The sequence below is a fragment of the Fusobacterium necrogenes genome, assembly GCF_900450765.1.
GTDB classification, from domain to species: Bacteria; Fusobacteriota; Fusobacteriia; order Fusobacteriales; family Fusobacteriaceae; genus Fusobacterium_A; species Fusobacterium_A necrogenes.
The window spans coordinates 1,211,101-1,268,771 of record NZ_UGGU01000003.1 but is presented as its reverse complement, the minus strand read 5'-3'; the positions used below and the strand labels follow the sequence as shown (position 1 = coordinate 1,268,771).

General features: G+C 28.2%; 57 protein-coding genes and 1 riboswitch (2 of these 58 only partly in view). Of the genes, 36 read left to right on the top strand and 21 right to left on the bottom strand.

Features of this window, described 5'->3' with window-relative positions; genetic code table 11:
• Positions 1-65, bottom strand: partial view of a flavin reductase family protein gene (locus DYA59_RS06130; protein ID WP_115270407.1) — the 5' portion only. The gene continues 559 nt to the left of window position 1, outside the view; the window shows 65 of its 624 coding nt (coding positions 1-65); it begins with the start codon at positions 63-65; its stop codon lies off the left edge, out of view.
• Positions 66-205: 140 nt separating this feature from the next.
• On the opposite strand from DYA59_RS06130, the gene DYA59_RS06125 reads away from it, so the two are divergent.
• From DYA59_RS06125 to minE, 3 genes are read left to right on the top strand one after another with little or no spacing between them, the layout of a single operon-like run.
• Positions 206-868 (top strand): septum site-determining protein MinC, encoded by a 663-nt coding sequence (locus DYA59_RS06125; protein ID WP_115270405.1) that lies wholly within the window; start codon positions 206-208, stop codon positions 866-868.
• Positions 869-885: 17 nt separating this feature from the next.
• The gene (gene minD / locus DYA59_RS06120) at positions 886-1,677 is read left to right on the top strand and encodes a septum site-determining protein MinD (RefSeq protein WP_115270403.1); all 792 of its coding nucleotides are present in this window, start codon (positions 886-888) and stop codon (positions 1,675-1,677) included.
• A gap of 8 nt (positions 1,678-1,685) precedes the next feature.
• A complete protein-coding gene (minE, locus tag DYA59_RS06115; RefSeq protein WP_115270401.1) occupies positions 1,686-1,946 on the top strand; it encodes a cell division topological specificity factor MinE in 261 nt (86 codons plus the stop codon).
• A gap of 273 nt (positions 1,947-2,219) precedes the next feature.
• Here minE and DYA59_RS06110 read toward each other — a convergent pair whose 3' ends face one another.
• A complete protein-coding gene (locus tag DYA59_RS06110; protein WP_115270398.1) occupies positions 2,220-3,467 on the bottom strand; it encodes a glutamate-5-semialdehyde dehydrogenase in 1,248 nt (415 codons plus the stop codon).
• 9 nt (positions 3,468-3,476) lie between these two features.
• A complete protein-coding gene (gene proB, locus DYA59_RS06105; RefSeq protein ID WP_115270396.1) occupies positions 3,477-4,280 on the bottom strand; it encodes a glutamate 5-kinase in 804 nt (267 codons plus the stop codon).
• Positions 4,281-4,521: 241 nt separating this feature from the next.
• Between proB and DYA59_RS06100 the strand changes: the two genes are divergently transcribed.
• The 4 genes from DYA59_RS06100 (at position 4,522) to DYA59_RS06085 (ending at position 9,804) form a co-directional block, all read left to right on the top strand.
• A complete protein-coding gene (locus DYA59_RS06100) occupies positions 4,522-5,634 on the top strand; it encodes a pyridoxal-phosphate-dependent aminotransferase family protein (protein WP_115270394.1) in 1,113 nt (370 codons plus the stop codon).
• A 201-nt stretch (positions 5,635-5,835) separates the two neighbouring features.
• Positions 5,836-7,467, top strand: coding sequence for a Na/Pi cotransporter family protein (locus DYA59_RS06095; protein ID WP_115270392.1), 1,632 nt, complete (start codon positions 5,836-5,838; stop codon positions 7,465-7,467).
• A 166-nt stretch (positions 7,468-7,633) separates the two neighbouring features.
• Positions 7,634-8,296 carry a YczE/YyaS/YitT family protein gene (locus DYA59_RS06090; RefSeq protein WP_115270390.1) on the top strand — a complete coding sequence of 221 codons (663 nt, stop codon included), beginning with the start codon at positions 7,634-7,636 and terminating at the stop codon, positions 8,294-8,296.
• Positions 8,297-8,307: 11 nt separating this feature from the next.
• Positions 8,308-9,804 (top strand): cobyric acid synthase, encoded by a 1,497-nt coding sequence (locus DYA59_RS06085; protein WP_115270388.1) that lies wholly within the window; start codon positions 8,308-8,310, stop codon positions 9,802-9,804.
• 114 nt (positions 9,805-9,918) lie between these two features.
• On the opposite strand, the gene DYA59_RS06080 is transcribed toward DYA59_RS06085, so the two are convergent.
• Complete coding sequence (locus tag DYA59_RS06080) at positions 9,919-10,599, bottom strand: DUF554 domain-containing protein (protein ID WP_115270386.1); 681 nt, start codon at positions 10,597-10,599, stop codon at positions 9,919-9,921.
• A gap of 200 nt (positions 10,600-10,799) precedes the next feature.
• Between DYA59_RS06080 and DYA59_RS06075 the strand changes: the two genes are divergently transcribed.
• The 5 genes from DYA59_RS06075 (at position 10,800) to nox (ending at position 15,075) form a co-directional block, all read left to right on the top strand.
• Positions 10,800-11,579: an MBL fold metallo-hydrolase gene (locus tag DYA59_RS06075; protein ID WP_115270384.1), complete on the top strand. Its 780-nt coding sequence runs from the start codon at positions 10,800-10,802 to the stop codon at positions 11,577-11,579.
• Between the two features lie 11 nt (positions 11,580-11,590).
• Positions 11,591-12,181 carry a uracil-DNA glycosylase family protein gene (locus tag DYA59_RS06070; RefSeq protein WP_115270382.1) on the top strand — a complete coding sequence of 197 codons (591 nt, stop codon included), beginning with the start codon at positions 11,591-11,593 and terminating at the stop codon, positions 12,179-12,181.
• Positions 12,174-12,725: a 5-formyltetrahydrofolate cyclo-ligase gene (locus DYA59_RS06065; RefSeq protein ID WP_115270380.1), complete on the top strand. Its 552-nt coding sequence runs from the start codon at positions 12,174-12,176 to the stop codon at positions 12,723-12,725. Before DYA59_RS06070 ends, DYA59_RS06065 begins: the two co-directional genes overlap by 8 nt.
• Before the next feature lie 54 nt (positions 12,726-12,779).
• Positions 12,780-13,529 (top strand): YebC/PmpR family DNA-binding transcriptional regulator, encoded by a 750-nt coding sequence (locus DYA59_RS06060; RefSeq protein WP_115270378.1) that lies wholly within the window; start codon positions 12,780-12,782, stop codon positions 13,527-13,529.
• Between the two features lie 214 nt (positions 13,530-13,743).
• The gene (gene nox, locus DYA59_RS06055) at positions 13,744-15,075 is read left to right on the top strand and encodes a H2O-forming NADH oxidase (protein ID WP_115270376.1); all 1,332 of its coding nucleotides are present in this window, start codon (positions 13,744-13,746) and stop codon (positions 15,073-15,075) included.
• A 56-nt stretch (positions 15,076-15,131) separates the two neighbouring features.
• Here the strand turns inward: nox and DYA59_RS06050 are convergent, their stop codons facing one another.
• Positions 15,132-15,854 carry a YaaA family protein gene (locus DYA59_RS06050; protein WP_115270374.1) on the bottom strand — a complete coding sequence of 241 codons (723 nt, stop codon included), beginning with the start codon at positions 15,852-15,854 and terminating at the stop codon, positions 15,132-15,134.
• 279 nt (positions 15,855-16,133) lie between these two features.
• Between DYA59_RS06050 and DYA59_RS06045 the strand changes: the two genes are divergently transcribed.
• A complete protein-coding gene (locus DYA59_RS06045) occupies positions 16,134-16,778 on the top strand; it encodes a GNAT family N-acetyltransferase (RefSeq protein WP_115270372.1) in 645 nt (214 codons plus the stop codon).
• Positions 16,779-16,861: 83 nt separating this feature from the next.
• Here the strand turns inward: DYA59_RS06045 and DYA59_RS06040 are convergent, their stop codons facing one another.
• The gene (locus tag DYA59_RS06040; RefSeq protein WP_115270370.1) at positions 16,862-17,617 is read right to left on the bottom strand and encodes an EFR1 family ferrodoxin; all 756 of its coding nucleotides are present in this window, start codon (positions 17,615-17,617) and stop codon (positions 16,862-16,864) included.
• Positions 17,618-17,628: 11 nt separating this feature from the next.
• Positions 17,629-17,964: a YchJ family protein gene (locus tag DYA59_RS06035; protein ID WP_115270368.1), complete on the bottom strand. Its 336-nt coding sequence runs from the start codon at positions 17,962-17,964 to the stop codon at positions 17,629-17,631.
• 115 nt (positions 17,965-18,079) lie between these two features.
• Between DYA59_RS06035 and recG the strand changes: the two genes are divergently transcribed.
• From recG to DYA59_RS06020, 3 genes are all read left to right on the top strand, one after another.
• On the top strand, positions 18,080-20,134 hold the full coding sequence (gene recG, locus DYA59_RS06030; RefSeq protein ID WP_115270366.1) for an ATP-dependent DNA helicase RecG: 2,055 nt from the start codon (positions 18,080-18,082) through the stop codon (positions 20,132-20,134).
• A gap of 88 nt (positions 20,135-20,222) precedes the next feature.
• Entirely contained in the window at positions 20,223-21,932 is a 1,710-nt protein-coding gene (locus DYA59_RS06025) for a proline--tRNA ligase (RefSeq protein WP_115270364.1), read from the top strand.
• Between the two features lie 64 nt (positions 21,933-21,996).
• Positions 21,997-23,514 (top strand): glutathione ABC transporter substrate-binding protein, encoded by a 1,518-nt coding sequence (locus DYA59_RS06020; RefSeq protein ID WP_115270362.1) that lies wholly within the window; start codon positions 21,997-21,999, stop codon positions 23,512-23,514.
• 200 nt (positions 23,515-23,714) lie between these two features.
• Here the strand turns inward: DYA59_RS06020 and panF are convergent, their stop codons facing one another.
• From panF to DYA59_RS06000, 4 genes are all read right to left on the bottom strand, one after another.
• Positions 23,715-25,163, bottom strand: a complete 1,449-nt coding sequence (gene panF, locus DYA59_RS06015) for a sodium/pantothenate symporter (protein ID WP_115270360.1) — start codon at positions 25,161-25,163, stop codon at positions 23,715-23,717.
• Positions 25,164-25,415 (bottom strand): YhdT family protein, encoded by a 252-nt coding sequence (locus DYA59_RS06010; RefSeq protein ID WP_115270358.1) that lies wholly within the window; start codon positions 25,413-25,415, stop codon positions 25,164-25,166.
• Positions 25,416-25,424: 9 nt separating this feature from the next.
• A complete protein-coding gene (locus DYA59_RS06005; RefSeq protein WP_115270356.1) occupies positions 25,425-26,207 on the bottom strand; it encodes a Cof-type HAD-IIB family hydrolase in 783 nt (260 codons plus the stop codon).
• A gap of 88 nt (positions 26,208-26,295) precedes the next feature.
• Positions 26,296-27,177, bottom strand: coding sequence for a LysR family transcriptional regulator (locus tag DYA59_RS06000; RefSeq protein WP_115270354.1), 882 nt, complete (start codon positions 27,175-27,177; stop codon positions 26,296-26,298).
• A 121-nt stretch (positions 27,178-27,298) separates the two neighbouring features.
• On the opposite strand from DYA59_RS06000, the gene DYA59_RS05995 reads away from it, so the two are divergent.
• From DYA59_RS05995 to DYA59_RS05980, 4 genes are all read left to right on the top strand, one after another.
• A complete protein-coding gene (locus tag DYA59_RS05995) occupies positions 27,299-27,835 on the top strand; it encodes a chromate transporter (RefSeq protein WP_115270352.1) in 537 nt (178 codons plus the stop codon).
• Positions 27,835-28,311: a chromate transporter gene (locus DYA59_RS05990; RefSeq protein ID WP_115270350.1), complete on the top strand. Its 477-nt coding sequence runs from the start codon at positions 27,835-27,837 to the stop codon at positions 28,309-28,311. The genes DYA59_RS05995 and DYA59_RS05990 overlap by 1 nt, the downstream gene beginning before the upstream one ends.
• A gap of 219 nt (positions 28,312-28,530) precedes the next feature.
• Positions 28,531-28,821, top strand: a complete 291-nt coding sequence (locus DYA59_RS05985; RefSeq protein ID WP_115270348.1) for a DUF134 domain-containing protein — start codon at positions 28,531-28,533, stop codon at positions 28,819-28,821.
• Entirely contained in the window at positions 28,821-29,198 is a 378-nt protein-coding gene (locus DYA59_RS05980; RefSeq protein ID WP_115270346.1) for a NifB/NifX family molybdenum-iron cluster-binding protein, read from the top strand. Before DYA59_RS05985 ends, DYA59_RS05980 begins: the two co-directional genes overlap by 1 nt.
• Positions 29,199-29,693: 495 nt before the next feature.
• Here the strand turns inward: DYA59_RS05980 and DYA59_RS05975 are convergent, their stop codons facing one another.
• The 6 genes from DYA59_RS05975 to kdsB form a co-directional block, all read right to left on the bottom strand.
• Complete coding sequence (locus tag DYA59_RS05975) at positions 29,694-30,047, bottom strand: hypothetical protein (protein ID WP_115270344.1); 354 nt, start codon at positions 30,045-30,047, stop codon at positions 29,694-29,696.
• A gap of 56 nt (positions 30,048-30,103) precedes the next feature.
• Positions 30,104-31,432, bottom strand: a complete 1,329-nt coding sequence (locus DYA59_RS05970) for a sensor histidine kinase (RefSeq protein WP_115270342.1) — start codon at positions 31,430-31,432, stop codon at positions 30,104-30,106.
• A complete protein-coding gene (locus DYA59_RS05965) occupies positions 31,416-32,081 on the bottom strand; it encodes a response regulator transcription factor (protein WP_115270340.1) in 666 nt (221 codons plus the stop codon). Before DYA59_RS05965 ends, DYA59_RS05970 begins: the two co-directional genes overlap by 17 nt.
• Positions 32,082-32,162: 81 nt before the next feature.
• Positions 32,163-33,611 (bottom strand): Na+/H+ antiporter NhaC family protein, encoded by a 1,449-nt coding sequence (locus tag DYA59_RS05960; protein WP_115270338.1) that lies wholly within the window; start codon positions 33,609-33,611, stop codon positions 32,163-32,165.
• Positions 33,612-33,687: 76 nt separating this feature from the next.
• Positions 33,688-33,859, bottom strand: a riboswitch (Lysine riboswitch).
• Positions 33,860-33,971: 112 nt separating this feature from the next.
• Entirely contained in the window at positions 33,972-35,552 is a 1,581-nt protein-coding gene (locus DYA59_RS05955) for a SpoIID/LytB domain-containing protein (protein WP_115270336.1), read from the bottom strand.
• Entirely contained in the window at positions 35,549-36,310 is a 762-nt protein-coding gene (gene kdsB / locus DYA59_RS05950; protein ID WP_115270334.1) for a 3-deoxy-manno-octulosonate cytidylyltransferase, read from the bottom strand. Before kdsB ends, DYA59_RS05955 begins: the two co-directional genes overlap by 4 nt.
• Positions 36,311-36,420: 110 nt before the next feature.
• Between kdsB and DYA59_RS05945 the strand changes: the two genes are divergently transcribed.
• From DYA59_RS05945 to DYA59_RS05935, 3 genes are read left to right on the top strand one after another with little or no spacing between them, the layout of a single operon-like run.
• The gene (locus tag DYA59_RS05945) at positions 36,421-37,185 is read left to right on the top strand and encodes a M48 family metallopeptidase (protein ID WP_245943722.1); all 765 of its coding nucleotides are present in this window, start codon (positions 36,421-36,423) and stop codon (positions 37,183-37,185) included.
• A 12-nt stretch (positions 37,186-37,197) separates the two neighbouring features.
• A complete protein-coding gene (locus tag DYA59_RS05940; protein WP_115270332.1) occupies positions 37,198-37,833 on the top strand; it encodes a histidine phosphatase family protein in 636 nt (211 codons plus the stop codon).
• Positions 37,820-38,566, top strand: coding sequence for an EI24 domain-containing protein (locus DYA59_RS05935; protein WP_115270330.1), 747 nt, complete (start codon positions 37,820-37,822; stop codon positions 38,564-38,566). Before DYA59_RS05940 ends, DYA59_RS05935 begins: the two co-directional genes overlap by 14 nt.
• Positions 38,567-38,863: 297 nt before the next feature.
• Here the strand turns inward: DYA59_RS05935 and gdhA are convergent, their stop codons facing one another.
• Positions 38,864-40,213, bottom strand: coding sequence for an NADP-specific glutamate dehydrogenase (gdhA, locus tag DYA59_RS05930; protein WP_115270328.1), 1,350 nt, complete (start codon positions 40,211-40,213; stop codon positions 38,864-38,866).
• Between the two features lie 204 nt (positions 40,214-40,417).
• On the opposite strand from gdhA, the gene DYA59_RS05925 reads away from it, so the two are divergent.
• The 5 genes from DYA59_RS05925 to DYA59_RS05905 all read left to right on the top strand — a co-directional run bounded on the left by DYA59_RS05925 (position 40,418) and on the right by DYA59_RS05905 (position 44,798).
• Positions 40,418-40,687, top strand: coding sequence for an ACT domain-containing protein (locus DYA59_RS05925; RefSeq protein WP_115270326.1), 270 nt, complete (start codon positions 40,418-40,420; stop codon positions 40,685-40,687).
• An 18-nt stretch (positions 40,688-40,705) separates the two neighbouring features.
• Positions 40,706-42,064 carry a PFL family protein gene (locus tag DYA59_RS05920; protein ID WP_115270324.1) on the top strand — a complete coding sequence of 453 codons (1,359 nt, stop codon included), beginning with the start codon at positions 40,706-40,708 and terminating at the stop codon, positions 42,062-42,064.
• 17 nt (positions 42,065-42,081) lie between these two features.
• Entirely contained in the window at positions 42,082-42,402 is a 321-nt protein-coding gene (locus DYA59_RS05915) for a DUF1904 family protein (protein ID WP_115270321.1), read from the top strand.
• A gap of 181 nt (positions 42,403-42,583) precedes the next feature.
• Positions 42,584-43,942 carry an MATE family efflux transporter gene (locus DYA59_RS05910; protein ID WP_115270319.1) on the top strand — a complete coding sequence of 453 codons (1,359 nt, stop codon included), beginning with the start codon at positions 42,584-42,586 and terminating at the stop codon, positions 43,940-43,942.
• Between the two features lie 82 nt (positions 43,943-44,024).
• The gene (locus tag DYA59_RS05905) at positions 44,025-44,798 is read left to right on the top strand and encodes a glucose 1-dehydrogenase (protein ID WP_115270317.1); all 774 of its coding nucleotides are present in this window, start codon (positions 44,025-44,027) and stop codon (positions 44,796-44,798) included.
• 140 nt (positions 44,799-44,938) lie between these two features.
• Here DYA59_RS05905 and DYA59_RS05900 read toward each other — a convergent pair whose 3' ends face one another.
• The 3 genes from DYA59_RS05900 to rbr all read right to left on the bottom strand — a co-directional run bounded on the left by DYA59_RS05900 (position 44,939) and on the right by rbr (position 47,520).
• Entirely contained in the window at positions 44,939-45,370 is a 432-nt protein-coding gene (locus tag DYA59_RS05900) for a hypothetical protein (RefSeq protein WP_115270315.1), read from the bottom strand.
• 11 nt (positions 45,371-45,381) lie between these two features.
• Positions 45,382-46,569: a flagellin lysine-N-methylase gene (gene fliB / locus DYA59_RS05895; RefSeq protein ID WP_115270313.1), complete on the bottom strand. Its 1,188-nt coding sequence runs from the start codon at positions 46,567-46,569 to the stop codon at positions 45,382-45,384.
• A 411-nt stretch (positions 46,570-46,980) separates the two neighbouring features.
• Positions 46,981-47,520 carry a rubrerythrin gene (rbr, locus tag DYA59_RS05890; protein WP_115270311.1) on the bottom strand — a complete coding sequence of 180 codons (540 nt, stop codon included), beginning with the start codon at positions 47,518-47,520 and terminating at the stop codon, positions 46,981-46,983.
• Between the two features lie 218 nt (positions 47,521-47,738).
• Here rbr and DYA59_RS05885 point away from each other — a divergent pair, with 218 nt between their 5' ends.
• The 8 genes from DYA59_RS05885 to DYA59_RS05850 all read left to right on the top strand — a co-directional run.
• Positions 47,739-48,395 (top strand): response regulator transcription factor, encoded by a 657-nt coding sequence (locus tag DYA59_RS05885; RefSeq protein WP_115270309.1) that lies wholly within the window; start codon positions 47,739-47,741, stop codon positions 48,393-48,395.
• Between the two features lie 10 nt (positions 48,396-48,405).
• Entirely contained in the window at positions 48,406-49,818 is a 1,413-nt protein-coding gene (locus DYA59_RS05880) for a sensor histidine kinase (RefSeq protein WP_115270307.1), read from the top strand.
• 62 nt (positions 49,819-49,880) lie between these two features.
• A complete protein-coding gene (locus DYA59_RS05875; protein WP_172606957.1) occupies positions 49,881-50,501 on the top strand; it encodes a TetR/AcrR family transcriptional regulator in 621 nt (206 codons plus the stop codon).
• A 10-nt stretch (positions 50,502-50,511) separates the two neighbouring features.
• A complete protein-coding gene (locus DYA59_RS05870) occupies positions 50,512-51,813 on the top strand; it encodes a TolC family protein (protein WP_115270303.1) in 1,302 nt (433 codons plus the stop codon).
• A gap of 47 nt (positions 51,814-51,860) precedes the next feature.
• The gene (locus DYA59_RS05865; RefSeq protein WP_115270301.1) at positions 51,861-52,934 is read left to right on the top strand and encodes an efflux RND transporter periplasmic adaptor subunit; all 1,074 of its coding nucleotides are present in this window, start codon (positions 51,861-51,863) and stop codon (positions 52,932-52,934) included.
• Between the two features lie 25 nt (positions 52,935-52,959).
• Positions 52,960-56,013, top strand: a complete 3,054-nt coding sequence (locus DYA59_RS05860) for an efflux RND transporter permease subunit (RefSeq protein ID WP_115270299.1) — start codon at positions 52,960-52,962, stop codon at positions 56,011-56,013.
• A 15-nt stretch (positions 56,014-56,028) separates the two neighbouring features.
• Positions 56,029-56,415, top strand: coding sequence for a PG0541 family transporter-associated protein (locus DYA59_RS05855; protein WP_115270297.1), 387 nt, complete (start codon positions 56,029-56,031; stop codon positions 56,413-56,415).
• 256 nt (positions 56,416-56,671) lie between these two features.
• On the top strand, positions 56,672-57,671 hold the 5' portion of the coding sequence (locus tag DYA59_RS05850; RefSeq protein WP_115270295.1) for an efflux RND transporter periplasmic adaptor subunit. Its footprint extends 62 nt past the window's final position; only the first 1,000 of its 1,062 coding nucleotides appear in the window; the start codon lies at positions 56,672-56,674; the stop codon falls past the right edge of the window.

Here is a 57,671-nt window from a genome sequence, read left to right as displayed (position 1 = left end):
CTAGTTACCATTACTACTGGAACAGGATTTAAAACAATACTTCCTTTAAAAATATTTTTAGTCATTTAATATCTCCTTTAATATAAACTTTATCTAAGATTATAACATTTTTTTGTAATTCTTACAATAATAATAACCTCTAGTATTGCTTAAATCTTGAACATGTGGTATACTTACTGTATAAGGACAGGAAAAGGTGAGACTTATGAATAATTATGTTATTTTAAAAGGGAAAAAGGATAGATTGTCCATTCACCTAAATGATGAAGTAGATTTTTTAGCCCTTAGAGATAGCCTTGTAAGTAAGATAAGAGAGGCTAGAAGTTTTATAGGGAAAGGACAGATGGCTATTGAGTTTACCAATAGAAAATTGAGTGAGCTTGAAGAAAATGTATTGATAGATTTAATAAAATCTAATAGTGATTTAAACATAACCTATGTATTTTCTGGAAATAGTGGAGAGGTTGAAAAAATAAAGTTTGTAAAGGCTATTACTGAAGAAGGACTTACAAAATTTTATAGAGGAACTCTGCGTTCTGGGGCAAAATTAGAGTATGATGGAAATATTGTAGTTGTTGGGGATGTTAATCCAGGTGCTATGATTAGAGCAAAGGGGAATGTAATTGTATTGGGATTTTTAAATGGGACTGTTTATGCTGGACAAGATGGAGATAGAGATGCTTTCGTAGGTGCTACTCATATGAATCCACTTCAGTTAGTTATAGGACATATAATAGCTGAACCTATGCAAAAAAAAATTTTAGATACTAATAAGGTGGATAGAAAGAGTGGTTTTAAGATAGCTTTTATATTTGGCAAGGAGATAAGGATAGAAGATTTTAGTACTCGTCTAGCAACTGATTATTAAAATGGGAGTGAATAGATATGGCAAAAGTGATAGTGATAACCTCTGGGAAAGGTGGAGTAGGTAAAACCACTACTACTTCTAATATAGGAGTAGGATTGGCATTAAAAGGAAAAAAAGTTCTTTTGATAGATACTGATATTGGACTTAGAAATCTTGATGTTGTTATGGGATTAGAGAATAGAATAGTTTATGACTTAGTAGATGTTATAGAAGAAAAATGTAGAATAGCTCAAGCACTTATAAAGGATAAAAGGTGTTCAAATCTTTGTCTTTTACCAGCTGCTCAAATTAGAGATAAAAATGATGTAAATCCAGAGCAAATGAAAAAACTTATAGAAAAATTAAGAAAAGATTTTGATTATATATTAATAGATTGCCCTGCAGGAATAGAACAAGGATTTAAAAATGCTATTGCTGCTGCTGATGAAGCAATAGTTGTAACTACACCAGAGATTTCTGCTACAAGAGATGCAGATAGAATTATTGGATTACTTGAAGCAAATGATATAAAGAATCCTAAGTTAATAATTAATCGTATCAAAATGGATATGGTAAAAGCTGGAAATATGTTAAGTGTAGATGATATGTTGGATATATTAGCTATTGATTTAATAGGAGTTGTTCCGGATGATGAAAATATTGTAATTTCTACTAACAAAGGAGAGCCACTTGTTTATAAAGGGGACTCGTTAGCTGCTCAAGTATATAGAAATATAGTTGAAAGAATAGATGGAAAAGAGATTCCATTTTTAGATTTAGATGTAAAATTGGGGTTTTTTGATAAATTGAAACTAGTATTCAGTAAGTAGGTGAATAAATGGGTATATTTAATTTTTTTAATAAAGAAGATAAAAAATCTAAAAATGTAGCAAAAGATAGATTGAAACTTGTTTTGATTCATGATAGAGCGATGTTATCCTCAGGAATGTTAGAACAAATGAAAGATGATATCATTGCTGTTATTTCAAAATATGTTGAAATTGATAAAGAGAGTTTAAATATAGATATTGCTGAAAATCCAGATAAAATAAGAAGAACTACTTTAGTAGCTAATATTCCATTAAAACCAAAAAAATAAGAAAAATAGGCTTTATCCTATAAAGAGAAGAGAAAAATTTTATGATGTTAATAGTTTATTTTCTATTACAATAAAGTTTTTCTCTTTTATATTTTAAATAAAAAATAACTACTCAAATATTTTTAATTAAGAAGAGAAGCTAAAAAATATTAAAAGTTTATTAAGTCTTAAAATAAGTCTTCAGTTTATTGCATTATCTTTGATTTTTTAAAATTATTATACTTGAGTAGTTACAAATAAAATTTTAACAAATTAGGTACTAGATCTTATTATTTATTCTCTGACTTGTCCATTACCAGTTATTACATATTTAGTAGTAGTAAGTTCTTTTAGTCCCATAGGCCCTCTAGCATGAAGTTTTTGTGTACTGATACCTATCTCAGCACCAAAACCAAATTGGCCACCATCTGTAAATCTAGTAGAAGCATTTACATAGACAGCAGCAGCATCTACTTCATTTAAAAATCTTTGAGCATTAGAATAAGTTTCAGTAATTATACACTCAGAGTGTCCTGTTCCATATTTAGCAATATGTTTTATAACCTCATCTAAATCTTCTACAACTTTAATAGCTACAATATAATCTTCATATTCAGTAGCCCAGTCTTCTTCAGTAGCAGGGATAGAGTTTGGTATATACTTTCTAGTAATTTCATCTCCTCTTATCTCTACATTTCTCTTGATAAGTTCCTCTCCAAGTTGAGGTAAAATATCTTTAGCACAATTTTTATGAATAAGAAGAGTTTCTACTGCGTTACAAACTCCAGGTCTTTGAGTTTTAGCGTTGATGATAATATTGATAGCCTTAGGTATATCTCCACTCTTATCTACAAATATATGACAGTTTCCTATTCCTGTTTGAATACAAGGGATAGTAGAATTTTCTATAACTGTATTGATAAGTCTAGCACTTCCTCTAGGAATTAATACATCTATATATTGATGAGCTTTCATTAGTTTATTAGCAGTATCATGGCTAGTATCCTCTAAAATTTGTACAGCATTTTCATTGATGCCACATTCTTTTAAAACCTCTTTAAAAACTTTTACAATAGCTATGTTAGTATTTATAGCTTCTTTTCCACCTCTTAAGATAACAGCATTTCCACTTTTTAAGCAAAGTCCAAAAGCATCAGCCGTAACATTAGGACGAGATTCAAATATGATAGCTACTACTCCTAATGGAACTCTTTTTTGTTGAATAACTAATCCATTAGGTAGAGTCTTACCATATGTAAACTCTCCAACTGGATCATTTAATGAGGCAATTTGCTTAAGTCCATCTGCCATATCCTCTATTCTTTTCTTAGTTAGAGTAAGTCTATCAATAAAAGCTTTTTTTACACCATAATTGGTGGCATTTTCTACATCTTTTTTATTGATTTCTAAAATATTATTACAGTCATCTAAAAGTGCTTGAGCAGATTTTATAAGTATTTCATTTTTTACCTTTGTAGATAGTTGAGCTATTTGTATTTCTGCTTCCTTAGCAGCAGTACCAAGTTTTTCTATATAATCCATAATTTCCTCCTATTTTCCATTTCCAAAGATAGTTCCAATATCTTTACCGTTGATAAGTTCTTCAATAAACGAAGGGTTAGAGCCGTCTAATATAGCCATTATTACTCCACCATTATAACATTCTTTAGCAGCAAGAAGCTTAGTTTCCATTCCACCTACACTAAACTCGCTTCCTTTTTCTCCACCCATAGCAAGAATCTCATCAGTTACTTTTTCTACATAAGGGATTCTTTTAGCTTTAGGGTGAGTTTTAGGATTAGCATCATATAAAGCATCTATATCTGTTAGAATTATTAATAAATCAGCTTTTAAAAGTGAAGCAACATTTGCTGATAATCTATCATTATCACTAAATTCTATTTCAAAAGTAGATATAGTATCATTAGCATTGATAATAGGAATAACTCCAAAAGTAAGAAGCGTTTCCAAAGTGTTATTGGTATTGGTCTTTCTTTCACCTTCTTTGAAGTCATCTTTAGTGAGAAGAACTTGAGCAACTCTTTGATTGTATTCTCCCATAAAATTTTTATAAATATGCATGAGTTCAGCTTGTCCTACTGCAGCAGCAGCTTGTTTTTCTCTGGTAATAGTTGGTCTTTTTTCAAAGTTTAAACTTTTTGAACCAACACCTATAGCTCCAGAAGTTACTAATATAACTTCTCTACCTTGATTTCTTAAATCAGCTAATATCCAAGCTAATTTATTCATTAAATTAAAATTTAAGTTTCCGTTTGAATATGAAAGAGTAGAAGTTCCTACTTTTATAACAATTCTTTTTGAAACTTTTATTTTTTCTCTAATTTTTTTATCCATTATTAATCACCTTAAAATTATTTATATTATACATTATACAAGTAAAATTATTTTTTTTATATCTTTTTTTGAAAAATAAATTTTTTTGTAAATATTATTATAATTATTAGAATTAAAAAGAATTAAATTGTTTTGAATTATATTTGAATTAATAAATTGAAAATAGTTCAAAATGTGATATAATATATGATGTTAAAAATTAAAATAAGAATGATTAATGCAGAAGATGGAGGTGGGCTTTTTGAAAAGAGCTAATTATCTTATGATGACCCCAGGGCCAACTATGGTTAGGGAAAATGTATTACATGCAAGAGGAGACTATTATGGAAATTCAGATTTTGATCTTAAATTTTTTGAGTTCTACGAACAACTTTGCAAAAAAATAGGGAAGATTTTTGGTGCAAAGAAAGCACAGACAATAGTAATGGCTGGAGAAGGTATGTTAGGATTAGATAGTGCCTGTGTATCTTTAACTGAGAAAGGAGATAAAGTATTAGTAATTTCTAATGGAGTATATGGGGCTGGATTTAAGGATTTAATAGAATGTTATGGTGGAGAAGTAACTTTATTTGAAAGTGATCCAGAAAATAAAATAGATACAGATAAGCTTCGAGTATTTTTAGAACAAAATAAAGATGTTGGATATAAATATGCAACTATTGTGCATTGTGACACTCCATCTGGAGTTTTAAATGATATTAAAGATATATGTAAGACTCTTAAATCTATGGGAATAATGACAGTAGTAGATAGTGTTTCATCTGTAGGAGGAGTAAAATTAGAAGTTGATGAATGGGGAATTGATATTGCACTAGGAGCTTCACAAAAAGTTTTATCTGCAGCTACTGGGCTTACAGTGATGACAATAAGTGAAGATGCTTGGAAAGTAATAGAAACTAGGAAAACTCCTATTCCTTCTTTTTATTGTAATCTTTCTTTGTGGAAGAATTGTGTAGAAGAAAAATTATTTCCTTATACAATGCCAATGACAGCAATAGTAGCTCTAGGAGTTGCTGTTGATAATATGTTTGAAGAAGGGTTAGATAAAGTTATTGAAAGACACTATAAGGCTGCAGAATATACTAGAGCAAAACTTACAGATTTAGGCTTAAAATTATATTTAAAAGGAGGTTTTTCTCCTACTGTAACAGCTTTTTATTTACCGAAAGGTTATGAGCTAGAAGAGGTTTACTCTCATATGTTAAAACATCATGAAGTGATGTTAGGAAAATCTTATGGTTATTTGGCTGATAAAGTTTTAAGGATAGGGCATATGGGAGAAAATGCACGTTATTTTAGGCTTGACTACACAATAAGAGCATTAGAAAAAACTTTATTAGAATTAAAAAAATAATTTTTTGTTTTAAAATAAATAGGAATGTTTTGACTTAGTAAAAAAAAATAAGAAAAAACTTTTTTATTTTTTTAAACTTGAATTTTCCTAAATAAGATAATATAATAGGATGTCATATTTTTAAAAAATATTGAAAAATTATTAAAAAATTAATATTTTTTTAAAGAAAGTTTTATAATTATATTTACTTTGGGAGGTAAAATGTATCTGGATATAATTTTTAAGGTTCTTGGAGGCTTGGGAATCTTTCTATATGGAATGGATAATATGTCTTCCGGAATGCAAAAATTAGCAGGAAAGAGATTAAAGAGATTTTTAGCTATTTTAACTACTAATAGGATAGTAGCTATATTGATGGGTATGTTTGTAACAATGCTAGTACAATCATCATCTGTTAGTACAGTAATGACAATAGGATTTGTTAATGCCTCATTACTTACACTAAAACAAGCATTAGGAGTAATATTTGGAGCAAATATTGGAACTACTATTACAGGATGGATTTTAGCACTCAATATAGGGAAGTATGGACTTCCTATTCTTGGAATAGCAGTTATAGCACATATGTTTTTAAAAGGAGATAAGGCTAAAACAAGAGCTCTAACTGTAATGGGACTTGGAATGATTTTTTTTGGATTAGAGCTTATGAGTGATGGATTAAAACCAGTCAGGAATATGCCAGAGTTTGTAAGTTTATTTCAAATGTTTTCAGCAGACTCATATTTAGGAGTGTTAAAAGCAGCAGCAGTAGGTGCATTAGTTACAGCAATTGTACAATCGTCATCAGCTACATTAGGAATAACTATCACACTTGCTGTGCAAGGATTAATTAATTATGAAACAGCTGTGGCATTAGTTTTAGGAGAAAATGTTGGAACTACTATTACAGCAATACTTGCTACATTAAAAGCAAATGTAAATGCTAAAAGAGCAGCTTATGCTCATACGATTATAAATACATTTGGTGTAATTTGGGTAACTGCAGTATTTCCTTATTATTTAAAGTTTTTATCTCTTTTTGGTGATCACGATACAAATATAACAGTTGCAATAGCTACAGCTCATACTGTATTTAATGTAACAAATGTTATTTTATTTACTCCTTTTATAGGATATTTAGCAGATTTCTTATGTAAAATTGTAAAAGATGATGGAAGAGTAAATGAAAGAATTACTAAAATTGATGAACTTATGTTAAAAACTTCTGGAATTGTTGTTGAACAAACAAAAGTCGAAGTTGGAAATATGGGAAAAATGATTCAATTAATGTTTGATGAAGTAAAAAATGTATACAGAAATTCTAAAGTTTTAACTGATGAAAAAGTTAAAGAATTAAGAAAGATTGAAGATGATTTAGATTTATATCAAAAAGAAATAACAGATGCTAATTTTGTAATTTTAAATAATAAAGATATTAATGATAGCTTAAGAAGAGATATTAGAAATAATCTTATTGTATCAGATGAGTATGAAACAGTAAGTGATTATTTAATGAGAATTACTAATAGTTTAAAAAAATTACAAGATAATATAATCTTTTTGACTGAACAAGAAATGAAAGTGGTTTTAGGTTTACATGAAAAGACCAATGAGTTTTTTAAAAATATTGATAGAGCTTATCAAGAGAAAAATCCTATATTAATAAAAGAATGTGTATTAAATGCAAAAGAGGTTACTTCTTTATATAAAAATGCAAAGAAAAATTATATGGATTTTGGAATAAAAGCATCTGCAACTACTATGTCAACTACTAATTTTATGGATATAATAAATTTTTATAGAAGAGTAGGGGATCACTTAACGAATATAATTGAGGGATATACAGAAAAATAATTTAAGAGGATGTTAAAGACTATTTATATAGGAATTTAGCATCCTTAAATTTTTTATAATTAATTGATTCTAGCTTTCTTTTTTATTTTACTTGAAAATAAAATTAGAAAAATGAAGAGGTTATAGTAAGATATTTTTATATAAATTGCTTTAGGAGGAGAGTTTTTTGAAAAAAGAGGCTATTAGATATTTAAAATTATTTCTTGGTTTGTTTATTTGTGCACTAGGTTGTATAATAATTTTAAAATCAAATTTAGGACTAGCACCTTGGGATGTGTTACATCAAGGTATATCTAAAATAACTGGAATAACTATAGGTCAGGCTAGCATTAATCTAGGTGTAATAATAGTTTTAATAGATATATTTTTAGGTCAACCAATAGGAATAGGAACAATTTTAAACTTTATATTTATAGGTTTCTTTATGGACTTAATAATATTTATGGATTTTATCCCTATGTTTGAAAGTTGGTTTTTTAAAGTTTTAGAGTTATTAATAGGTATATTTTTATATAGTTATGGAACTTATTTGTATATGATACAAGGAATGGGATGTGGGCCAAGAGATGGATTTATGCAAATATTAACAAAAAAATTTAATAAACCTATAAGTATTGTAAAAAATGGAATAGAAATAATCGCTTTTTTAATAGGTTGGTTAATGGGTGGGAAATTAGGGATAGGAACTATTATAACTGCTCTTATTATGGGGATATTTTTGCAATGGATATTTAAATTTTATGGTATGGACATAAAAAAACTTCATCATAGAAACTTGAAGGAAGAATTTTTAAATTTGAATAGAGTAATGAGAGGTTTTGAAGATTAGGGGGAAAGGTTATGCATAAAAAAATAATGATACAAGGGACTGGGTCATCAGTAGGAAAAAGTGTTATTGTGACTGGTTTATGTAGAATTTTTGTTCAAGATGGTTATAGAGTTTCTCCTTTTAAATCTCAGAATATGGCTCTTAATTCTTTTGTTGATATAGATGGATTGGAGATGGGAAGAGCTCAAGTAGTACAAGCAGAAGCATGTAAAGAAATACCGAGAGCATTTATGAATCCTATACTTTTAAAACCAAATTCAGATAATAATTCACAAATAGTAGTAGAAGGAAAAGTACTCTCTAATATGAGAGCAAAAGATTATTTTGCTAATTCAAATTATTGGAAAGAGATAGCTCTTAGAAATTATAATAAAATAGAAAGAAATTTTGATATTGGTGTTTTAGAAGGAGGAGGAAGTCCTGCAGAAATAAATTTGAGAGAATATGATTATGTTAATATGGGAATGGCAGAATTAGTAGATGCTCCAGTAATTTTGATAGGAAATATAGAGATGGGAGGAGTATTTGCTTCATTATATGGAACTATTGCCCTTTTAGATGAAAGTGATAGAAAAAGAATAAAAGGTTTAATTATTAATAAATTTAGGGGAGACAGTCAAGTATTAAAACCTGGAATAGATATGTTTATGAATAAACTCAAAATTCAAGGATTAGACATAAAATTTTTAGGAGTGATTCCATATGAAAAATTAGAAATTGAAGAAGAAGATAGTTTAGTTGAAAATATAAATAAATATAAAAAAGAAGATGGAAATATAAAAATAAGTGTTATTAGGCTTGATAAAATGTCCAATTTTACAGATTTTTATTCTTTAAATCGCTATCCAGATGTAAGCTTAAAATATGTATATTCATATGAAGAGTTAGGTGAAGAGGATATAATTATTTTGCCTGGAACTAAAAATACTATATCAGATTTAGAGAAATTGAAAATTAATAAAATCTATGATAAAATAAAAAAAATGTATGAAGATGGAGTTATATTAGTAGGTATCTGCGGTGGATTTCAAATGTTAGGGAGAGAAATAGAAGATTTATATGGAATAGAAGGCAAAAAAAAATGTATAAAAGGTTTTAATATTTTAAATATAAAGACAACACTTGAGAAAGTAAAAATAACAGAACAAACAGAAAAGATTTTAATTAACGATTTGGAAGAGAGCATAATTAGAGGATGTGAAAATTTAAAAATTCGAGGATATGAAATTCATCAAGGAATATCTAAAGGAGAAGAAAAAAATCTCATATTAGGTGGAGGTTTAACAATGGTAGCTAGAGAAAATATTTTAGGTACTTATATTCATGGAATATTTGATAATGAAAAATTTACAAGGAAATTTTTGAATAATGTGAGGCTTAAAAAGGGATTAAAGCCATTAAAAGGTAACTTTACATTTTCAAAGCTCAAAGAAAGAGAATATGATAAGCTAGCTAAGCTTTTAAGAGAACATTTAGATATAGGTGAGATTTATAAGATAATGAAATGATATAAAGATTTAAAAAACCAATATGTATCTTTAGAAAGAGCAAGTAATTAAGAATTAAAACTATTTAAAATAAATAAAATTTAATATTAATTGTACTTGCTTTTCATTTTGTGTTTATAAAAATCTTTTGATAACAAAAAATAACATGAGGATGAGTATAGCTGGAAGTAAATTTATAGTTTTTATATTTTTTATTTTTAATATTTCTAATCCTGTAGCAGTAATAAGAAAACCTCCAACTATAGAAAGTTCTACTATAAAATCATCGGTAAAAAAATCCATACAGATATATTTTGTAAGAAAGTATATACTTCCTTGCCAAGTAAAAAGAATAAAGGCAGCTATTGTTATACCAATACCATAAGTAGATGAAAAAATTATTGAAGTTATAAAATCAAGAGAAGCATTTGTAAATAGGAAAGTATAGTCATCTTTTAAAGCGGCCATCACAGAACCTACTATTGAAAGTGAGCCTATACAAAAAAGTAGTGTCGCTGAGACTATTCCTTCAGCTAGAGCATTTCTAGTATATTTTTTTATAAGATTTTGAAGTTTAGAATCTAGATTAAATTTAGTTCCAATTATAGAACCAAATACTAAACTCACAATGAATAAAATAGGATATTGACTTTTTGTCATATTTGATGTGATGGAATTAAGACCAATTCCACAGGCAGCTAATCCACAGCTATTGAGCATAGCTAACTCATATTTTTTAGAAATTCCTTTTTTTAATATTCCTCCTAATAAACTTCCAATAATAATTGCACAAGTATTTACAATGGTTCCTAACATAGTAAATTCTTCCCCCCCCCCATTTTTTTATAAATTTAAAATATATGTTAAAAATTATACTATATAACTATTGAATTTTCTAGTAAATATTTACTATTTTTTTGTTATAAAAAAATTAAAATATTCTCAAAAGCTATTTTTTATGGTATAAGATATATATTAATATTATTTAAATTTTTTGAGCTTAGAAGGGAAAATAAATGAAAATTTCAATATTAGGTAGTGGAAGTGCAGGAAATTCTACGTATATAGAGAGTGATAAAGCAAGAATATTAATAGATGCAGGATTTAGTTGTAAAAAAATAGAAGAAAGATTATATTCAATTCGTAAAACAATATTAGATATAGATGCTATTTTGATAACACATGAACATATAGATCATATACAAGGAGCAGGAATAATTTCTAGAAAATACAATATACCTATATATATTACTCCGGAGAGTTTTAAAGCTGGTGAAAGTAAATTGGGAAAAATTGACCCAGAGAATTTGAAATTTATTGATAAAAATAAATTTGTTATAAATGACAGTTTACTTATAAAACCTTTTGATGTAATGCATGATGCTAAAAGAACAGTAGGTTATAGAATAGAGACTCAAAATAGTAAGGTAGCAGTAATTTCAACAGATATAGGTTATATAAATAATGTAGTAAGAGAAAACTTTAAAGAGGCTAATATTATGATAATAGAAAGTAACTATGATTATAATATGCTTATGAAATGTAATTATCCTTGGGATTTAAAAGCTAGAGTTAAAAGTAGAAATGGGCATCTTTCGAATAATGAGGCAGCAAAATTTATAAAGGATATGTATGATGGAAATTTAAGAAAAGTTTATTTAGCTCATATAAGTAAAGATAGCAATAGTCAGGCCATTGTTAAAAGTACTATAGCTCAAGAGTTAAAAGAGAATAAAATAAAATTAGAGTATGAATTAGCAAATCAAGATACAGTGACAGAGTTATTTGAGTTTTAAGAGGTGAATATATGGAAGAGATAGATAACTTATGGGAGGAAATAAAATTTGAAGTGGGGAGCCTTGGAAAAACTTATGGATCTATAGAAAATAAAAAAATTTTAATAGGAAGTGGAAATAGAGAAGCTAATATTCTTTTTATAGGGGATGATTCTGAGCTTTATCAAAATGAGGATTTAAAAGTATCTCCAGCTTCAAGTGGGGAGTTTTTAATAAAGCTTTGTGATATAGAGGGAATAGCTCCAGAGGATTATTATATAACAACTTTGTCTAAAAGTGATTGTAAATTTTCAGAGTTTATAGAAGAAGAGAGAGAGAAATTAAAAGAATTATTAAAACTACAAATTGCTTTGATGAAACCTAAGATAATAGTTGCTCTTGGTTCAGAGGTTGCTGAAAATTTATTGCTAAGAGATATAAAATTAGGAGAAGAGAGAGGAAAAGTGATAGATTGGATAGGGGGAATAAAACTTCTTATTACTTATGATGTTAATTTTGTAAAGAAATCAAGAAATGAGAATGGCAAAAAATCTAGAGCTGCTTTGGAATTTTGGAATGATTTGAAAATTTTAAGACAAGAATTGGATAAAGTAAATGGATAAGAACGAGTTAAGAAGTATGATGAAGAAAATGAGAGACTGTTTGGAAGAAAATATATGGCTTGAAGAAAGTATGGAGCTTTGTAATAAAATTTTAGGATTAGAAGAGTATAAAAAAGCTAGAAAAATTTTATCATTTATGAACTTTGGAAGTGAGATAAAAATAGAAATTTTAAATAAAGAAATTTTAAAAGCTGGAAAGGAATTATATTTACCTAGAATAGAAAAAAATGGAGAATTATCAGTGATTAGATATGGTGAAAACTTTTCTATAGGGAAGTTTGGGATAAAAGAACCAATTGGCAAGAAGTATTTCGGAGAATTGGATATGATAATTACTCCAGGGCTTGTTTTTGATAGATTTGGAAATAGAATAGGTTATGGAAAGGGATATTATGATAGACTCTTTTTGAATTATCCTGATACTTTTAAACTTGCTCCTATTTTTAATTTTCAATTATTAGAAAATATTCAAGTTGAAGAACACGATATAGCTTTAGATATGATAATTACAAAAAATGAGATTTTGAGAATTAAGAAGTATTGAAAAAACTTGGTTAATATGATAAAATTTTATAGAGAAAAAAATAGGAGGTTTATTGTGGCAGGACATAGTAAATGGGCGAATATTCAACATAGAAAGGGAGCTCAAGATAAAAAAAGAGCTAAATTATTTACTAAATTTGGAAGAGAGTTGACAATTGCAGCTAAAGAGGGTGGAGGAGATCCAAATTTTAACCCAAGATTAAGACTTGCAATAGAGAAGGCAAAAGCTGGAAACATGCCTAAAGATATATTAGAAAGAGCAATTAAAAAAGGAACTGGTGAACTGGAAGGAGTAGACTTTATAGAGATGAGATATGAAGGCTATGGACCAGTAGGAACAGCTTTTATAGTTGATGTTGTTACTGATAATAAAAATAGATCAGCTTCTGAATTGAGAATGACTTTCACAAGAAAAGGTGGAAATTTAGGAACTGATGGTGCTGTTGCTTGGATGTTTAAAAAACAAGGAGTTATCACAGTAAAATCAGAAGGAATAGATGCTGATGAGTTTATGATGGCAGCATTAGAAGCTGGAGCAGAAGATGTTTCTGAAGAAAATGGAGTATTTGAAGTAACCACTGATTATACAGAGTTCCAAGATGTATTAGAAAATATAAAAGCGGCGGGATATAACTATGAAGAAGCTGAAATAGTTATGAATCCAGAAAATAAAGTTGAGATTACAGACTTAGATACAGCTAAAAAAGTAATGGCTCTTTATGAAGCTTTAGATGATTTAGATGATGTCCAAGAGGTTTATGCAAATTTTGATATAGCTGATGACATTTTAGCTCAGTTAGATTAATAAAGTATTTATAGAGAAGAGTTATCTTATATGAGAAGTCTTCTCTTTTTTGTTATTAAAATTAATTATAAAAAATATTATTTTAATATTAAACTAGATTAAATTGGTCAAAAATAATTCTGTTTAGAGTTAAAAAATGCAAATAAAATATCTTGAAAAAACTATATAAAAGTGGTATAGTATTTTTACGAAAGTAAGTTTAGGGAGGTATATTGTGAGTAAAATAATAGTAGTAGGTGCAAATCATGCAGGAACAGCAGCTATAAATACAATGTTGGGAAATTATTCTGATAATGAAGTAGTTGTATTTGATAGAAATTCAAATATTAGTTTTTTAGGATGTGGAATGGCACTTTGGATAGGAAGACAAATTTCTGGAGCAAGTGGATTATTTTATGCTACAAAGGAAGGACTAGAAGAAAAAAAAGCTAAAATTCATATGGAAACAGAAGTAACTAATATAGATTTTGAAAAAAAAATAGTTTATGCAATCGGAAAGAATGGAGAAAAATATGAAGAGGCATATGATAAGTTAATACTTTCAACAGGATCATTACCAATTGATTTAAATATTCCAGGAAAAGATTTAGAGAATGTACAATTTGTAAAATTATATCAACATGCTGAAGATGTAATAAAAAAATTGGAAGATAGAGATTTTAAAAACATAGTAGTTGTAGGAGCTGGATATATTGGAGTGGAGCTTGCTGAGGCTTTTCAAAGAATAGGAAAAAATGTAGAGTTGATTGATTTAGCCGATAGTTGTTTATCGGGATATTATGATAAAGAATTCAGAGATCTAATGAATAAGAACTTAGCTGAAAATGGAATTAATTTAAATTATGGAGAGAAAGTTCTTGAAATAAAAGGAAATGGAAAAGTTGAAGAAGTAATAACAGATAAAAAATCTTACAAAGCTGATATGGTAATATTAGCAGTTGGATTTGTACCAAATACTAAATTAGGAAAAGATAGATTAGAGTTATTTAAAAATGCGTATAAAGTAGACTTAACACAAAAAACAAGTTTAGATGATGTCTATGCAATAGGAGATTGTGCTACTGTATATGATAATTCAATTCAGGGAACAAATTATATAGCATTAGCAACTAATGCTGTACGTTCTGGAGTGGTAGCAGCTCATAATGTTTGTGGAACAAAATTAGAAAGTATAGGGGTTCAAGGATCTAATGGAATTTCTATTTATGGATTAAATATGGTTTCAACTGGACTTACATTAGAAAAAGCTAAAAAAATGGGATATAATGCTGTTGCAACTTGTTATGAAGATTTACAAAAACCTGCCTTTATTGAGCATAATAATGATAAAGTAATGATTAGCATAGTTTATGATATGGATACAAGAAGAATATTAGGAGCTCAGTTAGCTTCTAGACAGGATATTTCCATGGGAATTCATATGTTCTCACTAGCTATTCAAGAAGGAGTAACTATTGATAAATTAAAATTATTAGATATTTTCTTCTTACCTCATTTCAACCAACCATATAACTATATAACAATGGCAGCTTTAAATGCTAAATAGATATAAAATTGGAGCTGTTGCAAATTCTTAAATTGCAACAGCCCATTTTTAATAAGTTATTTTATGAAAAATAGTTTAGATTCTGTAGAGTTTTCTGGAGAAAATTTATAATTATCTTCAGAAAACTCTTTTATTTTTTCTATATCCTCAATAGAGTTTAAAGTCATATAGTTGAGCATCATTCCTCTAGCTTTTTTTCCCTCTGTACTGATATTTTTTAATTTTCTATCAACATTTTGTCTAAACTCAATATCAAATACTTTAAATTTCTTATAATCTAAAATTTTAGAAAACTCTTTAGAAGCAAGATTGATAAAAATTTCTGTGGAATATTTCTCAAGATAGTTATTAATATCTTTACTCCAAAATTTGTACATACTCTCATTTAAAATATTTATAGTCATATCTAAACGGTAAGGTTTGATTTTTGTATTAGGAGAGATTACTCCATAGAGAGCTGATAGAATAAAAAGATTTTTATTTAAATATTCTATCTCTTTATCACTAAATTTTTCTATTTCTAATTGTCTAAAAGTAACTCCATCATAAAGAAATAGAGCTTTATAAGGTGATAAAGTATCAAAGTTTTGAATATTATTATAAGTTTCTTCTAAAAGTTTACCCTTTAATTTAAAAAGATTACCTATATCTTTTATTGAAAAAGATTTTAACTTTTCTATAAGAGCTTTTGTATGATTAGGAAATTCTACATCTTTACTACTTTTAAAATCTATGTCTTTGTATTTCATTGTTTTACTTGGAGAAAAAATTATCTTCATAAATAACCTCGTTTCTATAATTAATATGATTTTATATAAATTATACTATATGAAAGTAAAAAAATAAAGATAAGTAAAATAGTTGTGAGATTTAATTTATTTACTTAATTTTAATAAAATGATAAAATATAAAAAATTAAAAAAGGAGTTGATGAATTTATGCTAAAAAATAGAGGTGTATTGGAGAGTGTAGCAAAGAGGGAGATAGAGAGTAGATAAAAATCAAAACCTCCTTGTAATTAAGAAATTATAGAAAGATAGAAAAGAGAGGTTATTAATATGAATATAGTTATAAGACAAGAAGAGGAAAGAGATTATAGAAGAGTTGAAGAGATAGCAAGAGAAGCTTTCTGGAATCTATATTTTCCAGGAACAGATATGCACTTAGTTATAAATAAATTTCGTAAAAATTCAGATTTTATAAAAGAACTTGCTTATGTAATAGAGGTAGATGGAAAGGTAGAGGGAGGAATTTTTTACTCTCACTCAAAAATTATCAATGAAAAAGAAAAAGAGATAAAAACTATCTCTTTTGGACCTGTATTTATCTCCCCAAAATTTCATAGACAGGGATTGGGAAGAAAATTAATAACTTATACAATAGAAAAAGCTAAGGAGATGGGGTATAGAGCAATTCTTACTCTAGGTTATCCATATCACTATGAACCATATGGTTTTTTAGGTGGTAAAAAATATGGAATTTCTATGCCAGATATGAGATTTTATAAAGGACTTTTAGTACTGCCATTATATGAAGGAGCTTTGGAAAATATATCAGGGTATGCTTTTTTTTCATCAGGACTAGATGGTGGATTTTCTGAAGAAGAATTAGAAGAGTTTGATAAGGGATTTCCATATAAAGAAAAAGGTTTTCAAGAGAGTCAGTTGGAGTATGAAAAAGCTTGTGCTGAATTAGATGAGTAAAATTTAAAATCATTTGAAATATTGAGGAGTCTTAAGAGTTTTTTAATTGAAGGACTCCTCATTTTTATAATTAAAAAAGATATCTACTTTCTAATAATCTCATTTAACTTAATATTAGGATTATGGTATCTTCTTCTATTTTTAATTGTAAAATTTTTCATAGAGATAGCTTCTTTGAGACACCAATGAAAACAAGCAAGGCAATGGGTACAATTTAAATTAAAGATAGGTTTTCCACCTTTTAATTCGATATTTTTAGTTGGGCATACCTGCTTACAGATACTACAACTTATACAACTATCATTTACAACAAATTTTTTAGGAGAAAATTCCCAATTAGAAAAGAGTTTCATAAAATAGTATTGAAGAACTTGAAAATAGTCGGTAACTGATTTTTTCTTAGCTTTATTTTTAATATCCTCAATAATTGGTAGAATATCTATCTCAACTTTTTCTAATTTCTCCCTATCCTTTTCAATAGGAAAAAGAATAGCATTATCTGGCATAAAAAGAGTATTTTCATAATCTATATTTTTTCCTTTGGAATTTAAAATTTTTTTAAAGTTTAAAAAAGTAGCTCCTATAAGGCTATAACAATTTGGCAGAACAAATATATAATCTACATTTGAAAGATCAAATTTTTTGACTATACTTTTAACAAACTCTGGAATATCACCAAAATAAACTGGAAAGATAAAACCAATCTCATTAGAGTTAGGAATAATTTTATCTGTTGATATCAATGCTTCAATAGGAATAAGATTGCAGTTGATACTCTCTTGAATTTTCTTAGCAATATATAATGAGTTTCCTGTTCCTGTAAAATAATAGATTTCCATAACTATCCCTCCTATTTTATTGGCAACCACCCTTTATAATACCAATGTCTACCCTTTTTTACAAAGTAACTTCTTTCATGATGTACTACTTCTTCTCCACTAATTAAATCTACATATCTAGCTTTAAATTCTACTATCCCCTCTTTATCAAATTGAGTTCCAGCTATGGTTTCTACAATTTCAAGACCTAACCATTTAGAATTTTTAGACCATTCTTCAGCCTCTTTCCAATCTATTCCTTTAGCTGTTTTAGGGTCATGTGTATTTTTTATAAATTCAATATTTCCCTTAGTATAAGCTTCATATCTAGCTTTCATAAGTTCAAGAGCTGTCTTTGGATTACTCATCTTTACCTCCGATAATTTTTTATTCCATTATATCATTTTTTTAAAGATATTTCTTTAGAAAGTTAATAATATCTATGATATAATAAAAGATATTGAAAAGGAAAGGAGTGAGAAAGTGGGAAGATATAACACAATATATTGGCCATTGGAAAATATAGATATCGGTATAGATGCTAAAAATTTAAAAAAATTAGAGAAACTGGGAATAAAATCAATAGCTGATATGCTCTACTACTTTCCAAGAGCTTATGATGATAGAACTAATATAAAAAAAATAGGAGAGTTGAGAGGAGAGGAGTATGTAGTTTTAAAAGCTACACTTATGACTATAACAGCTCCACCTACTCGTTCAGGACTTAAGATGGTAAAAGCCACTGCCACAGATGGAAGTGGGATAATAGAGTTGGTATGGTTTCAGATGCCATATCTTAGAAAAACTCTTAAGATAGGAGAGGAATATATATTTATTGGTCAAGTCAAGAGAGGATATATATTTCAGATAGTAAATCCAGAGTTTAAGTTGAGTAGTAATCAAAAGAGATTAGATGAGGGAGAGATACTCCCAATATACAGTTCAAGTAAGGAGTTACCACAGAACTCTTTAAGAAAACTTATGGAGAAGATGTTAAATACGACTCTTGCTGTAATAGAGGAAAATATTCCGGAAGAGATTATAAAAAAATACAAACTTATAGGGAGAAAAGAGGCTCTAAGAGAGATACATTTTCCTAAGAATAGTAAAAATTTAGAGGAAGCTAAAAGACGTTTTGCTGTAGAAGAACTTTTAGTTTTAGAGATGGGAATACTCCAGAAAAGGTTTGAGGTGGACAATCAAAATATAGAGAGGTATCATCTTGAGGATAAAAAAACTTTGGTGAAAGCTTATCTATCATCTCTACCTTTTGAGCTTACTAATGCACAAAAGAGAGTAATCACAGAGATATATAAAGACTTAGCAAATGGAAGAGTGGTCAATAGGTTAGTACAGGGAGATGTAGGAAGTGGAAAGACTGCGGTATCTATGGTGTTACTTCTATATATGTTAGAAAACTCTTATCAAGGGGTACTTATGGCTCCAACAGAGATATTAGCTGTACAGCATTATCTTTCAGTAAAGGATAAATTTGAAAAACTTGGAGTGAGAGTAGAACTACTTACAGGAAGTTTTACTGGAAAGAAGAAACAAAGGCTTTTAGAAGATATAGCAAATGGAGATGTAGGGATAGTAATAGGAACACATGCACTTATAGAAGAGAGTGTAGTTTTTCATAGATTAGGTATGATAATAATAGATGAGCAACATAGATTTGGAGTATTGCAAAGAAAGGCTCTAAGAGATAAAGGAGTGCTTGCTAATCTTGTGGTAATGAGTGCTACACCTATTCCACGTTCATTGGCACTGAGTATCTATGGAGATTTAGATGTATCTGTAATAGATGAGTTACCACCAGGGAGAAAACCAATTCGTACTAAGTGGATAGCCACAGATGAAGAGATAGAAACTATGTATGATTTTATAGATAAAAAGCTTTCCCAAGGAAGGCAAGCTTACTTTATAGCTCCACTTATAGAGGAGAGTGAAAAACTTTCAGCAAAATCAACAGCAGAACTTATGGAAGAGGTAGAAAAATTTTTACCAAATTATAAGATAGGAGTTTTACATGGAAAAATGAAAAACTCTGAAAAAGATGAGATAATGAGCAGATTTAAAAATAAAGAATTAGATATCTTAGTATCTACAACGGTTATAGAGGTAGGGGTGGACGTACCTAACTCATCTATAATTGTAATCAATAATGCTGAGAGATTTGGACTCTCTGCTCTACATCAACTACGTGGGAGAGTTGGAAGAGGGCAGTATCAATCTTACTGTTTTTTAGTTTCTAAGACAGATAATGCTACTTCAAAGGCTAGACTTCAAGTTATGGAAGAGACACAAGATGGATTTAAAATAGCCGAAGAGGATTTGAGACTTAGAAAGTCTGGAGAGATTTTTGGTACAAGACAGAGTGGATTAAGTGATTTAAAATTTATAGATATAGTACATGATGTAAAAACTATAAAACTTGTTAAAGATATATGTTATGAATATTTAAAAGAGAATCATGGAGAGATAAAAAATGAATATCTTCTTATAGATATTTCTGAAAAGTTTAAAGAGGTAAAATAATAGTTTAAGAAATATTAAAAAACTTTAGGTAAAATAAGAAGTAATATGATAAAATATGGAGTAAAATAAAATTTATATGGAGGAAAAAATGAGATTCAGTAAGAGTTATATTAAGACACTTAAAGAAACTCCAAAAGAAGCAGAGATAGCAAGTCATAAACTTCTTTTGAGAGCTGGAATGATTAAGAAATTAACTAGCGGAGTGTATACTTACCTACCATTAGGATTAAAGGCTCTTAAAAAAGTAGAAAATATTGTAAGAAGAGAGATGGATAGAGCAGGAGCTCAAGAGATATTCATGCCGGTATTACAACCAGCTGAACTTTGGAAAGAGAGTGGAAGATGGGAAGTAATGGGGCCTCTTATGATGAAATTACAAGATAGAGCTAAGAGAGATTTCGTATTAGGACCAACTCACGAAGAAGTAGTAACTGATGTTATTAGAAATGATGTTGCTTCATACAAGCAATTACCTTTAAACCTTTACCAAATTCAAACTAAATTTAGAGATGAGATAAGACCAAGATTTGGACTTATGAGAGGAAGAGAGTTTATCATGAAAGATGCTTACTCTTTCCATGCTACAAGAGAGTCTTTAGATGAAGAGTTTGATAATATGGAAGCTACTTATAAGAGAATTTTCTCAAGCTGTGGTTTAAAATTTAGACCTGTTGAGGCTGACTCTGGAGCAATAGGAGGAAGTGGTTCAAAAGAGTTCCACGTATTAGCGGATTCTGGAGAAGATGAAATCATCTACTGTGAGAGCTGTGATTACGCAGCAAACGTAGAAACGGCTGTAAGTAAAGTTTTCCATGCTGAAAAAGAGGAATTAAAAGCTGTAGAATTAGTAGATACTCCAAATGTATCTAAAATAGAAAATGTGGTAGAACACTTAAAAGTTCCTGTGGAGAGAACAGTAAAAGCTATGATGTACAGAGATATGGGAACTGACCAAGTATATATGGTTTTAATTAGAGGAGATTATGAAGTTAATGAAACTAAGCTTAAAAATGCTGTAGATGCAATAGAGGTTGAGTTATTAACAGATGAGCAATTAGAAAAGTTAGGACTAGTAAAAGGATTTATTGGACCATTTGGAATTGATTTAGGAGATATCAAAGTAGTAGCTGATGATACTGTATTAGAGATTACTAACCATACAGCTGGAGGAAATAAAATAGATACTCACTATATCAATGTAAACTATGGAAGAGATTACAAAGCTGATATAATAAAAGATGTAAAAACTGTAAAACCTGGACATGTTTGTGAAAAATGTGGAGGAACTCTTGCTTCTGCTAGAGGAATAGAGGTTGGGCACATATTCAAACTAGGAACTAAATACTCTGAAAAATTAGAGGCTACATTTATAGATGAGAAAGGTGTAACGCATCCAATAATAATGGGATGTTATGGAATAGGAGTTTCAAGAACTCTTGCTTCTGCTATTGAGCAAAACAATGATGAGTTTGGAATTGTTTGGCCATCAGCAATAGCTCCATATGTAGTAGATGTAATTCCAGCTAATATGAAAGATGCTGGACAAGTTGCTCTTGCTGAAGAGTTATATAACTCATTATTAGATGATGGAATAGATACTATGCTTGATGATAGAGATGAAAGACCTGGATTTAAATTTAAAGATGCTGACTTAATAGGATTCCCATTTAAAGTAATTTGTGGTAAAAAAGCTGCTGAGGGAATTGTTGAGTTAAAGATAAGAAAGACAGGAGAAACTTTTGAAATCTCTAAAGATGAAGTTATTTCTAAAGTAAGAGAGTTAATGAAACAATACTAGTTTTTAAAGTAAAGGAGTAGTTATCATAGAATTGGGACTACTCCTTTTTATTATGGGAGGAAAAATGTTAAAAAAATTATTAGTAGTATTAACAAGTATGATATTTTTATTCACAGCTTGTGGAGAAAAAGCAGAAAATAAAAAAGTAAAAGAGGAACTTGTAATAGCTCAAGATGGAGAGGCTAAATCATTGGATATTCATCAAGGAAATGATGGATTTTCTTTAAGAGCAAATAGACTTATCTATTCAAGACTTGTAGAATCTGATGAAAATATGCAAATTCATCCAGGACTTGCAGAATCTTGGGAACAAATAGATGATAAAACTATGCAATTTCATCTAAGAAAGGGAGTAAAATTCCATAATGGATATGATTTAACAGCTGAAGATGTAAAGTTTTCATTTGAAAGAATGATGAAATCTCCTAGAATAGCTTTTGTGTTGCCACCAATAGAAAAGATAGAAATAGTAGATGATTATACAGTTAATCTTGTAACAAAAACACCATTTGGTCCACTATTAGCTCATCTATCACACCCAGCATTAGGAATAGTAAGTAAAAAATTATTGACTGAAAATCCAGAGGCTTTAAAAGAGACTCCTATTGGAACAGGAAGCTATAAATTTAAAGAGTGGATATATGGAGATAGAATAGTTTTAGAAAAAAATGAAGATTTCTATGATAAAAATGAAAAAGGATTAAAGTACATAGTATTTAAAAATGTAATAGAAGCTTCAAATAGAGCTATAGGATTGGAAACTGGAGAGATAGATATAGCAATAGCTATCAGTTCAGTAGATGAGGAAAATATAAAAAATAATCCTAAGTTACAACTTTTAACTAAGCCATCTATATCTTACTCATATATAGGAATGAATGTGCAAAAATCTCCATTAAATGATGTAAGAGTAAGAAAAGCAATAAACTATGCTATTGATAAGCAAGCTATTGTTGATGTAATATTAAATGGAAATGGTAAGGTAGCAACTTCTCCAATAGCTCCAGGAGTTTTTGGATTTACTGATAAAACTAAAAATTATGAGTACAATGTAGAGAAAGCAAAGGAGCTTATGAAGGAAGCTGGATATGAAAATGGATTTACTACTAGTATTTTAGTTTTCAGCGGAGAGGCAAATACTCAAACAGCTGAGATAGTTCAAGCATATTTAAGAGAGATAGGAATAGATTTAAAAGTTGAAATAGTTGAAACAAGTGCTTATTGGGATATCACTGAAAAAGGAAGGCATGATTTATTCTTAGGTTCATGGGGAGTTGTAACAGGAGATGCTGACTATGGACTTTATGCTATGTATCATTCTTCTGCTAAAGGTGGAGCTGGAAACAGAGATTTTTACGAGAATAAAAAAGTTGATGAACTATTAGATAAAGCTAAGATAGAGATTAATCCAGAAACTAGAAAAGAGTTATATGAGGAAGCTCAAATTTTAATAGTTGATGATGCTCCAGATGTTATGCTTTATAATAGAAATTTATCAGTTGGTGCTCAAAAGTATATTAAAGGTTTAGGAGTTCACCCTGTGACTCTTCATAATTTTGCTACTGTATATATAGAACAGTAGAGAAATTAAGGACTATCTATATTATAGGAGAGAGCTATAGATTGTATAATTTTTCAGATTTTCTTTAGTTGATCAAGATCTGAATAGTTATGTATATGTATGTAAAAGGACTATTGTAAAAATTACACTAGTCCTTTTTTAGTTCTATGCTTTCTACTATAAATTTATAATTGATTAGAATAAAGCTAAAAATATTTTCATTAGAATTTAAAAAAGATATCTAAAATTTCTTCATCATTAGGCTCCCCAATATATGATCCAATAATAAAGACAATAGAACTGATAAATAATACTGGTACGATAGTATGCATTCCAAATATAGAAATTTTATATACAGTAAGATAAATAAAAGTTATAAATCCAAATAGCATAGAAGCTATAGCTCCAGTAGAGTTAGCTTTTTTCCAAAAAAGTCCAAATACAATGGGACAGAAGAAGGTAGCTTCTAATCCAGCAAAAGCAAATAAATTGATCCAAACTAATAAATCAGGTGGATTTAAAGAAAGTAGAAAGACTATTATTCCAAAACCCAAAGAAGCCATAAAAGATAATTTTTTTATTTTTTCTGTGCTAGCATCTTTGTTTACATAGTGTGAATATAAATCTTTTACAATAGTAGCTGATGCCATAATTAAAAGTGAATCAACTGTTGACATTATAGCTGCAAGGGGACCACCAATAAATACTCCAGCAAGTATAGGGTGAAGATTTTTTAGTGCTAGTATAGGAATAATTTTATCTCCGACATCAACACCAGGAGCAACTGCCATTCCCATAACCCCAACTAAATGCATTCCTAGCATTAAAAGTCCTACAACTGATGTTCCTATTATCATAGCTCTGTGAAGAGAACTACTATCTTTAAACCCCATACATCTTACAGTAGTAGATGGATAACCTAAAAGCCCAATTCCTACTAATACCCAAAAGGACATGATAAAAGGCTTAGTGATATTTCCATTAGAAGTAGGAGTTAACATTTCGGGGTTAGTTTTAGCAATAGAGAGCATAATATTTTCCATACCATTTCCATTTTTTAAAATGACATAGAATAGGATTCCAGTAGCAATCAACATAACAATTCCTTGAATAGCATCAGTCAGAACAACTGCTCTAAAGCCACCAAAAGATGTATAAGCTATGACAACAGAAGAGAAAAGAATAAGTCCAACAAAATATGGATACCCAGTAACAGCTTCAAAAAGTCTAGCTCCACCAATAAATTGTGCTACAATAGTTCCTATAAAGAATACAAGCATACTTACAGAAGCTAGTATTACAACTATATCACTTTTATATCTAGCTCTTAACAAATCTATCATAGTTACACCATTTATTCTTCTAGAGATAATAGCTAATTTTTTACCAACAATTCCAAGAGTAAAAAAAGCAGTAGGAACCTGTATACATGCTAGAAGTACCCATCCTAATCCCAGCTTATATGCAATACCAGGACCACCTATAAAAGAACTAGCTCCAACATAAGAAGCTATAATAGTCATAGCAAGTACAAATCCTCCCATGTTTCTACTTCCTATGAAATATTCTTGAGTAAAATCGACATTTTTACTATGTTTGATTTGATTAACTTTGTAGGCAATACCTAACATAAGTAAAAGATAAAGTAAAACTGGAATAAGTATTAACATTTATTTTTTTTCCTCCTCTAATGAAACATCTTTAAAAAATAGTTTAACAGCTAAAAAAACTAGTATATTTATAATAATTAGTCCAAGGACACAAGAGTAAAAAAACCATTCTGGAAGTCCTAGGATATATTTAAAATTTTCTACATCTTCACTGTTAGTATGTAAATATGCAAAGTAATACCACCAAGCAAAATAAAAAATATATAAAATTAAAGTTACAATTACTTCTTTATTTATTTGTTTATCTCTCATTTTTCACCTCTATAAATTAAAGAATTTTTCTAAATATTTTGCTACTCCATCCTCTTTATTAGATAAAGTAACACAAGAAAATGAAGCTTTCAAAATTTCTTGGGAATTTTTCATAATTACTGGGTATCCAACAGTTTTTAACATCTCCAAATCATTTTCTCCATCTCCAAAGGCCATAAAATCGTTAGTATTTAAATTAAATATTTTTGCAAGATTTTGGATACCTGTTCCTTTACTACAATGTTTTGGAGCTATATCAAGACATGTTGGTTGTGATAACATTATCTCAGCTAATGATGAAAATTTATCTTTTAATAGCTTGACAAGCCTTACTAAAATTTCTGGATTATCATTTGTAACAATTATTTTATTTAAATCAGGGATATCTTCTTCTTTTTCAACAGCTATTTCAGTAAAAAGGGACCTAGTGGTAAAATTTTCAACAGGTTCTTCCTTACTATGAAAATAATAATTATTTTGAAAAGCACTATAAAAAAGGTTATTTTTTCTAATTTCTTTTAATATTTTTGTAACTGTATTTTGAGGAATTCTTTTATCAAAGATACATTCTCCTTCTGGAGTATATATATTCGCTCCATTATTACAAATAAGATATGGTTTAAGACCAAGTTGTTTTAAAATAGTCTGTACTCCTTGTCGACCTCTTCCTGTAGCTATAGCAAAATTTATATTTTTTCTAACAAGTTTATTAAGTGTATTTATGGTATATTCACTTATAATATTGTGAGAATACAGGAGAGTTCCATCTAAATCAGATACAACAAATTTCATTTAGCTATCACCTCGTATAAAAAATATATTCTATTTTACATTAAAATTGCAAAATAAGAAAGAAAAAAATAAAAAATATTTTACTAATTTAGTAACTATTATCATTTAGACATATTTTTATAAAATTATTGAAATGTGTAGAGTGAAATTTGCTTTTATGATAAATAATATTAAAATCTCTAGAGAGATTTATTTCATTTATGTTAATAGTAGATATTTCATTTCTTTCAATATATTCTTTAACTATAAAGTAGGGAAGTATAGATATTCCTAAATTTTCTTTTACAGCTTGGATTATAGAATGAGAGCTTATACTTTCCCAAAGAGGTTCTATTTTTAAACCTATATTTTCCATTTGCATATCAAATAGCTCTCTTACAGCACTTCCTTTCTCTCTCATGATCATTGATTCATTAATGAGAATTCTAGGATTAAGTTTTTTATATTGAGCATATGGATGATTAGGATTACATATGACGCATAATTTGTCGGACATATATGGAGAAACTTGAAGAAAATTACTAGTTACCTTTCCTTCGACAAGTCCAATATCAATTTTATTTTCAAGTAATAACTTTTCAATATTATTAGTGTTATCAATGATTACTTTAATTTTTGTATAAGGATATTTTTCTTGAAATTTTTTGATATATTTAGGTAAAAAATAATTTCCAATTGTAATACTACTTCCTATAGTAATATTTCCTAAGATCTCTATACTTTTCATACAGTTTTCAGCTTCATCAAAAAGATTAATAATATGTTTGGCATAATGATATAGTTCTTTTCTTGCTTGAGTTAAATGTAATCTTTGAGAGAAATGGTCAAATAGCTTTACATCATAATGTTCTTCTAATTTTTTTAAAGCTATACTTATTGTAGGCTGGGCTACGAGAAGTTCTTTGCTAGTAGCAGTTGTACTTCTCGTCTTATAAAGTGATAAAAATATTTTTAAATGTCTTAGTGTCATATTATCTTCTATATTATAATAAAAAAACTATAAATTTTATTAAATTATAGTATTTTACAAATAAAAATTCAAGTGATACTCTATTTATGGGAGGGATAAAGATGAAAAAAATAAGTATCTAATGCTATTGACATCTACTTTTATAATTAGTATGTTTACTTTTGGCGGAGGTTGTCTAATAATATCACTTTTAAAGAAAAAATTTTCTGATGAGATGGAGTGGATTGAGGAAAAAGAGATGCTAAATTTAGCTGCAATAGCTCAATCGGCACCTGGAGCAGTAGCTATAAATGCTGCTATTTTGGTAGGATATAAAATTGGAGGAGTAAGAGGAACACTAGTTTCTATACTAGGAACTATAATACCACCTTTTCTAATTATTTCAGGAATATCTTTTTGTTATACGGCTTTTTGTGAAAATTATATAGTTAGTGCTGTATTAAAAGGTATGCAATCTGGTGTTGTAGCTGTAATAGTAGACGTAACTTTAAATTTAGGAAAAAATATGGTATGCGAGTCTGGGAAAGAAGCTTTAATCATAATGATAGTAGTATTTTTGGCTGTGTATCTTTTTTCTGTGAATATAACAATTGTAATATTGCTTTGTGCTATTCTAGGAGCAGTAAAGACTTTTATTAAATTAAGGAGAGAAAAATAATGGAATATATAGATTTATTTTTAAGTTTTTTTCAGATAGGATTATTTAGTTTTGGTGGGGGAATGGGAGCAATTCCCTTGATTCAAGAACAGGTAGTATATAAGCATCACTGGTTATCATTAACAGAATTTACAGATTTAATAACAATAGCAGAGATGACACCAGGACCTATAGCAGTCAATGCTTCTACATTTGTAGGAGTTAGAATCCATGGAATATTAGGAGCAATAGTAGCAACATTAGGATGTATACTCCCTGCTTGTATAATAATTTCATTATTAGCATGGATGTATTTTAAATATGAAAAATTGCCCTATTTACAGGGAATACTTTCAGGAATTAGACCAGTTATAATTGCTTTGATAACAACAGCAGGAGTGTCTATATTTAAATTAGCAGTGTTTGAAAAAGGTTTTAATATAATTGGATTATTATTAATAATAGTAGGAGCATTTTTATTGAAAAATATAGATTAAGTCCTATAAAAATTATGTTAGGAAGCGGATTTATAGGTGGAGTTGTTTATATAGTAATAGATAAAGCCTTATGAATAAGAGAGATTTTATGATTTTCTAAAGCAATTAGATAATAATTTTTAAAAAAGTTATTATCTAATTTTTTATTTGAAACTTGACAAAATCATAAACTAGTAGTATATTTTAATTGTGCATATGCACGAAAAAATGGAGGAATTTATGTCGAGATGCAAAAAACAGAGATGTTGTCGTATTTTAGAAAATGAAAGAATTTTTAAACCTATTGGTATTTCTATGGTTGAATTAAAGACAGTAGAGATAGAAATAGATGAGTTAGAAGCAATAAGACTTTGTGATTATGAAGGAAAGAGTCAAATAGAAACTGCTGAACTTATGCAGATATCTAGGGGAACTGTTCAAAGAATATTAAACTCTGGAAGGAAAAAAATATTGGATGCTTTGTTACATCAAAAAGCAATAAAATTAAAAAATACAGGAGATGAGAAGTAATGGCAAATGAAATTTTAAGAGTAGGATTTACAACAAATGATGAAGTAACAGTAGAGGAGCATTTTGGACATTGTGAAAAATTTGTAGTATATTCAGTAAAAGAGGGAGAAATAGTAAAGAAAGAGGTATTAGATGCTCCAAAACATGCTCCAGGAGTATTTCCAAAATTTATAGCTGAAAATAATATAAATGTAGTAATAACAGGTGGAATGGGACAAAGAGCTATTGATTTAATCAAAGCTAATGGTAGACAGGTTATATTGGGAGCAAGTGGAGAAATAAAAGAGGTATTAGAAGTATATTTACAAGGAAGTTTATGCTCTAGAGGATCTGCTTGTGCCCACCATCATGAAGAAGGACATAAGTGTAAACATTAATTATAAAGGGAGGAAACTCCCTTTATATTTTATCAAAATTTAGAGATGAAGATAGGCATTAGAGGAAGATATATATGATTTAAATACAGATAGAAGATTGGAAGAGCTCCATATTTTATTTTGGCAGATTTAGAAATTAATAAGTATAAAATAATAGAAAATGAAATTAAAGATAAAGTTATAAAAGCGGGACTTAAGGTTATTATGGAAAATCAAATTCCTTTTTCAATTTAAAAAATTTATTAAGAATATAAAAAAATAAAAATAACAAAGATTAGAAAAGAATAAATAGAGCAAGTCAGCGAAAACAAACACTAAAAAACATAATTTTTTAAGTAGAGCAAGTTTTTCAATAGTAGAGAAGTATAACTGCTACTATTGAGACACAGAAATTTCTTTTCTGTATTTCAAAATTCTTAGAGAACTGAAGTTTTTAGAATTTTAGAAGCTATACTTGCTCTTTATTCTTTAAACAAAAGTTATTCTTGGATAATTTTAATTATTAGATAAATTAGAAGATGTTTGAGAATTAAATCTAGCTTCAAATTTTTCTCTCATAGTTAAGGTTCTATTTTTAGCTTCTTGTATTGCTATTTCAATATTCAATTTTTCTATTTTATCCCAATCAGGTTCTTCCTTTAATAGTTCTTTTCTAATTTCTAATCTTTTTTCTTCTATCTCAATTCTAGTTTTTTCGAGTTCAGGATTTATTATATAATTTTTATCTTTCATTTTTTTCATGTGCAGTGGAATAGATTGCTTGGATTCATTTTGAAAATTATACATTTTAGCAAATCCAGTTGAACTGATAGCTAAAATTATGAATATTATAACAAATATTTTTTTCACATTCATCACTTCCTAGTTTTAATTATTTTATTGAATTATAGATGAAAATTATGACTTCAATATGTCAAAATAAATTTGAAGTAGTTATCTTCAATATTAATAAGATACCTAATAGAGTGTAAATCTAAGATTTTTTTAATAAGTGATAAGCCTAGGCCACTTCCTTCAATATTTAATTCATTCGCAGCTGTTCCTCTATAAAAAGGTTGAAAAAGTTTATCAAGATTTTCTTTTTCTGCTATATACATAGGATTTTCAAAGATTATGTTTTTATCTTTTTGATATATATTTATAATAGAGTTTTCAGGAGAATACTTTAAAGCATTATTAACAAGGTTATCTAGAACAACTTTAAAGAGTTTTTTATTAATATGAATATCCAAATCTTTAATTTTAATATTCCATTCAATATCCTTCTTTAGCTCTAAAAATTCAAATTTTTCAATACTTTCATTTAATAAGTTTAAAAAACTACACTCTTCTTTTTGTAATTTTTTTTCTAAAGATGAAAGTTTAGAAATTAAGAGTAAGTCGCTTACTAATGACGACATTTCTTTACTTTCTTTTAATAAGACTTTATAGTACTCTTTTTTTAATTTTTCATCTGTAATAGTTTCATTAAGTAGAGCTTGTGCGTGGGCATTTATAATTGCAATTGGAGTTTTTAATTCATGTGATGCATTAGAAACAAAACTATTTAAATTATCAATAGAAGAGGAGATACTTTTAGACATAATGTTTATATTTTCGCCAAGTTCATTTAATTCATCAGTAGTATCAATATTAGCTTCTTCAGAAAAATCAAGATTAGTAATTTGTTTAGCTATTCTGTTAAGTTCAAAAATATTTTTAGTAATTTTTTTAGCAAAAAATCTACAGAGGAAAATACTTAGGATCATAGTTAAGAAAAATGTTATTAAATGTAGTGAATATACTTCATGCCTATGACTGCTCATAACAGATAGAGAGGTTGTAACAAAAAGTAGACCTTCATTAGGAAGTTCTTCTCTATAAATAAGTAGCATTATATTCGAAAAAGGGAGATTTTTTATATGAAATCCATTTTCGAGCTGAGTGAAATATTTATCTTCGTAGTTGTAATAATCATCAGAATTATTATAAATATCAGTACTATTTTCTGTGAGGATATATAAGTTGATTCCTTCTCTATTTTTTAATTCAGAAGCATAATCTTTAAAAATATATTCATCTATTGAGAGTTTTTTAGCATTCTCTACGATTTCTAGTATTTCATTTTTTTTTCTGTTAATATAAAATGAATCTGCTAAAAAAGTACTAAAAAGATAACTAACTAAAACAGTAAAAACAATTAAAAATATAGAGAAAATGAATATTTTTTGAAAAAGATTAATTTTTATTTTCATCAAAACTATACCCCATTCCTCTTATTGTTTTTAATAAAAAACTATAGTCACCTAATTTTTTACGTATTCTTTTGACTAAAGTATCAACTACTCTGTCATCTCCTTCAAAATCAAATCCCCAAATTTCATTTAGAAGGTAATCCCTCGAAAATATTATTCCTTTATTTTTAATCATATATTCTAAAAATTGAATTTCTCTTCTTGTAAGCTCACTATTTTTATCATTGATAGTGATTTCTCCTTTCTTTATATCAAAAGAGAAATTTTCAAATTTATAAATATTGTTATCATCTAGTTTTAAAAGTTTTTTTACTTTTAATGCTAGAATTTTAAGATTGAAAGGTTTAGTAATGTAATCATCAGCTCCAAGGCTTAGACCATTATATTCATCATTATCAGAATCCCTAGCTGTCATCATAATTATTGGAATGTTAGAAGTCTTACGAATCTCTTTACATACTTCCCAACCTGATTTTTTAGGTAGATTGATATCAAGTAATATTAGATCAGGCTTATTACTATAAAATATATTTATTCCTTTTTCTCCATCAAAGGCTTTAATTATATCAAAATCCTCTTGAGAAAGAGTATCATCTAAAACTTGCGTAAGTGATTTTTCATCCTCTATAATTAAAATTTTTCTTTGCATAATTTATACACCCCAAGATAAAAGATTATTTCCAATTATAGCATAAAATTAAAATAAAAAAAATATTTAATATTTATAAGTTTAGTATTTTTTTAATGTTACTTGAGGTTCTCTTGGTAGTCCAAAATTTGGTATAAATTTATCAAAACCTGTTATAGTAAGAAATAACATACTTATAACAGCTATATAAGCTATAAAATTATATTTAATTATATCAAAGGCTTTAAATTCATAAAGAGGATAAACGGTAGTAGCTATACCAATATAAAATCCTATATATACATGCCAAGGTATGAGTTGAGAACCAAAAACTCCCATAGCATCATTAAATGTAGCGTTACGTAACTTTAATTTTTCCATATCTTCTTGACTTCCAACTACATTTTTTTCTACTAAATTTCTAATAATAGGACCAACAGTTACAATCTGTGCCATTTCATCTGCTAATGTCATATTTCCTACTATTGCCAAAACTCCATTCCAAAACATAAGTTGTCTCACATTTTTTGAGATTTTTATGAGTAAATTAGATAATGGTCTGAAGGCATCAATAGATTTCATTATACCACCAAAAGCTGATACCCACATCATCATTACAATTACCCAAGATCCTGCTCCAGAAAAACCAGACATTATTAGATTTTCTAAAAAACTTCTTGTGTCAGTTACTGTACCTGCTACCTTACCTAAGATATATGAAGATATAATTCCTATAAAAAGACATATGAAAGTTTGATAACCTCTAAAAGCTGCACCTAGTACGAGAATTAATGGAACTATCATATAAATAGGAACACCTTGCTTTACTTGGTTAAGTAAAGTAACAGCTGATTCCCTTTCTAAAGCTAGTTTAGACCATACATCTGAGGGTATTTTAGCTATTGCTTCTGCACCATTTCCTGTTATATTAGGTAGATCGAGAATGAAACCAGCTATTCCAAAAGCTATGACTCCTAATAATAAAACTAATCCTGACCAAATACCCTGATGTCTTACTCTTTTTATAACCTCTACTCCTTGTATTCCGGAGCTCACAATTGTAGTGTCAGATATGAGACCTATATTATCACCAAAGCAAGCTCCACCAGCTATTGCACCAATTGTTAAAAAGATATTTCCATTTACTATATAGTTAAGCCATAAAAATATAGGTGCACATGCAGCAAAAGTTCCCCAACTTGTACCTGTTGCAATAGATAGAATAGATGTAACAATAACTCCTACTACTGCTATGCTTCTACCTGTTATTCCAATTTTTAAAGCAAAATTGATTATAGCTGCTCCAACTCCTGTTGACATAAATACTTCTGCCATAGCATAAGCCAACATTAATATAAAGAGTGCTATTACTATCTCTCTAACATTTGAAAGAGCTGCATCTAGGATTTCATTAAATTTCCTTTTTTCGGTTATGCTTGCAGCTAAAGCTGCTGCAATAGTGGCAAGAGGAGCAGCTATTAAAGCATCAAATCCTCCTATCATAAGTCCAGCTAATATTACAACTGGAGCTAATTTGAGTATTTCAAACATTACATACCTCCTAAAATAAAAATACAGCTTAGAGTTCTAAGCTGTATAAATGCTACAAAATATTACAAATTATAACCACACAAATAGTACTCCATTGAATAATCAATGACAATAAGACAGATATTATCTGAATTACCAACAAAAAAGTTTGACGACTTTTTTATTTCGGCAACTTCCCCTTTTATATTATCTCTTTGCTTGTCATGCTAAATAATATTACTCTTGTCAGTTGCGCCTCTATTTTTTATATTTACCAAAGTGATTATAACTAATTATTTCATTAATGTAAAATATATATTATCAATAAGAGGTTATAGTAACAATAATTTTTATTAATTAAATATATATATTTTATTTAAATTACCAAATATAATTTGCAGCTTCTGTAAATCCAGAAGAAGTAGAAAAGTATTTTGCATCAATAGGTTTTCCAGCATTCATTAAAACTTTACCAGATGTAGCTTCTATAGCTTTTGTAGAACTGTCATTCTCTTTAGCGTTATTATATACTTGACTTTCTGTTGTATCTTTTACATGAAAACCATCTCTTTTATACTTGTTTTTTAAGTAATCACTTAAAGCATAGGTCCTAGCAGCTACTGATTGTGCTTTAAGAGCTTCTATTCCAAAATTTTCTGGCATTTCACTAGGAACTACTTGTTTTAGATAATCTTCTATTTTTACTTTGTTGATTACTCTTATTTTTTTAGAATTACTTTTAGATGGTTTTATTGTGAAATCTCCTCTGTACCTTGGTGAATTAGTATGTGCTTTTTTTAAGCCATCTAAAGTTATATAGAAACCATGAGCTGTTATATTAAGTGGATTTACTGTTTTAACTCTATGTTTTCCATTTACACTTACCCATAGTCTATTCCCTTTATTTATAATAATAATCTTTTGCTTAGCTGGAACATCTATTTTAAAACCAGCACCATTTATTTTAATTTTTCCATTACTAAAAAGAGTAACTTTGTCATGATCGAGAGAACCATTTGATGTGATTCCAACGTTTATAATTTTCCCTACTCCTTTTAGTGAATACATATCTTTTAACTGTGAGTGAGGATAGTATCTAGATAAAATCTGTTTGTATGAGTAGCCATGATTAGCAGATAAATCATAGGCTGTATATTGTCCCATACCTACGCCATGTCCATATCCCCCACCAAAGATATTAACTTTTTCTCCTAAATATTCTATTACAAAATAGCTAGAAGGGAGTAAGGTAATATTTCGTCTAATTGGATTATCTTGGTATTTTTTAACTCCTCCTTTTGTTCCATACATTAAAATATCTCTTTTACTTTTTGTTGTTAGTTTTGTAAGGATAAATAATTTTCTTATATTTAATTCTTTGGCTACTAAATATTTATTAGTACTTGTAGTGATTAAAATATAAGTTACTACTCCTGATTTTCCTCTTCCAGCTATTTCTACATTTTTAATTTTTCCTATACTGGACATTGTTATTTTAAGAGATTTCCAATTTTTTCCAGAAAGAGTAAGTACATCAGCTGGTTTTTCTTTGTATAAGGATATGAGATTATTTTTTATTGCTGTAAAAAGTTCGTCTTTCTCTAAGGATATTTTCCATCTCCAATATAAAGAGTTATCACCATATCCCCTAACTTCTAAATCTTTATAAAAACTTAAGGCTTGCTTTTCATCTACTCCATTAAAAAAATCATAGTCATATTTTTTTAATGTATCATTTCTAGCTACAAGATATTCGACACTTTTTTCTTTAAAATTAGCTGGTACTGGCAATCCTCTTTCTCTAAAAAACTCATTATTTAAGTTATAATCTCCACTTTTAATTTTTCTTTTCTCTACTTTATATGGAACACCATTTATTTCTCTAAAATTTTCTGTGGAAGTACAACTCATTAGTACTACAGTTGTTGTTAGCGTTATTAGTAACTTTTTTAATATATTCATCTTTCTCCTTTCAAATTTTGATCTAGTTTTATTTTATTTTCTTTTATATATTTTCTAACTTTTTCTAATTCTTCTTGGGTATCTACACCTAAAATTTTATAAGGAGTTTCTAGTACTTTAATTTTAAAACCATTTTCTAAAGCTCTAAGTTGCTCTAGAGATTCGGATAATTCTAGTGAAGTAGGAGGCATTTTAGAATATTTTATTAGAAAATCTCTCTTATAGCCATAAATTCCTACATGTTTATAATAGTTTTGTATGTTCAATTTTCTTGGGTAAGGAATTACACTTCTTGAGAAATATAAGGCATAATTTTCTTTATCCGTTATTACTTTTACATAATTTGGATTTTCTATATCTTCAATATTGTCTAATTTATATTTTAATGTACTCATAAGGAGAGTGGGATCATTTTTAAAAGAATCAATTATGGAGTTTATCATAGCTGGTTCTATTAATGGCTCATCTCCTTGTATATTAACTACCACATCATATTCTTTATATTTTTTACAAACTTCAGCTATTCTACTTGTTCCATTTTCGTGATTTTTATCTGTGAGAATAGCTTTCCCTCCAAATTTTTCAACCTCAAAATAGATTTTTTCATCATCTGTTGCTACTATTACTTCATCTAAATTAGATAATTTAGTTCTTTTGTATACCCATTCGATCATTGGGTGTCCACAAATATCCTTTAATGGTTTACCTTCTAGCCTTGTAGAAGCATATCTTGAAGGAATTACTCCTAAAAATTTCATTTTACAACCTCCTTAAAATCGAGTACAATATGTTATACTACATTATAACAGATATATCTAATTATTAAAATAATTTGGGTAAGATAATTTTTAAGGAGGTTTTTATAAAAATGAAAAAAATATTTTTTATTTCCCTAATTTTAGCTTTAGTAATAGCTTGTACAAATGCTCCTATTTCTGGAAGGAAACAATTGCTTTTAGTTTCTGAAGAAGAAATAATAACTCAAAGTTATTCTCAGTATAAAGAGGTTATAGCTAATAGTAAAGTTTTGAATAATGATGATTCTAAGCTTGTAAAGAAGGTAGGAGAAAGAATTTCAAAAGCTGTCGAAAAATATTTTAATGAACATCCAGAACAGAAAAATTCACAATTTAAGTATCAATGGGAATTTAATTTAATTGAAAGTGAAATACCTAATGCTTGGTGTATGCCAGGAGGAAAAGTAGCTGTTTATACAGGAATTTTACCATATACAAAAGATGAAGAGGGCTTAGCTGTGGTTATGTCTCATGAGATAGCACATGCTATTGCTGAGCATGGAAGAGAACAAGCTAGCTATTCAATTATACAAAATTTAGGAGGTTCTGTTGTAAATTCCATTGGAGTTTCTTCTCAAATATATAATGGAGCATCTAATCTTGTACTTTTGAAATATAGTAGAGAGCATGAGACGGAAGCTGATGAATTAGGACTTATATTTATGAAGTTAGCCGGTTATAATCCGAATGCTGCTATAACTTTTTGGGAAAGAATGAAAAATTCATCTAATGGAAATCAGATAGAGTTCTTAAGTACTCATCCTAGTGATACTACTAGAATAAATAATATTAAAAATTTTTTACAAGGCGAGAAATTTAAGAATATTACAAGATAGAAAGGAATTGGTATGAAAATTTATTTTATAAGGCATGGAGAAACAGTATGGAATACTTTACGAATTTTTCAAGGTTCTTCTAATTCACCTCTTACAGAAAAGGGAAAAAAACAAGCTAAAAAATTAGGAGAAAGATTAAAAAATATTGAATTTACAAGTTTTTATTCATCTCCATTAGGGAGAACTCTTGAAACATCTAGACTTATAATTGGTAGTAAAAATATAAAAATTAAAACAATTGATGAATTTAAGGAAATATCTGTTGGAAAAATGGAAGGGGTATCAAGGGAAGAGTTTAAAACTAAATTTCCAGAGCAATTTCATAATTTTTTCTTTAATCCTAAAGATTATGATCCAACACCTTATAGTGGAGAAACCTTTTCAGAACTTTTAAATCGAGTGGAAAAAGGATTGAAAAAAGTTACTGATAAGCATAAAAAAGATGATATAGTAGTAATAGTAACTCATGGAATGACATTAAAAGGAATATTTAAAATTATAAAAAATGTAAGCTTTGATGAATTAGGGAAGTTGGAGGTTCCCCAAAATACAAGCCTTTCAATAGTAGATTACACAGATGGAAAATATACTATTGAAATGTTTTCTGATATTTCACATCTTGAGGAAAATGAGTATGAAAATTATTAGTTTGGTTTTTAATTCTTATTTTGATGCTTTTCGAATAGTTAGAGAGGCTGGGCTTAGAAAATTCTATTTTTTACCTGGAATAATAAGTTTATTTCTTTTTGGAATGTTTATTTATTTGGGAGATTATCTTTCACTTAATCTTACTAATTCTTTAGAAAGTTTTTTTAAACTTGGGGAGTATAGCTCAATTCTTTATATATTTATAAAGATTTTAGTTTGGTTATGTACTATTTTTTTCTATTATTTAGTTTATAAATCTTTATTACTTGTAATAATTTCACCTATTTTAGGTTATATTTCAGAGAGAGTTGAAACATATCTTACTGGCAAAGAGTTTGATTTTAAGATGAGTGATAACATAAAATTTCTTCTAAGAGGTATAGATATTGGATTAAGAAGTTTTTTTAAACAAATGATTGGAACTTGTATAGTTATGTTATTAGGATTTATATTTCCTATTAATCTTTCTATTCCACTATTAATATTTATTATTCAAGGATATTTTACAGGCTTTTCATTTATGGATTATACTTTGGAAAGATATAATCTTTCTTCTAGAGAAAGTCTTCAATTTTTAAGAAAACAAAGAGTATATGCTGCTCTTTGTGGTGGAATATTTACTTTTTTATTTTTTATACCACTAATTGGGATATTTATAGCTCCACTTATAACTTGTGTAGCTACTACAAAAATAACTTTAGAATTACTATCTGATTATAAAATAAGTGATTAAATGTAAAAAACTCTCTTGATAATTAAGAATCAACTTAAATATCAAGAGAGTATATTTTTTATCTTACTTAAATTTTTCTATTCCTATATCTAACCCTAATCTATAATCCATATTATTATTTCTCCTTTTATTAATATTTTGTTCAAATTGTATCATATATATACTTAAAAGTTAAAATTATAGATTAAATATTAACAGTTTTGTGTATTTTATAGTTAGAATTTTTAAATTTCTAGTTTGTTCTTAAGAAAATGAAAAAGGCTGAAACTATTAGTAAATAGCCTCAGCTCAATTATTTTAGTAATTTCCTTGTAATATCATTGTGTCAGCAACTTTTTTAAATCCAGCTATATTAGCTCCAGCAGCTAAGCTTACACCATACTCTATACTCATCTCTTTAGATTTTTGATAAATACCTTTCATTATTTCTTGCAGTTTATTATCTACTTCTTTTTCGCTCCATTGATATCTCATACTATTTTGCGACATTTCTAATGCCGATACAGCTACTCCACCAGCATTAGCTGCTTTTGCTGCTCCAAATTTTACTCCATTTTTTTCAAAGAGCTCTATTGCTTCATTAGAGCATGGCATATTAGCTCCTTCACAAACTATTTTAACACCATTAGATATTAATAGTTTTGCATCTTCTACTAAAATTTCATTTTGAATTGCACAAGGAGCAGCGATATCAACTTTCACTCCCCAAGGCTTTTCTCCAGGGAAATATTCTAAGTTAAATTTTTCAGCAAAATCTTTTAAAGTTATATCTCTATTAGATCTTAGAACTAACATATAATTGATTTGTTCTTTAGTAAGACCATTTTTAGCATATATATATCCTTTTGAACCAGATATAGTAAGTACTTTAGCACCTAATTCTGTCATTTTTTCAGCAGTTCCCCAAGCAACATTTCCATATCCTGATATAGCTACAGTTTTTCCTTCAAAACTCTCTCCCATATCTTTTAATATTTCTTGTGTGAAATAAGTAAGTCCATATCCAGTTGCTTCAGGTCTAATTTTACTTCCGCCATAGTTTAGATGTTTTCCTGTAAGCACCCCATTTTCATATGCACCTTTGATTCTTCTATAATGTCCAAATAGGTAGCCTATTTCTTTTCCTGAAACTCCTATATCTCCAGCAGGAACATCCTTATCTGGACCTATATGGCGATATAACTCAGTCATAAAACTTTCACAAAATCTTTTTATTTCTCTATCAGATTTATCAGTAGAATTGAAGTCACTTCCACCTTTTCCTCCGCCTATTGGTAACCCAGTTAGAGAATTTTTAAAAGTTTGTTCAAACCCTAGAAATTTCATAGCTCCTAAAGTAACTGTAGGATGAAATCTAAGTCCTCCTTTATATGGACCTATCACTCCATTAAATTCTACTCTATAACCTCTATTGACTTGAATATTTCCATTATCATCTTCCCAAGGAACCTTGAACATTATAACTCTTTCTGGTTCAACTATTCTTTCTAATATATTTGCTTCTACATATTGGGGATTTTTTTCTATAAATGGAGTAAGACTTGTTAATACTTCTTCTACAGCTTGTATAAACTCATCTTCTCCCTTATTTTGCTTTTTTACTTTTTCAATTACATTTTCTACATATTGTTTTGCTGATATGCTCATGTTTTCCCTCCTTATAGTGTAAAATTTATGATATAAATATTAATACATTTTAGCATTTTAAAAATCTATTTATGATTATAACATCATTTTTTTAAAATTAAAAGTATTTTTTATTTAAAAATAAAATAAAATTTTTTTAACATTTGATATTTGTCACATTTTATGATACTATTTCTGTATAAATGATTATTTTAGGAGGATCTTATGAAATGTATTATTACTGTTCTAGGAACAGATAAAGTTGGAATTATTGCTAAAGTTTGTACTTATCTATCAGAGGTAAATATCAATATTCTTGATATATCTCAAACTATTGTAAGTGGGTATTTTAATATGATGATGATCGTAGATGCTGATAAAGCTTTTAAATCTCTTGAAGCTTTTACAGATGATTTAATAGAAATTGGAAATAATCTTGGAGTAAAAATTACAGTTCAACATGAAGATATATTCAACTGCATGCACCGTATATAAAATTAAGGAGGAATTTTGATGATTTCCAGAGTAGAAATTCAAGAAACAAATAAGATGATTGCTGAGTCTAATCTAGATGTACGTACTATAACTATGGGTATTAGTCTTTTAGATTGTGCTGACCCTGATGTAGATAAATTCAATGAAAAAATATATAAAAAAATCACAACTTATGCTAAAGATTTAGTAAAAGTTGGAGATGATATAGCTAGACAATATGGGATACCTGTTGTGAATAAAAGAATATCTGTTACTCCTATTGCTATTGCTGCTGCTGGTTGTAAAACTGATTCTTATGTAAGTATAGCAAAGACTTTAGATAGAGCGGCTAAAGATTGTGGTGTAAACTTTATCGGTGGTTTTTCTGCCCTTGTTCATAAGGGATGTACCCCTGCTGATAAGATACTTATTGACTCTATTCCAGAAGCTATGAAAGTTACTGAAAGAGTTTGTTCATCAGTTAATGTTGGAACTTCAAGAAATGGAATTAATATGGATGCTGTAAAAAGAATGGGAGAAATTATTGTAGAAACTGCTGAACTTACAAAAGATATTGATTGTTTAGGTTGTGCAAAACTTGTAGTATTCTGTAATGCTGTTGAAGATAATCCATTTATGGCTGGAGCTTTCCATGGAGTTGGAGAAGCTGATTGCGTAATAAATGTTGGAGTAAGTGGACCTGGAGTTGTAAAAAGAGCTCTTGTTGAAGCTAAAGGTGCTGACTTTGAAACTCTTTGTGAAGTAGTTAAAAAGACTGCTTTTAAAATAACTAGAGCTGGACAAATAGTTGCTCAAGAGGCTGCTAAAAGATTAAATGTTCCTTTTGGAATTATAGATCTATCTCTTGCTCCTACTCCTGCTGTGGGAGATAGTATAGCCGAGATTTTCCAAGAGATGGGACTAGAACATGCTGGTGCTCCAGGAACTACTGCTGCTCTTGCTATATTAAATGACAATGTTAAAAAAGGTGGAGTAATGGCTTCATCATATGTTGGAGGATTGAGTGGTGCTTTCATTCCTGTAAGTGAAGACCACGCTATGATAGAGGCTGCTAAAATTGGTGCACTTACTTTAGAAAAATTGGAGGCTATGACTTGTGTATGTTCAGTTGGACTTGATATGATAGCCATTCCTGGAGATACATCTGCTTATACTATCTCTGGTATAATAGCTGATGAATCTGCTATTGGAATGGTAAATAATAAGACTACTGCTGTGAGAATTATTCCTGTAATTGGAAAAGGTGTAGGAGAGATGGTAGAGTTTGGTGGATTACTTGGATATGCTCCTATTATGGCTGTAAATAAATTTAAGTGTGATGACTTTATTAAAAGGGGAGGAAGAATTCCTGCTCCTATTCATAGTTTTAAAAACTAAAAGGGGGTAAATAAATTATGCCGTTTATTAAAGTATCTGGTATTTCACAAGAGAAACTTTGTGAAATAGGGGATAAACTCGTTGATATTGTTAATTTTGATGTTGAAGTTCCTAGAGAGAGGATCAAACTTTTCTATATACCAATGATAGAGATAAAAGAGGGAAAAGAAGAAAAGGATCAAACTGTTAATATAGAGGTAGAATGGTTATCACGTCCACAGGATGTTTGTGATAAGCTAGCTAGTTCATATAAATCTCTTTTTAATTCTATAGGTTATAAAAAAATTAGAGTCTATATAACAGAGATTTCAAAAGAAAGAAATTATGATTTTAAATAGGAGTTACCTTAAATCTAATAATTAGTATATAAATAAAATTAAATATTTAAAGAAGAAAATTTTACTATAGGAAATATGATATGGTTCTATGTAGTTAAAGGTAGAATTTTCTTTTTTTATTGCTAGATTATTTTAATTTTATGTTATAATATATGGAATTATAATTGTGAGGAGAGAAAAGATGAAATTATCAAATGATTTAGGAAAAGATTCTATCTTAAGCTTAGTTTTCAAACTAGCTATACCTGCTATGCTATCCCAGTTAGTTAATCTTCTTTATAGCATAGTGGATAGAATGTATATTGGAAATATTCCAGAGATAGGTTCTATTGCTCTAGCTGGAGTTGGAGTATGTGGACCTATTGTTACTTTTTTAGCCTCTTTTGGTACTCTGATAGGACTAGGGGGGTCTATCAATATGTCTATACAGATGGGAGCAAAGGAAAATGAAAAAGCTAAACAGATCCTCTCTAACAGTTTTTTAGCTCTTTCTGTTGTTAGTATAGCTCTTACTATTATTTTCTTACTTGTAAAAGATAGTTTAATAATGTTATTTGGAGCTAGTGAGATTACATTTCCATATGCTAATACCTATCTTACTATCTATACATTAGGAAGTTTCTTTGCTATTATGGCTATCGGTTTAAACTTTTTTATAACTTGCCAAGGTTTCGCTACTATAGGAATGTTAACTGTTATCATAGGAGCTCTTACAAATATTATTCTAGATACAGTCTTTATCTTTGGATTTAATATGGGAGTTGCTGGAGCTGCTTGGGCAACTGTTATTGCTCAATTTCTTTCATTTTTATTTGCTTTCTTATTTTTAAGAGGAAATAAGATTCCTATCCCTATTACTTTTGGAAATTATTCAAAACAAATTATAATAAAGATTATAACTTTTGGATTTTCTCCATTTTTCATACTAGCTACTGATAGTTTTATACTGATTATTTTAAATATGATGTTACAAAAATATGGAGGTATAGCTGAAGGAGATTTACTTATCTCCTCTGCTACTATTATTCAGAGTTATCTTTTACTTATAACAGGACCACTTATAGGTTTAACTGGAGGAACACAACCCATTTTAAGCTATAACTATGGAGCAAGAAAAATTCATAGGGTTAGAAAAGCTGAAAAATATATTGTAATATTTGCTCTTTGCCTTACATCAATTATGTTTTTTTCTACAAGATTTTTAGCTCCACAATTTATTAGATTTTTTACTGATAATGTACTTCTTTCTGAAGTTTCTCTTTGGGGAATAAAGGTAAGTGTCCTAGCTGTAATTCCTCTATCTTTCCAATACTGTTTCGTAGATGGTTTTACAGCAGTTGGAAGAATAAAAACAGCTTTTTCTTTATCAGTATTTAGAAAATTTATATATATGGTTAGTACATATTTATTACCATTATTTTTTACAGCTAGATTTGCTTTTTTTGCTCAGCCAGTTGCTGATTTAATAGGTTCTATTGCTTCAACTATAACTTTTTATTTTGTTTTTCATAAACATCTAAAAAGAAGAATTTTAAAATAAAGGATATTTTACTTTGATGTAGTATAATAGAATCAGATATTATTATCTTAGGGAGAAAGAGATAATAAAAGGAGTTGATGTTATGTCAATAAAGGAAAAATACGATTTAAGTGGAAAAGTAGCTATTATTACTGGAGCTGGAGCTGGAATTGGTAAAGCTAGTGCATTAAAACTTGCTGAAGCTGGAGCTTATGTAGTTTGTAGTGATTTAAATGAAGAGAAGGCTAATCTTACAGCTGAAGAGGCTAAAAAATTTGGTGTAGAAGCTATTGGAGTAAAATGTAATGTTTTACAGGAGGAGGATTTAAACAATCTTGTAGATACTACTGTAAAAACTTTTGGAAAAGTTAATATTTTAGTTAATAATGCAGGTGGTGGAGGTGCTGGACATGAGTCTATAGAATCTCTTACTTTAGAGTATATTACTAAAACATATACTTTAAATCTTTTCAGTGGACTTATCTTAACAAAACTTTGTGCTCCTCATATGAAAGCTGATGGTTATGGTTCAATTATCAATATCAGCTCTATGTCAGCTAATATGGTTAGCCACAATATGATTATCTATGGAAGTTCTAAGGCAGCTGTTAATCAAGCTACTAAATATGCTGCCTATGATTTAGGTCCAGAAATTAGAGTTAATGCCATTGGTCCAGGAGCTATCAAAACTCATGCTCTAGGAACTGTTCTTACTCCAGAGATAGAAGCTAAGATGCTTGCTAAAACTCCTCTAAAAAGACTTGGAGATGTAGAGGACATTTCTATGGCTGTACTATATTTTGCTAGTCCTGCATCTGCTTGGACAAGTGGGCAAGTAATCTATGTCAATGGTGGAGGAACTCAGGAGTTAGATTAAGATAAAAGATGAAATAAAATAGACATTTTAAGTTATAAGGCTAAAATGTCTATTTTAATTTTGAAACTTATTTAGTATTTAATTTTAATACATATTTTTTGAAATTAAATTGAGGAAGGAAAAAGATTTTTATATTAAAATCAGTCTAAAATAATAACACCTCTATCATCGAGATTATCATAGATATTGTAGATACTAATAGAAGCTCCTAAAGTAAAATTATCTATTAACTTATCTTCATTCCAAACTTCTATTAAATATGAAGAGTGATCATTTTCAAAATAAGCATTATTAATATTATATATTAAAATCCCATCTTTAGATTCCTTACTTTTTATTTTTGCTCTAAATTTATTTCCTTTTCCTAGCAAGTTACCTTGAGAATCTTTAACAACGAGTTGAAAATTATTATTTTTTTCATCTAAATCAGAAATAATAGTTAAAACACCAACATCTTTTGTAAATGGGAATTGTGAAGTATATACTTTAGTCCCAAGTTGTAAATTTTTAGTTTCAATTAATAAACTAGATGAATCTAATTTATCAGATAATATCCTAACTTTTATATTCATATTCTCTCCTTTTAATACAATACAGTTAATAATTTTTTTATATATTCATCTACACTCATTTCATATTTTCCACTACTATAGAAATCTGAGAAAAAATTACTTCCATGAGAGAAATCGTTGTCATGAGTTTTTATTACAAAGATCAATTCATCATCTGTTAAATCTCTTCCTAAATACTCAATACTTAGTAAAATTTTAGTTTTTAACATTACAGCTAATATTAACATTTTAAACATAGGATAATGCATATAATTATAAAATTCTTTATTGAAAATAAAACAAGATAAGTAGTTTTTTAATACATTTTCATACCTATGATTCCATTTTTGTTTAAGCTCTCTTAGATCTTCTAATGAAAATGAAAATGAATTTTCTCTAAAATGGACACTACTTGATTTTAAATCTTTCTTTAATTTTAAATTTTTAAAAAGATTTATATATTCATTTGCTACTGATTTATACCCAGCTGTTTCTTTTTCTAAAACAATCTTTATAATCATATCATTGACTTTATCATCATCAACTATACTTCTTTGATATTTTTTGAACTCAAGCAATTTTTGTTCAAAATTAAACTTTTGTATTTCTTGACTTTCATAGTATTCTTGTAAAATTTTATACATGTACTCTAATTTAAGGCCTAATTCTCCTTTTAAATTAGTAAGCTTAATCATAAAATCTTCTAATTCAAAATATCTAGATCCAGGGGAAGTAGGAAGATTATTTTCAGGAATCATAAAATTTACAGTATGGGGTTTCATAAAAAACAAATCTTCTTTTTTTACTTTTATTATTTTAAATTCTTCTTCTGTTAATAATAATTTTGCTGATGAAGCACACGAAAAAACAAGAGACATTTCCATACCTCTACTAGTAAGCTTTAAAATTCTAGGATAAACTTTACAAGTATCACTTAGACAATCCCATCCAAAATCTCTATGAACTCTACATAATTTATCTTCAGTTATAAGCTTACAATAACCATTAGCAAATTTTGTAACATATCCACCATTTGAAGATTTTTCCATATAATCATCTATATTTTCTTTTTCTTTTTCAAGAAAGAGTTTAGTTTTATCATATGAAGCTTTATCTATGTCTATTCTCCATTTACTTTTACAACATTCACCAGAAGATGAGCATTTATAATTTCTTAAAATATTTGGTACTAAGATATATTGAAAATTTTTTATATCCATTTTCTCTCCTTTAATAATTATATTTCTTCTTATAAAAGACAAAATATTTATTTTTTAGTATTTATTATATTTTTACTAAAATAATAAACTTAAACATTTTTAAATTTTTTAATTTTAAACTTTGGTATGTAATTGGAATATTAAAAAGTAAAAATATTCTGGAGATACTAAAAAACAATAGTTTGAAGAAGTATAACAGTTGTATTTTAATTAACTTTACTCCTATTATAACTTATTTTTTTTTTATTTTTGTCCTATTTAAGATTTTTTTTGAATTATGCTTTATATAGGTTTTTATAGTAGATTTGTCAAAAACCATTGATATAATAAAAAAAAGCTGAAGAGTAAGGAGATACCTTCAGCTAATTTTGAAATTATTCCTATTTTAATTTAGAGAATATAGGGATAATTTTAATAGTTTTTAGGTTCGATCATGAAGTATCCACCTGGATGCTTACAAACAGGACATTCCTTAGGAGCTTTTTTAGCATAGTGAACATGTCCACAATTCATGCATTCCCAAGCTACTGACTCTTCTCTTTCAAATACCATTTCTTTTTTGATATTTTCCAATAATTTTCTATATCTTTCCTCATGCCTTTTTTCTATTTTTGCAACACCTTCAAAAGCTTTTGCAATATCTATGAAACCTTCTTCTCTAGCTTCTTTTGCAAAGGTAGCATACATATCAGTCCATTCATAATTTTCTCCTTCAGCAGCATCTAAAAGATTATCTATTGTAGAAGGAATTTCCCCACCTTTTAATAATTTAAACCAAAGTTTAGCATGTTCTTTTTCATTGTTTGCAGTTTCTTCGAAAATTTTAGATATTTGAACATATCCATCTTTTTTAGCTTTTGAAGAATAATAGCTATATTTATTTCTAGCTTCAGATTCTCCAGCAAAGGCTGTCATAAGATTTTTTTCAGTTTTACTTCCTTTTAATTCCATAATAACCCTCCTAATTAATATTCAAATCACATAAAATTGTAATCCTTTCAATTATGATATCACTTTTCGTAGTGAAAGTCAAATATTTTCAAGATAAAAAGAGTAAAAATGAGAAAAATATAGTAAAATGATAGTATCAATTAGAGATCACAATTCATTCACAATAGTTATATATACTAATTTATTGAATGTAATGAGAAAATGTTTGGAGGGAAAAATTGAGAAAAATATTGATAGTAGATGATGAAGAACAGATAAGAAATATACTTAGAATGTATCTAGTTAAAGAGGGATATGAAGTAAGTGAAGCGGAAGATGGTGAAAAGGGATTGAAACTTTTCTATGAAAAACCATTTGATTTAGTTATATTAGATGTAATGCTACCTAAAAAAGATGGTTGGAGTATTTTAAGAGAAATAAAAAAGTATACAGAAATTCCAGTTATTATGCTAACTGCTAGAGATGATAGTGAAGATGAAGTATTTGGGTTTGAGATGGGAGCAGATGATTATATTACTAAACCTTTTAATAATAAAATTTTATTAGCTAGAGTGAAATCGCTTTTAAAGAAAGTGGGGAGTATAGCTGATTCCATAACTGAGATAGGAGATTTAATAATAAATGATACATCTCACAGTATAAGAAATATGAATGGAGAAATAGAGCTAGCTCCGAAGGAATATGAATTATTAATATATCTTGTGAAAAATAATAAAATAGCTTTAAGTAGAGAAAAGTTATTAAATGAAGTATGGGGGTATGATTTTTTAGGAGATGATAGGACAGTAGATACTCATATAAAAAATCTTAGAAAGAAAATAGGAAAGGATGCTATAAAAACTATAAGAGGAATAGGGTATAAATTAGATTTATAAAGGAGAAAGCATGAAGAAAATATTTTATAAGATATTTATTTACTTTTGTTTAGCAGCCTATCTTCCATTGCTTTTAATATATCTTTTTAATTTTTTTTATGTAGATAAGTATATAACTGAAAATAAAAAAAGAGATTTAATTGAAGTAGCAGAAACTATTAATATTGATGAAATAAAAAAAGAAGATAGAGAAGAGAAAAAATATAGTAAAAATGGTGATGAGATTTATGTTAAATATATAAATTTTTTGAAAAAAAGTAGAGGAGGAGAATTTTTAAGGATATTAAATAAATCAGAAGGTAAGTTTGATATAAAAAATATGAATTTAAATGAATATGTTATAAAAACAGTAAATCTTTCATCTGTAAGTAATCATTTTTTTTTGATAAAAAAGATATCTGATTATGAGATTATAGCAGTAGTGGGAGAGACAATAGTTCCAGGTGTTGTAACTGCAATAATGTTGGAAATTTATAAACATTATAGTTTATTGATAATTCTAGTATTATTTTTAGTCTCCTATATACTTTCTAAAAAGTTTTCAGAACCTATAGAAATTTTAGAAAAGGTATCTAGCCAAATATCTAATTCAAACTTTACGGATGAAGTTGAAATAAAATCTAAAAATGAATTGGGAAGTTTAGGAAATAATATCAATAAAATTGCTAAGCAGTTACAGAATAATATAAAAGAATTAAGTCTCTTAAATAAAAAGTTAAGAGAAGAATTATTAGAAAAAGAAAAGATTTTAGAAACAGAAAAAATTTTTATGAGGGCGATAGGTCATGAATTAAAAACACCAATAGCTATAATAAATGGCTATATAGAGGCTTTACAAGATGATATGATAAATGAAAATGAAATAAAAAAAACTTATGATATTATTTATAAAGAAGGAATGAGTATTAATAAGATAGTAAATGATATAAATGATTATTTAAAATTTGGATTTAAACATGGGAAAATAAATTTAGTAAAATGTAACATAAATTCTCTTTTAAATATTATATTAGAAAAATATTATTTGGATATAAATCAAAGAGGAATAAAATTAAAAAAGTATTGTGATGATGTTCAAATTGAAACAGATATAAAGTTTATGGAGATAATTTTGAATAATCTTATAACTAATGCTATAACATATGTTGATGAAAATAAAAAAATTGAGGTAGAACTAAATGAAAATTATTTAAGAATTTCTAATAGTTCAGAATATATAGAGGAAGAAATTTTAAAGAAAATTTTTAATCCGTTTTATAAAATAGATAAATCTAGGAGTAGGAAATATGGTGGAACTGGATTAGGACTTTCAATAGTAAAAAATTTGTTAGAGTTTTTAAAATTGGAGTATAGTTTTGTATATGATGAAAAAAGAAAATTTGTAGTTTTTACAATAAATTTAAAAAAAGATATTGACTCTTAAGTCACTTTATAGTTTATAATTAATAAATAAATTCAGATACTTTTAAAATGGAGTTGAATAAAGTGGGAAAAAGAGAGTTAATAATATATTCAATGAAAAAACTAATTTTGGAAAAGGGGTACAATAATGTAACTGTAGAAGATATTACAAATGATGCGGGAATTGCTAAAGGCAGTTTTTATACATATTTTAAAAATAAGAGTTCAGTAGTTGACTGCATTTTAGAAGAGATAATTAAAAAATTAAATAAAAGAAATTTTTTAGATAAAAGATTAAGCTTGACAAATAGTATCAAAAAAATAGTGCTTTCTAGGTTAAAATTAGAAGATGATGATTTAAAAGATAATTTATTTCTACTAAATCTTTTTAGAAATGGAGGTATTTTAGAAAGTAAAACTATAGACTTATTAAAAATAATAGATAAGATCTTTTTAGATGCATTAGAGAGGCTAATTTTATTTTATTCTGAATCTGTAAAATTAAAGAGAGAAGAGGCTAGAGTTTATTCTAAAATAATAAATAATATAATATTTAGTTATAAAGTTTTTACTCTTTTTTTCTCTGAAAAAGATAATAGATATATAGTGGATATAAATAATATTAAAAATAAATATCAATCAAAAGAATTTGAAAAAAATGTAGAAGCAATATCGGAAAGTATTTTAAAAATTTTAATATATTAGGAGGTTGATTATGAAAAGAAAATTGGGATTATTTCTATTACTAGGTTGTTCAGTTTTTGCAAGAGAATTAACTCTTGAGGAAGCTATTCAAATGGCAATAGATAATAGCAAGGAGATGCAAATATCACAAAAAGATGTTGAAACGGCTAAATTAAATTTAGGCATAGCATTTAAGACTGCATTACCAAGTGTAGTTTATAATGGATCATATTCAAGAAGTGAGTATGATAGAAAAATTACAGTTGAAGAAAAACCTAGTCAGAGATTGGAAAATGAGACAAAAAGAGAGGTTCAAGCTAAAGGTGGATATACTCAAAAAATAACTATATCACAGCCTATTTTTAAAGGAGGAGCAATTTTAGGAGGAATTCAATATGCAAAAGCATATAGAAGTATTGCTGATCTTATGTATTTAGATTCTCAAAGAAATGTAAGATTAGAAACAATCCAAATATATTCTGATATAGTAAAAAGTGAGAGAGATTTAGAGGCTCTTATGTCATCTAGAGAAGAGTTGAAAGCTACTTATGATAAACAGAAAGCTCAATTGGATTTAAAGTTAATTACTAAGGCTGATCTTTTAAAAACAGAATATTCTATATTAGAAGTAGATTCTCAAATTATAGGGACTCAAAATCAAATAACAGTACAAAAAGAAAACTTAAAATTAAAATTAGGATTACCAAAAACAGAGGAGTTGACAGTAGTTGAATTTGATGTTCCGATGTATTTGAGTAGAAATATAGATTTTCAATCTGATTTAAATCAAGCTCTTACAGAGAGTATAGATGCTATAGTAGCTAGAAAATATGTTGATATGGCTGATGCTCAAAGAAAAGTTGCTATAGCTGATATGTTACCACAAGTTAGTGCCTTTGCAAGTTATGGAGTGGAGTCAGATAGAAGAAAGTACAATACTACAATGGATGATGCTGAATGGAGAGGAGGAGTTCAAGTAACATGGAATGTATTTGAATTTGGAAAGAATTATGATAATTATAAAGTGGCTAAAATATCTCAAGAGCAAGAAGAGTTGAGAGAAAAAATTTCTAAAGATAGTATAGATATAAATGTTACTGGAGCTTATTTAGAATTAATAAGAATGGAAAAAGATAGAGATTCAAAAGGAAGAGCTTTAGAAGCAGCAATGGAAAATTATAAAATGGATAAGGAAAAGTATGCAGCTGGACTTATTTCAACTATTGACTTTTTAGCTTCTGAAACACAGCTTAGAGAAGCAAAAGTCGGATATAATCAGGTAGTTATTGATTACTTATATGCATTTGAAAAATATAGAAGTATGTTGATCTAATAACTTTAATTATTATTAATTATCGTATAGTAATTTAGGAGGAAAAAATGAATAAAGCTAAATATTTAGTTTTTATATTAATGTTAATATTTGTAGGATGTGGAAAAGAAAAGAAGGTAGAAGTGATAGAAAAACCTACCAAATATGTTACGACAGAAGAGGTTAAAACAAGACTGATAAATCAAATTTTTAGAAGTGATGCTGTTTTAGAACCTAAAGATAAAATTAATCATCAAACTGAAAAAGGTGGAACAATAGAGAAAATATTAAAGAAAAATGGTGATAAAGTAAAAAAAGGTGAGCTAGTAATGGTATTAACTGACAGTGCTACAGAATCAGCTTATTTTACAGCAAAAGCTAATTATGCTTCAAGTAAAGCTTCTATGGAGATAGCGAAAAATAATTATGAAAAATTTAAGAAATTATATGATGAAGAATTAGTTTCATATCTTGAATATATAAATTATGAGAATAATTATATTAACGCAAAAGGATCTTATGAAACAGCAAAAGCCAATTATGAATCGACAAAATCAGATTATGATAAATTATACAGAAAAGCTGATATTAGTGGAACGATAGGTAATTTATTTGGAAAGATTGGAAATAAGATAACAGCTGCAGAAACAGTATTTACTGTAATAGATGATAGTACTATGGAAGCATATGTAGGATTTCCAGCAGAATGGCTAAATGAAATTGAATTAGGGGTAGAAGTAGAGGTAAAAGTACCTGATATAGATAAAACATTACCAGGAAAAATAGTAGAGATAAATCCAATAGCCGACTCTGATACTAAGAAATTTATGATAAAAGTGTCTATTGATAATAAGGAAAAGAGCGTAAAGGATGGAATGTATTCATTCATAACTATACCAGCAGGAAAAATAGAGTCTCTTTCTGTAAGTGATGAAGCAATTTTTGTAAGAAATTTACTTTCATATGTATATAAGGTAGAAAATGGCATAGCTACTAGAGTAGAGATAAAAACTGGTGCAACTAATTTACCATATACACAAATAAGTTCGCCAGAATTAAAAGAGGGAGATAAGATAGTAGTAAAAGGCATTTTTGGCTTGGAAGAAGGAGATAAAGTAGAGGAAACTTCTATAGTAAAATAATTAAAAAATGATGAGGTGACAATAAATGACATTAGCAGGTTTGTCAATACGTAGACCAGTTGCTACAACCATGGTTATGATTTCAATGATGTTCATAGGTTTAATGGCAATGTTTTCAATGAAATCAGAGTTACTACCAAATATGGAAATTCCAGTGGTAACTATTAGTACTACATGGAGTGGAGCAGTAGCTGAAGACGTAGAAACACAGATAACTAAAAAGATAGAAGAGATACTTCCAAATGTAGAAGGTATAGATAAGATATCATCAACATCTACATTTGAAAAATCAACAGTGGTTGTAGAGTTTAATTTTGGAATTGATGCGGATGAAAAAACTACAGAAATACAAAGGGAACTTTCTAAAATATCGAATGATTTACCAGATGATGCAGGAACACCAGTAGCAAGAAAAGTTGATGCAGGTGCAGGAAATTTGACCATGATAATGATGTTTTCGGCAGAAAATAGAAATGAACTTAGTACTTTTATAGTAGAGTATTTAACTCCAAAACTAGAAAGTTTAACTGGAATTGGTCAAGTAAATGTATTTGGAAATCCAGATAAACAGCTACAAATTCAGTTTGATAGCGATAAATTAGCAGCATATAATTTATCACCAGTAGAGTTATATAATCTGATTTCAATGTCTAGTAAAAACCTTCCTTTAGGAACAATTCAAACTGGAAATAAGAATATAATAGCTAGATTTATGGGAGAGTTAAATTATATAGATGAATATGAAAATATGATAATTAAAAGTAATGGAAATACATTAAAATTATCAGATGTAGCGAATATAGTATTAACAACAGAAGATTTTACTAATAAGGGATTTTTGTCAGGAAAAGAAGCTATACCAGTAGCTATTGAAAAATCAGCAGATGGAAGTACAATAGAGTTAAATCAAGCAGCTAGTAAAGCTGTAGAAAGTTTGAGATCAGTTATGCCTCCAGGAACAGAATATCAAGTTTTAATGGATTCTTCAGAAGATATTGAAAGTTCAATATCGAGTGTTAGTGGAAATGCTGTGCAAGGGCTTATATTGGCTACTATAGTATTGTTACTATTTTTAAAAAATATTAGAGCTACAGTATTGGTTTCTGTAGCTTTACCAGTGGCGATAATTTTCACATTTGCTTTTTTAGCATTAAATGGGACTTCTCTTAATCTAATCTCTCTTATGGGATTATCGATAGGAGTAGGAATGCTTACAGATAACTCTGTTGTTGTTGTTGATAATATTTATCGTCATATGACAGAGTTGCACTCTCCAGTAATGGAAGCATCTGAAAATGGAGCTACAGAAGTAACACTATCAGTTATAGCATCAGCACTTACAACAATGGTAGTATTTATACCTATATTATTTATACCAGGTATTGCTAGAGAAATATTTAGAGATTTATCATACTCTATTATTTATTCTAATATAGCAGCATTACTAGTTTCATTGACATTAATACCAATGCTAGCAAGTAGGTTTTTAAATAATAAGGTAAATATTACTACGGAAGGGAAAATATTTAGTACAGTAAAAAATAATTATATGAAACTTATTAATTGGGCACTTCATAATAGATTAAAAACTGTAGGAATTTCAATTGTTTTATTTTTAATTTCTATAATGATAGGCCCAAAATTCTTAAAAATGGAATTTTTTCCTAAACAAGATAAAGGAAGATATTCAATAGCTGTAGAATTAGGTAAAGGTTTAGATTTAGAAAAGTCAATATCTATTGCTAATCAAATAGAAGATATAGTTCAAAAGGAAGAGAATACTAAATTTTTCTTTACAGTGGTCCAAAATGATCAATTATCAGTAAACGTAGATGTAGGAAAAAAAGATACTAGAGATATTTCTGTTTTTGAAATAATGAATAAAATCAGGCCAGCAGTTGAAAAAATACCAGATACAAGAATTAGTATGTCAGAAGAATTTTCAATGAGATCTCCATCTAGAGATGTTGAGTTTAATATAGTTGGCGCAAATTTAGAAGAGTTAAAAATAGTTGGAAATAATGTAATAAATAGATTAAAAGAATATCCTGGAGCTGTAGATATAAAATCGACATTGGATCCAGGTAACGTAGAGGCAAGAATAGTATTAAATAGAGAGAAAATAAAAAGCTATGGAGTAGATCCAACAACAGTAGGACAAATATTGAGTTATTCAATATTAGGAGGAAACAGAGGAGATACTGTTACAGTAAAAACAGGAACAGAAGAAATAGATGTATTAGTTAGACTTCCTAAAGATAAAAGAAGGGATATTAATGATATTCAAAATATAAATATAAAAATAGGGGATAATAAATTTATTAAGGTCTCTGATATAGTTGATATAGTATATGCTGAAGGATCTTCAGAGATTAATAAAACTGATAGGATATATAGTGTAACTGTTTCTGCTAATGATAATGGTGTAGGAACGAAAGCTATACAAGATGAAATGGTGAAAGCATTTAATAATTCAAATCCTCCTGCTTCAGTGTCATATAGATGGGGTGGAGACTCTGAAAATTTAAATAATTCAGTTAGTCAATTAGGATTAGCTTTAGGAATATCAATATTTTTGATTTATGCATTGCTAGCAGCACAATTTGAAAATTTTTTGTTACCATTTATCATAATTGGTTCTATCCCTTTAGCATTAGTAGGTATTATTTGGGGGTTAATAGTATTTGGACAAGCTGTTAATGTAATGGTTATGATAGGGATGATACTTCTTGCTGGAGTTGTTGTAAACAATGCTATCGTACTTATTGATTTTATACAACTTACAATAGAAAGAGGTAGTACTAGAACAGAAGCAGTCATAGAATCTTGTAGAACAAGACTTAGACCAATATTAATGACAACGATGACAACAGTATTAGGAATGTTGCCATTATCTTTAGGAATAGGGGAAGGGTCAGAGATATATAGAGGGATGGCAATAACAGTAATGTGTGGATTAACATTCTCAACTTTATTGACTTTGGTTATTATACCTATATTATTTACAATAGTTGAAGATTTTATTGAGAAAATTAGAAAGTTTATAAAAAAAATTTTTCTAAAAAAAATAAATAATTAAACGGGGGAATGATATATGAATAATTTTGATAACTATAAAATGATGATGATTTATATCAATGAGTCACATAAAGCGATGTTGGAAGAGTTTTTTGAAGATATTCATTTCCATTTATATACAGTCCAAAGAAAGGTAGAGAGTGTTTGGAGTGAAAAATTAAAGCACAAAAATACTCAAATATGGCCAGGAACAGATTGTATATTTTTGCTTACTCTTCCAGGAGATAAGATAGAAAATATGTTAAAAATGTTAAAAACTTTTAGAGTCTCATTACCATATGAGATAGTAATGGGAATAGGAGTAATTCCTATGGAAAGAACTATTCCTGATATATCTAGAGAAGGTAGCGTAGAAATAGATGAAGAACTACTTGAAAAATTAAAAAATAAAAAGAAAAAATAATATTTTCTAATCAGATTTCTTATATTAAAATTAGTAAAGAAAAAGGAGAAAATTTTACTAAAAAGTAAAATATTTCTCCTTTTTTGTTATTAAAAATATTATTTTTTATATTTAATAAAAGATTTATAAATTTTTATATTTGACATATTGAGGACATAAAAATAAGCTAATAATACATTACATTTGAAATCTTTCATTTACATTGTGAATAGATTGTGCTAAGATTATAAAAAGAAAATACTTGGAGGGGATTATAGTGAAAGGGATAGTAATGTTATTAATTTTGACTATTATTATTGGTTGTAGTGGTGAGAAGAGCCAGATGGCTAATAATAAAAAAGAAAATATAAAAATTATTAAAAGTATAAATTTAGGTAAGAAAAGTATAACCAATATAAAGAATTACAATGGAGAGTTAAAACCTCGATCGGAAATGAAAATAATTACTACTACAGGTGGGGATATTGAAGAGATATATTTTAAAAATGGAGATAAAGTAAAAAAAGGGGAAGTAATAGCTAGAATATCTAATGCAGATGTAGAAGCAAGTTTTTTTGAGGCACAGGGTCAACTTTTAAAGGCAAAATCTACATATTCAACTGAGAAGATTAGTTTTGAGAAATATAAAAAGCTCTATGAAAAAGAGATAATATCTGAAAATGATTATTTAGCTGTAAAAAATAGATATGAAACAGCACAGGGAGATTTAAAAATAGCAGAGGGGAAATTTTTAAAAGCTAAAGATGATTATGATAGATTGAGAATCATATCTAAAATAGATGGAGTAATAACAGATCTGTTTGTAAAAAAATATGAGAGAGTAGAGAGTGGGAAAGAGATAGTAACTATTGTAGATAGTTCTAAGATGGAAGTGGATATAGCTATCTCTGGAAAAGATATAAAATATAGTGAGCTAGGGAATAAGGCTGAAATATATATAGAGGAACTTGGAATAAGTAGAGAGGGAGTAATAAGTGAGATAAATCTAAGCTCTGATAGTAATAGTAAAAAATACTCTTTAAGATTATTAGTAGATAATGGAGATAATAAAATTTTAAAGGGAATGTATGCAAAGGTAAATTTAGAACAGGGAGAGGTAAGTGGTATCTTTGTTCCTACTAAAGCTGTTATGATAAAGGATTTATACTCATATATAGCTATAGTGAGAGAGGGAAAAGCTACAATATATAGAGTAACACCTAAAGAAACTATTGGAGATATGCAACTGATAGAGTTTGAAGATTACAAAGCTGGAG

Bases quoted from the DNA above. Each gene is read 5' to 3' on its own strand.
- DYA59_RS06125 (WP_115270405.1), top strand. From the start codon at position 206: ATGAATAATTATGTTATTTTAAAAGGGAAAAAGGATAGATTGTCCATT.
- fliB (WP_115270313.1), bottom strand. From the start codon at position 46,569: ATGGATATAAAAAATTTTCAATATATCTTAGTACCAAATATTTTAAGA.
- DYA59_RS06065 (WP_115270380.1), top strand. From the start codon at position 12,174: ATGGATAAGAACGAGTTAAGAAGTATGATGAAGAAAATGAGAGACTGT.
- DYA59_RS05995 (WP_115270352.1), top strand. From the start codon at position 27,299: ATGCTATTGACATCTACTTTTATAATTAGTATGTTTACTTTTGGCGGA.
- DYA59_RS06070 (WP_115270382.1), top strand. From the start codon at position 11,591: ATGGAAGAGATAGATAACTTATGGGAGGAAATAAAATTTGAAGTGGGG.
- DYA59_RS06035 (WP_115270368.1), bottom strand. From the start codon at position 17,964: ATGAGTAATCCAAAGACAGCTCTTGAACTTATGAAAGCTAGATATGAA.
- DYA59_RS05985 (WP_115270348.1), top strand. From the start codon at position 28,531: ATGTCGAGATGCAAAAAACAGAGATGTTGTCGTATTTTAGAAAATGAA.
- DYA59_RS06000 (WP_115270354.1), bottom strand. From the start codon at position 27,177: ATGACACTAAGACATTTAAAAATATTTTTATCACTTTATAAGACGAGA.
- DYA59_RS05915 (WP_115270321.1), top strand. From the start codon at position 42,082: ATGCCGTTTATTAAAGTATCTGGTATTTCACAAGAGAAACTTTGTGAA.
- DYA59_RS05880 (WP_115270307.1), top strand. From the start codon at position 48,406: ATGAAGAAAATATTTTATAAGATATTTATTTACTTTTGTTTAGCAGCC.
- DYA59_RS05980 (WP_115270346.1), top strand. From the start codon at position 28,821: ATGGCAAATGAAATTTTAAGAGTAGGATTTACAACAAATGATGAAGTA.
- DYA59_RS05960 (WP_115270338.1), bottom strand. From the start codon at position 33,611: ATGTTTGAAATACTCAAATTAGCTCCAGTTGTAATATTAGCTGGACTT.
- DYA59_RS05990 (WP_115270350.1), top strand. From the start codon at position 27,835: ATGGAATATATAGATTTATTTTTAAGTTTTTTTCAGATAGGATTATTT.
- DYA59_RS05965 (WP_115270340.1), bottom strand. From the start codon at position 32,081: ATGCAAAGAAAAATTTTAATTATAGAGGATGAAAAATCACTTACGCAA.
- DYA59_RS05910 (WP_115270319.1), top strand. From the start codon at position 42,584: ATGAAATTATCAAATGATTTAGGAAAAGATTCTATCTTAAGCTTAGTT.
- DYA59_RS06025 (WP_115270364.1), top strand. From the start codon at position 20,223: ATGAGATTCAGTAAGAGTTATATTAAGACACTTAAAGAAACTCCAAAA.
- gdhA (WP_115270328.1), bottom strand. From the start codon at position 40,213: ATGAGCATATCAGCAAAACAATATGTAGAAAATGTAATTGAAAAAGTA.
- DYA59_RS05945 (WP_245943722.1), top strand. From the start codon at position 36,421: ATGAAAAAAATATTTTTTATTTCCCTAATTTTAGCTTTAGTAATAGCT.
- kdsB (WP_115270334.1), bottom strand. From the start codon at position 36,310: ATGAAATTTTTAGGAGTAATTCCTTCAAGATATGCTTCTACAAGGCTA.
- proB (WP_115270396.1), bottom strand. From the start codon at position 4,280: ATGGATAAAAAAATTAGAGAAAAAATAAAAGTTTCAAAAAGAATTGTT.
- minE (WP_115270401.1), top strand. From the start codon at position 1,686: ATGGGTATATTTAATTTTTTTAATAAAGAAGATAAAAAATCTAAAAAT.
- DYA59_RS06050 (WP_115270374.1), bottom strand. From the start codon at position 15,854: ATGAAGATAATTTTTTCTCCAAGTAAAACAATGAAATACAAAGACATA.
- rbr (WP_115270311.1), bottom strand. From the start codon at position 47,520: ATGGAATTAAAAGGAAGTAAAACTGAAAAAAATCTTATGACAGCCTTT.
- DYA59_RS06080 (WP_115270386.1), bottom strand. From the start codon at position 10,599: ATGTTAGGAACCATTGTAAATACTTGTGCAATTATTATTGGAAGTTTA.
- DYA59_RS05855 (WP_115270297.1), top strand. From the start codon at position 56,029: ATGAATAATTTTGATAACTATAAAATGATGATGATTTATATCAATGAG.
- minD (WP_115270403.1), top strand. From the start codon at position 886: ATGGCAAAAGTGATAGTGATAACCTCTGGGAAAGGTGGAGTAGGTAAA.
- DYA59_RS06045 (WP_115270372.1), top strand. From the start codon at position 16,134: ATGAATATAGTTATAAGACAAGAAGAGGAAAGAGATTATAGAAGAGTT.
- DYA59_RS05900 (WP_115270315.1), bottom strand. From the start codon at position 45,370: ATGAATATAAAAGTTAGGATATTATCTGATAAATTAGATTCATCTAGT.
- DYA59_RS06005 (WP_115270356.1), bottom strand. From the start codon at position 26,207: ATGAAATTTGTTGTATCTGATTTAGATGGAACTCTCCTGTATTCTCAC.
- DYA59_RS05920 (WP_115270324.1), top strand. From the start codon at position 40,706: ATGATTTCCAGAGTAGAAATTCAAGAAACAAATAAGATGATTGCTGAG.
- DYA59_RS05865 (WP_115270301.1), top strand. From the start codon at position 51,861: ATGAATAAAGCTAAATATTTAGTTTTTATATTAATGTTAATATTTGTA.
- DYA59_RS05925 (WP_115270326.1), top strand. From the start codon at position 40,418: ATGAAATGTATTATTACTGTTCTAGGAACAGATAAAGTTGGAATTATT.
- DYA59_RS05905 (WP_115270317.1), top strand. From the start codon at position 44,025: ATGTCAATAAAGGAAAAATACGATTTAAGTGGAAAAGTAGCTATTATT.
- DYA59_RS06095 (WP_115270392.1), top strand. From the start codon at position 5,836: ATGTATCTGGATATAATTTTTAAGGTTCTTGGAGGCTTGGGAATCTTT.
- DYA59_RS05935 (WP_115270330.1), top strand. From the start codon at position 37,820: ATGAAAATTATTAGTTTGGTTTTTAATTCTTATTTTGATGCTTTTCGA.
- DYA59_RS06020 (WP_115270362.1), top strand. From the start codon at position 21,997: ATGTTAAAAAAATTATTAGTAGTATTAACAAGTATGATATTTTTATTC.
- DYA59_RS05860 (WP_115270299.1), top strand. From the start codon at position 52,960: ATGACATTAGCAGGTTTGTCAATACGTAGACCAGTTGCTACAACCATG.
- DYA59_RS06075 (WP_115270384.1), top strand. From the start codon at position 10,800: ATGAAAATTTCAATATTAGGTAGTGGAAGTGCAGGAAATTCTACGTAT.
- DYA59_RS06110 (WP_115270398.1), bottom strand. From the start codon at position 3,467: ATGGATTATATAGAAAAACTTGGTACTGCTGCTAAGGAAGCAGAAATA.
- DYA59_RS05940 (WP_115270332.1), top strand. From the start codon at position 37,198: ATGAAAATTTATTTTATAAGGCATGGAGAAACAGTATGGAATACTTTA.
- DYA59_RS06010 (WP_115270358.1), bottom strand. From the start codon at position 25,415: ATGAGAGATAAACAAATAAATAAAGAAGTAATTGTAACTTTAATTTTA.
- DYA59_RS06085 (WP_115270388.1), top strand. From the start codon at position 8,308: ATGCATAAAAAAATAATGATACAAGGGACTGGGTCATCAGTAGGAAAA.
- DYA59_RS05970 (WP_115270342.1), bottom strand. From the start codon at position 31,432: ATGAAAATAAAAATTAATCTTTTTCAAAAAATATTCATTTTCTCTATA.
- panF (WP_115270360.1), bottom strand. From the start codon at position 25,163: ATGTTAATACTTATTCCAGTTTTACTTTATCTTTTACTTATGTTAGGT.
- DYA59_RS06040 (WP_115270370.1), bottom strand. From the start codon at position 17,617: ATGGAAATCTATTATTTTACAGGAACAGGAAACTCATTATATATTGCT.
- DYA59_RS05955 (WP_115270336.1), bottom strand. From the start codon at position 35,552: ATGAATATATTAAAAAAGTTACTAATAACGCTAACAACAACTGTAGTA.
- DYA59_RS05870 (WP_115270303.1), top strand. From the start codon at position 50,512: ATGAAAAGAAAATTGGGATTATTTCTATTACTAGGTTGTTCAGTTTTT.